Below are 50,958 nucleotides of genomic sequence, written 5' to 3'. Positions count from 1 at the left end.
CTTGCGCTCATTCCTGACGAATCCGATGTCGTCAGCCCTGTCACCCCCCGGAGACCACCATGCTCAAGTACGCCATCGTCTTCGCCATCATCTCGCTCATCGCCGGTGCGCTCGGTTTCACCGGCGTGGCCGCGGGCTCGGCCGGCATCGCCAAGGTGCTGTTCGGCCTGTTCTTGGTCATCGCCATCGTCTTCATCGTCCTGGCCGCCCTGGGCGTGGGAGCCGCACGAAAGGCGCTCGACTGATGGTCCTCGACGCTGCACCGGACGTGCTGGGCCGCGCCGCCCCGACATCCGCTTCGGCACCCGCGGTGGTGCCGATGTACACCCCGCTCTGGTACGCGACCCGCGTGCTGCGCACCACGGCGAACGACTGGTGGGAAGGCGGCGTGCCGCCCTCGCGCTCGCGCCACCAGCGTGCTACCCACGCAGTGGCCAGCATGGCGGCGCACTTCGCACGGCGCCTGCATGCCGCCCGTCCGGCGGTTCAGGCGACTGCGGCCCGGGAGGCGAGCGCTGCAGAGACTGCACACGACTGACGCGCCGCGTACGCCGATCCGAGGGCCGCGCATCGACGCGGCTTTTTTGTGGGCGCAGCCTGCTGCACTCTTCCCGGCGGCCGACTGCCGTCCTTTCCCTACCCACCACGAACAAGGCCCTGTGTGAACCCCGTCACCGCCATCCGCTGCGACCTCGAATACACCGTCCACGGCGACGCCCACTTCCTCTTCAACATCCAGGCGGCCCGCACCGCTGGCCAGCGCACGCTGGAGGAGAAGCTGACCGTCACGCCCGGCATCGCGGTGCAGGAATTCGAGGACACGAACAACGGCAACCGCTTCTTCCGCTGCGATGCGCGCCAGGGCGACGTGCTGGTCGTGCGCTACGACGCCCGGGTGGAGCTGGCCCGGCCGCCGGCCGATCCGCAGCTGCAGGAGGGCCGCATCGCCGACCTGCCCAACGAGGTGCTGCACTGCCTGATGCCGACCCGCTACTGCCAGTCCGACGTGATGGGCCGCGCGGCACAGCACCTGTTCGGCCACGTGCCGCCCGGCTACGCCCGGGTCGAGACGATCTGCCAGTGGATCCGCGACAACATCGCCTACGAGGTCGGCACCAGCACCTCCACCACCAGCGCCCAGGACGTGTACCTGCAGCGTGCCGGCGTGTGCCGAGACTTCGCACACCTGGCGATCACCTTCTGCCGGGCGCTGAACATCCCGGCGCGGCTGGTGGTCGGCTATGTGCGGTTCGACGAGCCGCCGCAGGATTTCCACGCGGTGTTCGAGGCCTGGCTCGGCGGCCAGTGGGTGATGTTCGACGCGACCGCGATGGCGCCGGTGGATCGCATGGTGCGGGTCGGCACCGGCCGCGACGCCAAGGACGCCGCCTTCGCGACGATGTTCGGCCCGGTGTCGATGCGCTACATGCACATTCAGGTGAACCACGACGGCACCGCGCCGTCGGACAACCCGGACCCGCGACAGGCGACGATGCAGCGGCAGATCGCCTCGTAGGGCGCAGGCGGCGGGGGCTGGCGGGCCGCAGCCGACGGCACCCGTCAGCGCCCGCCGACGCCGGCGGCGCACGCCGTGGCGAGCATAGGGACAAGCCGACATACCGGCACCGGAGCCCGCCATGACCCTCACCGACGCATCCCTGCGCACCCTGTTCTACGTGCTGTTCTTCACCATCCTGACGCTGATGGCCCTGTCCTATGCCTACGCCAGCAGCGTCGCCTCGGGAGCGGCCGCCGACGGCGTGCCGGCCCGCGATGCAGGCGGCACCCTCATGCGCTCCACCGGCGGCGGCGCGACCGCCCAGCCCCAGAATCCGCTGATCGCCGAACGCTGGCAGACCCGCCCGCTGGTGGTGGTAGCTCCGGCGGCCAACGATCCGCTGCTGCGGGGCGTGACCGACACGCTCGACCAGCCCGCCGGCCGCGCCGCCTTCGACGACCGGGACATGGTGCTGTTCACCGTCGTCGATGGCGACGGCCGGCGTGAAGGCCGCCGGCTGAGCGCGGACCAGACCCGTGCCCTGCTGCGGGCCCTCGACCTGCCGGAAGACGGCAAGCCGGCCACGCTGGTGCTGGTCGGCAAGGACGGCGGTGCCAAGCTGGCCCAGCGCGGCCGGGCCGATCTGCAGGCGGTGTTCGCCGAGATCGACGGCATGCCGATGCGGCAGAACGGGCGCTGAACCGGGTGCTCCTGTTTCGATAGCGCCTTGCGTACGTCCCGCCTGCGCGCGGGGCGTTTTTACGTTCGATCCCGTCGCTTAGCGGCCACGCACCAGCTGCAGCACGCTGCCGGCATCGAGCGTGCGGGCCTTTTCCTGCATCTGCGGCAGGTAGCGGGTCTGCAGGCCCTGGGCTTCCTGCAGCACGCCCTGGTAGCTGTCTTTGAGCATTTGGGTCGAGAAGGTGCGGCCGCCGGCGTAGTAGCGCTTGGCGACGTGGCCGAGCGCATAGGTCGAGGCGAAGCTCATGCCCGAGCTGACCGCCTGCCGGCCGAGCCCGCCGAGCAGTCCGCCGCCCACCTTGCCGAGCAGGCCGCCGAGCAGCTTGCGGCCGGCCTGCTCCAGGTACTGCGAGGTCAGGCCCACGCCCAGCGTCGCCAGGAAATCCTTGATGTGGCCCTTGTCCAGCTCGTAGCCGTGCGCCTTGCCGATGCCGTAGACCAGCTTCATCTGCAGCGGGATGATCGCCATGGTGGACAGCGATTCGGGCAGCAGTTCGAGCGCGCCGTTGAGGATGGCGGCGTTCAGGATGGTCTTGTCGAGCGCCGCATCGTCCGGACGGGCGACGGGTGCGCCGCCGGCAGGGGCAGGCACTGCTGCTGCGGCGGTAGCGGCGAGTTCGGGCGGCACCGACAGCGGCGCCTCGGCCAGCGCCTCGGCCTGCTCCTCGATCGGGCGGGCTTCGCGCTCGCCGAGCTGCAGCGCCTGCCGTAGTTGCGCCAGGAACGCCTGCTCGGCCTGCGACTGGGCGCCGTCGGCATCGCAGACGCAGACCGCCATTTCGTAGGCGAGGGACCGGCTGGCGGGCGTGGTGAGCGCGGCGGCGGCCTGGGGCAGGGTGGTGCGCTGCATCAGCACGTCCTGGTAGAGCGGCGCGACCGCGATGCTGCCGGCGCTGCCCAGGCCTTCGGCGATACGCTTGACCTCGTCGCGCTCGCGGGCGTGCTTGTCGCCGTCGGCGAAGGCGGCCATCAGCGAGAGGGTGAGGATGGATGTCTGTTCGGCTTCGGTCATGAGACTCCGTTCGGTGGACAGGGAAGACAGGACCGCCGATGGTGGGGCTGCGGTGCCGGGCCCCTGTGTCAAAGCCCTACCGTCGGGACCGTGCCGTCAAAGCCGGGCCGGCGTGCAGGGCGGGGGGCAGGCGGGCGCGCCCCGGGACGCCGGCCAGGGCCCGAACGCCCGGGCGGTGCGCCAGACCAGCGTCGCCAGTCCGGCGACGAACGCGACCAGGCTGAGCAGCGCCCGCCAGAGGTTGGCCGCGTTCCACTGTGCCCTCACGGCGGCCCAGTCGGGCGGCACCGCGGCCGGGTTCCAGCCTTCGGTCAGGGCATTGAGCGGCACGTTCACTTCGCGAGTGAAAAACACGATGCCTGCCACATACGCCACCGCCACCGTAGCCAGCACCAGCCACCAGCCTTCGCGCCGGCGCGACCAGCCGGTCGCGAGGGCCAGCAGGCACCAGACCGGCGGCCCGAAGAACAGCGCGAAGAAGAGTGGGTGCCGGACGTTGCGGTTCAGTTCCGACTGCACCACCGCGTAGGTCCGCCCGTCGAGCGTCAGCGTCGCCAGGTTGACGTTGCCGCTGTAGGTGCCGAAGAACCCGGCCATCAGGCCGAGCCACAGGACGGCCAGCGCATGCGGCACCAGCGCGAGGGCGGGTGGCAGTGCGTGTGCGGAAGGGGCGGGTGCAGCGAGGGGGCGGGGTGCGGCATTCATGGGCAGGCACGGGAGTGCCAGATGCCGCCGACTGTGCGCGCCCGGCGCCCGCCGCGCCTTAACCTCTGATAAGGCCCATTTCGCTCCGCAGCCGGGAGAGGGTCACGTCGGTGATGCCCAGGTACGAGGCCAGATGCCGCAATGGGATGCGTGCCGGCCAGTGCGGGTGGCGTTCGAGCAGCCGGGCATAGCGCTCGCGGGCGTTGAGCTGCAGGAATTCCTGCTCGCGCTGCATCTTGTGGTCGAGCAGCAGGCAGAGCGTGCGGTGTTCCAGCAGGCGCCAGGGCTCCCAGCCATCGGTCGGTGCGGGTGTGCCCGGCGCCGGCATCGGCAGGGCCCACACCCGGCTGTTCTCCAATGGTTCCACGTGAAACATCGAAGGCGATTGCAGCAGGCTGGGTGTCACCGGCCAGAATATCGCCCCGTCGAGGAAGAAATTCTTGTTGGACTCGGCGCCGTCGCGGTCGGTGAGGTAGAGCCGCAGTGCACCGTGCTCCACCCACCACAGGTGGCGCCACGGCTGGCCGGCCTGCTGCAGCATCCGGCCGCGCGGCAGATCGCGCGGCTGCGCCTGCGACCACCAGGCCTCGACCGCCGGCGGCGGGTCGCCGAGTTGTCGGGTCAGGAAGCGGGCCAGAGGGTTGTCGGCAGACACGGTCGGCGGCAAAGAGGGAAAATCAGGGGTTTCTCGCCCCGGCGGCGGCACGGGAGCGGCAGGCATACGACCTGTCGCCAGACCCGGCCCCGGCCGGGGCGGGACAGGGTGGCGGCCCGGCCGGGCGGCACCACGGCAATCGATTATCGGCCTGCGGGCCCCGGAGTTTTCCCATGCAGTACCCCCAGGAATTCGACGTCATCGTCGTCGGCGGCGGCCATGCCGGCACCGAGGCGGCGCTGGCTGCTGCCCGCATGGGCGCCCGCACGCTGCTGCTGACCCACAACATCGAGACGCTCGGTCAGATGAGCTGCAACCCGTCGATCGGCGGCATCGGCAAGGGGCACCTGGTGAAGGAGGTCGATGCGCTCGGCGGCGCGATGGGCATCGCCACCGACGAGTCGGGCATCCAGTTCCGCATCCTCAACGGTTCCAAGGGTCCGGCGGTGCGGGCGACCCGCGCCCAGGCCGACCGCATCCTCTACAAGGCGGCAATCCGCCACCGGCTGGAGAACCAGCCGAACCTGTGGCTGTTCCAGCAGGCGGTGGACGATCTGGTGGTCGAAGGCGACCGGGTGGTCGGCGCGGTGACTCAGGTCGGCATCACGTTCCGGGCGCGCACCGTGGTGCTGACGGCGGGCACCTTTCTCGACGGCAAGATCCACGTCGGCCTGAACAATTACCAGGCCGGCCGCGCGGGCGATCCGCCGGCGGTGTCGCTGTCGGCGCGCCTGAAGGAACTGCAGTTGCCGCAGGGTCGCCTGAAGACCGGCACGCCGCCGCGGATCGACGGGCGCAGCATCGACTTCAGCCAGTGCACCGAGCAGCCCGGCGACGGTATGCCGGGCGGCGTCGGCGACCGGGTGCCGGTGTTCAGCATCATGGGCCGGGCGGAGATGCATCCGCGCCAGGTGCCCTGCTGGATCACCCACACCAACGAGCGGACCCACGACATCATCCGCAGCGGCTTCGACCGCAGCCCGATGTTCACCGGCAAGATCGAGGGCGTCGGCCCGCGCTACTGCCCGAGCGTGGAAGACAAGATCAACCGCTTCGCCGACAAGGACAGCCACCAGATCTTCCTGGAGCCCGAGGGCCTGACGACGCACGAGATCTATCCGAACGGCATCTCCACCAGCCTGCCGTTCGACATCCAGTACGCGCTGGTCCGCAGCATGAAGGGCCTGGAGAACGCCCACATCCTGCGCCCCGGCTATGCGATCGAGTACGACTATTTCGACCCGCGCTCGCTGCGCAGCAGCTTCGAAACGCGCCAGATTGGCGGCCTGTTCTTCGCGGGCCAGATTAACGGCACCACCGGCTACGAGGAGGCGGCCGCACAGGGCCTGTTCGCCGGCGTCAACGCCGCGCTGCAGGCCCGCGGCGATACGCCGTGGCTGCCGGCCCGCGACGAAGCCTATTTGGGCGTGCTGGTCGACGACCTGATCACCAAGGGCGTGACGGAGCCCTACCGCATGTTCACCAGCCGCGCCGAGTTCCGCCTGCAGCTGCGTGAGGACAACGCGGATATGCGGCTGACCGAAACCGGCCGCCGCATGGGCCTGGTCGGCGACGCGCAATGGGATGCCTTCAGCCGCAAGCGCGATGCTGTTTCACGTGAAACAGAACGTTTGCGGTCGGTCTGGGTGAATCCGCGCAATCTGCCGGCAGCTGAATCCGAGCGGGTGCTCGGCAAGGCGATCGAGCACGAGTACAACCTGGGCGACCTGCTGCGTCGCCCCGATGTCGATTACCCGTCCCTGATGTCGCTGGACGGCGGGCGGTATGCGTCGTCCGAGCTGACCCGCGAGGCGCTCGGCGATGCCTACGGTGCGGTGGTCGAGCAGATCGAGATCGCGGCGAAGTACGCCGGCTATATCGACCGCCAGAAGGACGAAGTGCAGCGAGCCGCCGCGCAGGAGCAGATGCGCCTGCCCGCCGACCTCGACTACCTGCAGGTCGAGGCCTTGAGCTTCGAAGTCCGACAGAAACTGCAGAAGCAGCGGCCGGAAACGCTGGGCCAGGCATCCCGCATTTCGGGTGTGACCCCGGCGGCGATCTCGCTGCTGCTGGTGCACCTGAAGAAGAAGGGCTTCAAGCGCCTGGAGGCCGCGCCTGCGGCAACCGCCTGATGGAGGCGCCCCTGCCTGCGGCCGCTGTTTCACAGCTGCCGGCCCGCATTGCCGATGGCGCCGCCCGGCTTGGCCTGTCGCTCGACGCCGCGCAGTGCGCCCGGCTGGCCCGTTACCTCGGCATGGTCCAGAAATGGAACAAGGTCTACAACCTGACCGCGGTGCGCGATCCGGAGGAGATGCTGACCCACCATCTGTTCGACAGCCTGGCGGCCGTGCCGCCTTTGCTGCGGCAGCGCGGCGACGATGCGCCGTTCCGCATCCTCGACGTCGGCGCCGGGGCCGGGCTGCCCGGCGTGGTGCTCGCGGTCTGTCTGCCGCAGGCATCCGTCACCTGCGTGGACACCGTCGCCAAGAAGGCGGCGTTCCAGCAGCAGGTGGCGCTGGAACTGAAGCTACCCAACCTGCGCGGTCTGCATGCGCGGGTGGAAACGCTGGATGCGCCGCAGAACGTCATCGTCTCGCGGGCGTTCGCTTCGTTGGTCGATTTCACCCAGTGGTCGCGCCGGTCCCTGGCGCCCGGCGGCGTCTGGATGGCGCTGAAGGGCCGCACGCCGACCTCGGAGATGGAGGCGCTGCCGGCCGATACCGAGGTGTTCCACGTGGAACCGCTGACGGTGCCGGGCCTCGACGCCGAGCGGTGCATTGTCTGGATGCGGCCGGCGGCCGGCGGAGCGGAGCAGGGCGCTTAAACTCACCGCCCGTTCCGCCTCCGCCCACGCCTTCTGCCTTTCATGTTCGGCATCTCCGATTACGGCGCTTTCTGCGCCGCCGTGCTGGTCTTCCTGATGCTGCCGGGCCCGGGCACTTTTGCACTGCTGAACTCGACCGGCAAGGGCGGATTCCGCGCCGGCGCGGCGGCGACCGTCGGCGTCATCGCCGGCGACCAGGTGCTGCTGTGGCTGGCGGTCGGCGGCGTATCGGCACTGCTGGCCACCTATCCGACCGTATTCGCTGCGGTGCAGTACGCCGGCGCCGTCTACCTCGCGTGGATCGGCCTGCGGCTGCTGCTGGCCCGCGACGGGCAGGACGCCAGCCCCGTCCGCATCGCCCCGCGGCACTATGCCCGCCAGGCGTTCCTGATCACCCTGCTCAACCCGAAGGCCATCGTGTTCTACATGGCCTTCTTCCCGCTGTTCGTCGATCCGGCGACCCACCGCGGCTTGGCCACCTTCGCGGCCATGGCGCTCACCATCGCCGCGATCACGCTCGCCTACGGTCTCGGCCTGGTGGCGCTGGCCCGGGCGGTGACCGACCGGGTGCGCGCGCACCGGGGCGTCGCCCGCGCGCTGGAGCGGCTGGCGGGTGTCTTCCTCATCGGCTTCGGCCTGCGTCTCGCGATTTCCCGATAAGGCTTCCATGGCCCAGATTTTTTGTGTCGCCAACCAGAAGGGCGGCGTCGGCAAGACGACCACCACCGTGAACCTCGCCGCCGGGCTGGCGAAGATCGGCCAGCGGGTGCTGCTGGTCGACCTGGACCCGCAGGGCAACGCGACCATGGGCTCGGGCGTGGACAAGCGGGCGCTGGAGGCCAGCATCTACGAGGTGATGGTCGACGGCCTGCCGGTCGCCGAGGCGCGGGTCCGGGCCGAGCGCCTGACCGAGGCCGGCTGCGCCTACGACGTGCTCGGCGCCAACCGCGAACTGGCGGGCGCCGAGGTCGAACTGGTGGCGCTGGAGCAGCGCGAGAAGCGCCTCAAGCAGGCGCTCGCGGCGGTCGATGCCGACTACGACTTCGTGCTGATCGACTGCCCGCCGTCGCTGTCGATGCTGACGCTCAACGGCCTGTGCTCGGCCCACGGCGTGATCGTGCCGATGCAGTGCGAGTACTTCGCGCTCGAAGGCCTGACCGACCTGGTCAACACGATCAAGCAGGTCCACGCCAACCTGAACCGCGACCTGCAGATCATCGGCCTGCTGCGGGTGATGTTCGATCCGCGCATCACGCTGCAGCAGCAGGTGAGCGAGCAGCTGAAAGAACACTTCGGCGACAAGGTGTTCGACAGCGTGATCCCGCGCAACGTGCGGCTGGCCGAGGCACCCAGCTACGGCCTGCCGGGCGTGGTGTTCGACCCGTCGTCCAAGGGCGCGCAGGCGTTCGTCGCCTTTGCCGGCGAGATGGTGGCGCGCCTGCAGAAATCCAAAGCCCCGCAGGCCGTTCGCGCAGGCGGGTAGCGCGTATCCAGCTATGCATTTCATAGCAGACGATCCGCCGACGGTGCTGACGCTGCCCGGCTGGCACGGCAGCGGACCCGACCACTGGCAGACCCGCTGGGAAGCGCTGTACGGCTACCGCCGGGTGGAGCAGCACGACTGGGCCCGCCCCCTGCGCGGCGACTGGTGCGCACAGCTCGACACCGTCGTCGCCGACACGCCCGGCCCGGTCGTGCTGGTGGCGCACAGCCTGGGCTGCTGGCTGGTCGCGGCCTGGGCGGCCCATTCGCGCCATGCGGCGGTGCCCGGTCGGGTGCAGGCCGCGCTGCTGGTCGCGCCGCCCGATATCGCGCGGCCCGATCTGCAGGCGCAATTGCCCGGCTGGGCCCGCACGCCGCTGCAGCCGCTGCCGTTTGCGGCGCAGGTGGTCGCCAGCAGCGACGATCCGTACGGATCGGAAGCGCGCGTCCGGGCGCTCGCCGCGGCGTGGGGTGCGCCGGTCGCCGTCACCGGCCCGCAGGGCCACCTGAACGCCGATGCCGGCCTGGGCGACTGGCCCGCCGGCCATACGCTGCTGCAGGCACTGCTGGCCCGCACGGCCGCTGGCGCATCCTCCGCTTCCTGAGATTCCTTTCCTCTTCCTCTTTCCGCATGGTCACCAAGAAACCCAAGGGCCTCGGCCGCGGCCTCGAAGCGCTGCTCGGCCCGAAAGCGAGCGACACCCCCGCCGCCGACTCCGCCGCCGATCCCGGCCTGCCCACAACGCTCGCACTCGCCGAGATGGCGCCGGGCATGTACCAGCCGCGCACCCGGATGGACGAGGGCGCACTGTACGAACTGGCCGAGAGCATCAAGGCGCAGGGCATCATGCAGCCGATCCTGGTGCGCCGGCTCGACGGCCCGACGGCCGACGGCAGCGCCGCCCGCTACGAGATCATCGCGGGCGAGCGGCGCTTCCGCGCGGCCAAGCTCGCCGGCCTCGACCGGGTGCCGGTGCTGGTACGCGACGTGCCGAACGAGTCCGCCGCCGCGATGGCGCTGATCGAGAACATCCAGCGCGAGGACCTGAACCCGCTGGAAGAGGCCCAGGGCCTGCAGCGGCTGGTGAAGGAATTTGGCCTGACCCACGAGCAGGCGGCACAGGCGGTCGGCCGCTCACGCAGCGCCGCCAGCAATCTGCTGCGCCTGCTGAACCTGGCCGACCCGGTGCAGACCATGCTGATGGCCGGCGACCTGGACATGGGCCATGCCCGCGCGCTGCTGGCGCTGGACCGCGCGGCGCAGATCACCGCGGCCCACCAGATCGCGGCGCGCAAGCTGTCGGTGCGCGAAGCCGAATCGCTCGCCAAGAAGATCGGCGCCGAATTCAGCCTGCAGGCGCAGAAGCCGTCCGCGGCCCGCACCGAGAAATCGCGCGACCTGCAGCGGGTGGAAGACGAACTCTCCGACCTCCTGACCGCCCAGGTCGAGGTGCGCATCAAGAAGCGGGTGAAGCGCCACGGCCGCCTGGAAGAGCAGGGCGAGCTCGCGATCCAGTTCGGCTCGCTCGACGAGCTGAACGGCCTGATCGAGCGGCTGCGCCGGGCAGCCGGCGCCGCGGGCTGACAGCACCGCCGGCGATGTCCCGCGCCGCACGGCTCCTGCCCTGGCCCCTGCCGGCCCTGCTGGCCTGGGGCGCGGGCTGGACGCTGTTCGTCTTCGGCCAACGGCTCGGGCTGCCGGCCTGGGTGGCCCTGGCGCTCGGCACGCTGGCGGGCGTGGCGGGCAGCCTCGCGACCGGGCGCTGGTGGCGGCGCATCCTGGTCGCGGCGGGATTTCCGCTGTCGCTGGCGCTGTCGGGCGCGGCGCAGTTCGCCGCCTGGACCTGGCTGCTGCCGCTCGGGCTGCTGCTCCTGGTCTACCCGGTGCATGCGTGGCGCGATGCGCCGATTTTCCCGACCCCGGCCGGCGCGCTGGCCGGCCTGACCCGTGCGGCGCCGCTGCCGCCCGGTGCGTCGGTGCTCGACGCCGGCTGCGGCCTGGGCGACGGGCTGATCGCGCTGCGCAGCGCCTATCCGCAGGCGCGGCTGCAGGGCACCGAACGCAGTTGGCCGCTGCGCATCGCCTGCGCCCTGCGCTGCCCCTGGGCGCGGGTGCGGCAGGGCGACCTGTGGCGCGACGACTGGTCGGGCCATGCGCTGGTCTACCTGTTCCAGCGGCCGGAGAGCATGTCGCGCGCCTGGGCCAAGGCGCGCGCCGAGATGCAGCCGGGCAGCTGGCTCGCCAGCCTGGAGTTCCCGGTCGATGCGCGGGAAGCACCGGGCGGCCGGCGCCTGCCGGTGGCCGCGGGCCGGACGGTCTGGCTCTACCGCGTGCCCTGACACCCCCGAAAACCGGACCATCCGCCGGACGGATCGCATGGGGCGACGGGCGGCGGTCGGCTGTGTTGCTGGCGCCTCACGCGCCGTTTATGCTGCGGGCCGATTCGTTCGCTTACGCCGACGACCGTTTTCTCACAACATATCCGAGGGGTTTCGCCATGACATCGTTCTGTTCCACCGCCACCGCCTGCGTTGCTGCCCTGACGCTCGCCGGCCTCACCGGCTGCGTCACCACCGACATGCAGATGGGCAGCGCGGGCGCCAAGACGATGGCGACCGGCGCGGCCGCCGGCGGCGCGACCGACGGGGCCAGCAGCCAGCTCGAACGCTGCCCGGCGCCGCTCGGCACGGTGTCCCTGATCGAGAACCAGCAGGCCGGCTGGTACACCATCCTGCGCAACGAATACCGGCTGCCGCCGACCGCCAACCTGCTGCGCCTGCTGATCCAGCAGTCCAACTGCTTCGTCGTCGTCGAGCGCAGCGCCGCCGGCATGGGCGCGATGACCCGCGAACGTGCGCTGATGCAGTCTGGCGAGATGCGCCAGGGCAGCAACATGGGCGCCGGCCAGATGGTGGCGTCGGACTACGGCCTGTCGCCGGAAGTCATCTTCCGCAACAACAACGCCGGCGGCATGGGTGCGGGCCTCGGCGGCATCGTCGGCGGCGGTCGCGGTGCGCTGCTGGCCGGCCTGGCCGGCAGCCTGAACACCAAGGAAGCCAGCACGATGCTGACGCTGATCGACAACCGCTCGGGCGTGCAGGTCGCGGCTTCTGAGGGCAGCGCCTCCAAGATCGACTTCGGTGCGGTGGGCAGCCTGTTCGGCGGCAGCGGTGGCGGCGGCCTGGGCGGCTACTCCAACACCGCCGAAGGCAAGGTGATCGCCGCCGCCTTCATGGACGCCTTCAACCAGATGGTCCGCGCGCTGCGCAACTACAAGGCGCAGTCGGTGCAGGGCCAGGGTCTGGGCGGCGGCGGCCGTCTGGGCGTGGACGGCGCGGCTGCCCCGTCGCAGACCTTCGCCCCCGGCGCCCGCGGCGCGGCCGGCATGTCGATGCGCGACGCGCAGGCCAGGCTCAACCAGCTGGGCTACAACGTCGGCACGCCCGACGGCGCCGCCGGCGGCCGCACCACGGCCGGCCTGCGCGCCTTCCAGAAGGACCGCGGCATCGCGCAGACCGGACGGCTGGACGCGGCCACGCAGGCGGAACTGGCGAAGCAGTAAGCACCGCACGGCTCCCACCAAAAAATCGGGCTGCGGCCCGCTTTTGTCATGGCGCCACGGCAGCGACCCGCCGCGGCAGCGCCACCCCGTCGAGCCACGCCCCCAGGCACTCCACCACGTCGTCCGCGAAACGCTGGAACACCGGTTCCGCGACGAAGCCGGTGTGCGGCGTCAGCAGCAGGTTCGGCGCGTCGCGCAGCGGATCGTCGGCCGGCAGCGGTTCCGCGTCGAACACGTCGAGCGCGGCCTGGCCCGGGCGGCCGGCGCGCAGGGCGTCGGCCAGGGCAGTGGGATCCACCAGCGCGGCGCGCGAGGTGTTCACCAGCACGCTGCCGGGCGCCATCAGCGCCAGCCGTTCGGCGTTCAGCAAGTGGCGTGTCTGCGGTGTTGGCACCAGGTGCAGGCTGACGACCCGGGAGGTAGCCAGCAGCTCTTCCAGCGGCACGAACACCGCGCCGTGCGCCGCGGCACGCTCGGCCGTCATGCGCGGGCTCCAGGCCGCGACCTCCATGCCGAAGGCGCGGCCGATGGCGGCGACCCGCCCGCCGATCTCGCCCAGGCCGATCAGGCCGAGCCGCTGCCCGCGCAGCACCGGCGGCAGCGGTCCGCCGGCCGGGTCGCGCCAGCCGCCGGCGCGCAGCTGGGCCGACTGCGCCGCCAGCCGCCGCGTGGCGGCCAGGATCAGCGCCCAGGCCATCTCGCAGGTGCTGTCCTTCGACGGCCCCCAGCCGGTGTGGCTCACCGGAATGCCGCGGGCCTCCAGTGCCGCCAGATCGAGCCGGGTGTTGCGGGTGCCGGTGAACACCAGGTAGCGCAGCCGCGGCAGGCGGGCGAGCAGGGTGGCGTCGAACGGCGTGCGGTCGCGCAGCAGCACCACCGCGTCGGCCGGCGCGAGGGCCTGCAGCAGCGCGTCGCCGTGCAGCGGCGCATGGTGCACTTCGACGTCGGCACGCGCCGCGATGCCGGACCAGTCGGCCAGACGCTGCAGCGCGCGCTCCCAGTCGTCGAGCACGACGATGCGCGGCCGCGCCGGCCGGGTGGCATCGGCCGCGCTCATGCCGGCCGCGCCAGCGCCGCCAGCGCCCGCACGTCGGCCGCGTCGCCGAGCGCACGGCAGGCGGCGATCAGCTCGCCGGTGCGGCCGGCGCCCAGCACCGGGTCGGCCATGCCGCGGAACTTGGCGTCCAGGTCGGCGTCGCTCATCGGCCGCTGCAGCGAACCGATCGCATGCTCGACGAACACATGCACCCGGCGGCCGTCCTGCAGCACCGCGACCACGTCGGCGCTGGCCTCGTCGATGCTGTCGTCCACCGTGGCGACGACCTTGCGGCGCAGCGCCACCATGTCGGCGCGGTTGACGATGTCGTCGGCGTATTCGTCCTCGGTCGCCTTGCCGAAAATCAGCCCGGCGGCGCAGCCATGGTAGACGCTGAACTTGCCTTGCAGGCCGTCGGCCGGTTCCTTCTTGCCGGTGAGTTCCAGCACCAGCGAATGCACCCGCAGCTCGAGGCGCTCCACATCCTCGGCGCGCACGCCCTGGGCGCGCAGCTGCACGCAGGCGTCGATGCTCGGGTGGATCACGATGCCGCAGGCGAACGGCTTGTAGCTGTTGAAAGAGATCTCGAAGCGCTCGCCCAGCTCGTCGGTGATCTCGTGCCAGGCGGTCTTGGTGGACACCACCTGCGCGAAGCCGCGCGGTGCCTCCAGCGCACGCGGGCTGGCGGTGAAGCCTTGCTCGGCGAGCAGCGCCGACATCAGGCCGGCGCGCGCCGCCGCCCCCGGGTGGAACGGCTTGGTCATGGTGCCGAACTGCTCGCGCAGGCCGACCGGCTGCGACGCCGCGATGCCCAGCGCCATCTGCGTCTTGTCCGCGTCCAGCCCCAGCAGCCGCGCGCAGCCGGCCGCCGCGCCCAGCATGCCGGTGGTGCCGGTGATGTGCCAGCCGCGGTCGTAGTGGTCCGGATAGAGCGTATTGCCCATGCGGCAGGCCACGTCGATGCCGAGCACCAGCGCGTCGATCACCTGGCGGCCGCTGCAGCCCTTCAGCTCGGCCAGCGCCAGCAGCGCCGAGGCGACCGGTCCGGCCGGGTGGATGATGGTTTTCAGGTGCGTGTCGTCGAAATCGAAGGTGTGCGAGGTGATGCCGTTGACCAGCGCCGCGCTGGCGATGTCGACCTTTTCGGCGCGGCCGGCGACGGTCGCCTGCGGTGCCGGCTGCAGCACGTTCACGGCTGCGAGCGCGGCGTCGGCCGCCTCGTGGTGCGCGGCGCCGACGGCGCAGCCCAGCCAGTTCAGGAAGGTGCGGTGCGCCACGCGGTCCACCGCATCGATCCAGCCGCGGGACGGATGGTTCGCGACGTATTCGGCCAGGATGCGGGTGACGGGCGGAGCGTTGTGGTCGGCGGTGACCTGGGTATTGCGTGCCATAGGAATAGGTGAGGTGAGGGAAAGGAACAAGAGGGCGCGATCGACAACCGTACGCTTCAGTCGGTCGTCAAGGGGGCGCCGTGGATCCGGCTCTGCCGGTCCACCGGCGCCGCCCCCCTTGCGCAGCGAAGGGGGGAAGCCGGAGCGCGCAGCGCGCAGGCTGGGGGGTTAATCCAGACTAATATTTTGGGCCTTGGCCAGCGCCGTCCAGCGCGCCAGGTCCTTGCGCAGGTAGGCGCCGAAGTCGGCGGCCGACATCGGCATCGGCTCCACGGCCTCGCCGCCGAGCTTCTCGCGCATGTCGGGTGCCCGCAGCACCGTGTTGAGCGTCTCGTTGAGTTTGGCGACGACCGCAGGCGGCATGCCGGCGGGGCCGACCACGCCGTACCACTGCACCGCATCGAAATTCTTCAGGCCCAGCTCGTCGAGCGTCGGCACGTCGGGCAGCTGCGGCGCCCGGCGGCTGCCAGTCACGGCCAGCGCTCGTACCCGGCCGCCGCGGATGTGCTGCAGCGCCGCCGCGAGGCCGGGGAACACCGCCTGGGTCTGGCCGCCCATCGCGTCGGTCAGCGCCGGGGCCACGCCGCGGTACGGCACATGGACCATCGGCGTGCCGAGCTGCTGCGCCATCAGCTCCATCGTCAGGTGGGTGAGGGAGCCCGCGCCGGCCGAGCCATAGCTGACCTTGCCCTGGTTCGCCTTCAGGTAGGCGACGAAGTCCTTGAAATCCTTCACCGGCAGCTTGGGGTCGATCACCAGCACGTTGGGCGTCGCGCCGATCATGCCGATGGGCGTGAAGTCCTTCACCGGGTCATAGGGCACCTTGCGGGTGGCCGGGCTGGTGCCGTGCGTCGCCACGTAGCCCTGCATCAGCGTGTAGCCGTCGGGCGCGGCGCGCGCGGTGGCCTGGCAGGCGATCACGCCGCCGCCGCCGCCCTGGTTGTCCACCACGAAGGACTGGCCGAGCGCCTTGCCCCAGCGCTCGGTCACGGTGCGGCCGACCAGGTCGCTGCCGCCGCCGGCCGCCACCGGCACGATGTAGCGGATCAGCTTCTCCGGATAGCCCTGGGCGTGCGCCGCGCTGGGCAGCGCGGCCAGGGAAGAGGGCAGCAGCAGGGCCGGGGCGGCCTGCAGCAGGGTGCGTCGTTGCATGGTGGTTGTCTCCTTCTTTTCTGTGAGGGGGATCTCCGGCGGCCGCACCGTGCGGCCTGGCGGGATGGGGTCGGCGGCAGGCCCGCGGCGCGGACGCTCAGGCGGCCGTGGCGGACAGCCGGGCGAAGGCGTCCTGCACGTGGGTGGCGAGCAGCGCCTCGCAGCGCACGGCATCGCCGTCGCGCAGGGCCTGGGCGATCTCGGCGTGCTCGGCGATCGAGGCCTGCATGCCCATGTCCTGCGACAGGTTCTTCAGCCGCGACAGGTGCAGCCGCTGCACCACGCTGCGGTAGGTGTCGGCCAGCGGCAGGTTGTCGGCGGTCTCGACGATCAGCCAGTGGAAGCGCAGGTTCTCGGCGTAGTAGCGGGTCACGTCGTGCACGGCGGCGGCGTCGCGCATCGCGGCAATCGAGTCGTCCAGCCGGCCGGCCAGTGCCCGGCGGGCCGGCAGCGGCAGCTGCGTCGCCTTGCGGCCGGCATGGCCGTCGAGCAGGCTGCGCAGCTCGTACAGGCCGCGCACCTCGTCCGCATCGAGGGTGCGCACGAACACGCCGGCATGTTTGCGCGCCATCACCAGCCCCGAGCTTTCCAGCTCGCGCAGCGCCTCCCGTACCGGCACCCGCGACACGCCCAGCCGGGCGGCCACGTCGGGCTCGTTGATCCGGTCGCCCGGCAACAGGCCGCCGTGCAGGATCTGACCCATCAGGTCGTCGCGGACCAGCTTGGACAGTGAGGTGCTGCGGACGGTCTCGACGAACGACGAGCCTTCGGCGGTGGGGGTGAGCCAGGGGAGCATGGGCTAAATCCTTCGATGTACGAAATATCGTATACGAATAGACGTGAGGTTCCGCCCGGGAAAACCCGCGTGCCGGTTTGTGCTTGTCCATTCTGCCGCCACCGCCACCCGCTACCGCCACTTACCTTCCACCGTCCTTGCGCTCTTGCAGCATGACGGCCACGGATTGCGGCGCGGACCCTGCCCCGGCGCGATCCGAGCGCAGGGTCACGCCCGCATCAGCGGCCCGCCGTGCCGCCTTCGCGGTCAGGCCGGCACTGCGCCAGCGCCTCCACATCGCCTGCGACGATGCGGTCCAGGTACTGCGTGATCGTCTCCACCGGCCAGTCCCACCAGGCGATGCGGCAGAGGCGCTGCGCCACCTCCGGCGGAAAGCGTTCCCGGATCGGCCGTGCCGGGTTGCCGCCGACGACGGTATAGGGCGCCACGTCGGCCGTGACGACCGCCCGCGCCGCGACGATCGCACCGTCGCCGATCCGCACGCCGGGCATCACCAGGGCGTCGTAGCCGATCCAGACGTCGTGGCCGACGACCGTGTCGCCCTTGGTCGGCAGGTCGCCGGGCGCCGGCATCGCCTTTTCCCATCCATTGCCGAAGATCTGGAACGGATAGGTCGAGATGCCCGACATCCGGTGGTTCGCGCCGTTCATGATGAATTTCGCACCCCGCGCAATCGCGCAGAACCGGCCGATCACCAGCCGGTCCCCGATGAACGGGAAGTGGTAGAGCACGTTGCGCTGCTCGAAGTGCTCTGCACCGTCCGGATCGTCGTAGTAGGTGTATTCGCCGATCACGATGTGCGGATTGCGCACCGTGTTCCGCAGGAAGCACACCTGCGGAAAGCCGGGCATCGGATGGGCGGTGTCGGGGGAGGGGCCGTGCATGGTCTGCGTCGCGGTCGGAGGAGGAAGAGGAGCGTAGCGGCCGTTCGTCAAAGCCTGCGACGGCAGCGCCATTGCGCCGTGGCGCCCACGACCAGGCAGACGAGGGCGACCCCGTCGGCCACGACGACGCGGTGCAGCGCCGCGTTGTAGCCACCCACCGACCACGCCAGCGCCAGGAACGACACGACGCTGACGAAGCCCGCGACGAAGGCCACCGTGCGGTAGGCCGGCCGCACCGCCCCCAGCACGAGCAGCGCGCCCAGCAGGCCGAACAGCACCGCCCGGTGGCGCATCAGGATGGCGAGGTCCGGCCCCTCGATCGCCAGCCCGTAGAGCGCATCGAGCCGGGAGCCGCCCAGCACGCCCGTGACCGGCAGCAGATGGATCACGCCAACCACCAGCAGCATCGCGGCCGCCACACGATCGGCTGCCGTGCGGCGGATGGGCGGTACATCGGTAGGGGTCTTCATATCGGCCTCCGTGCTATCGAAATAAGAGCTGGTCGCGCAAGCGGGATGGGCGCAAAAGGCCCGAAAGCATCGAAAAATCGAAGGATGTAGTCGTTCGAGGGGTACATGCAGCTCCTCGGCATAGGCGTACGTCAAGCGGCGGGTGCTGCAAAGCCGGGCGGTGACCGGCTCGCCATGATGCAGCGGCGCAGGGGAATGCGGAAGACGCCCGGCGTTGCGCATCGCCGGACTGCGGCGTCGCCGCATCGGAATGCCGCGCGGCGCGCAGCGGAGGCGGGTCCGCTACCGGGGCGGATGCTGCGCATCTCGATGAATCCACCCGCGTGCCTCGGTGCGGCGGACGACCTGGGCGCGGGCGCGCGGAAGGCAGGGCGGCTGCAGGCCTGCCAGGTCGCCTGCGCGCCGCGGGTGCTGGGTATAAGCTCGCACGTCGGCACCGCGGACGAAGACCAGCACCACGATGTCGTCGGCGGCGGCGATGCGTGTCCGCCGCTCGGCGTCCCAGGCGAAACCGAGCACGGCTTCGGCCTGCGCGTTGAGGGTGTACGGTCCGAGGACGCAGACCCTCTCCCAGTCCGCCGGACCGATCTGCGCGAGATCGACCGGTCCGTCCGGCTGCGCAGCGACCCGGTGCGCCAGCTGCCGGCTGATGTCCGGGTCTTCGGACGAACAGCCTGCGGTCAGCGCGGCCACGGCGAGGGCGGCACGCGCGGCGCAGGCGCGAGCGCGGTGCCGGGGTCGGGCGCTGCCGGGCGCAGGTCCGTCAGACACGGGGAGGATCATGATCGAAACAGGTCCTGGCGCGCGCCCTGCCTGCGCAAGCAGCTATGTTTTCGATAGCTGCGCGGTCACAGCGCGAAGATCTTCCCCGGATTCAGGATGTTCTGCGGGTCCAGCGCCCGTTTCACCGCGCGCATCATCTCGATGCCGCCGGCGCCGGCTTCGTCCACCAGGAAGCCCATCTTGTGCAGCCCGATGCCGTGCTCGCCGGTGCAGGTGCCTTCCATCGACAGGGCGCGGGTCACCAGCGCGTGGCTCATCGCCTCGGCCTTCTGGCGTTCCTCGGGGCTGTGCGGGTCGATCAGGTAGCCGAAGTGGAAATTGCCGTCGCCCACGTGGCCGACCAGGAAGTAGGGGATGCCGCTGGCGTCGGCCTCGGCGACCGAATCGAGCAGGCAGTCGGCCAGGCGCGAGATCGGCACGCAGGTGTCGGTGGCGATCGCGCGGCAGCCGGGGCGGGACTGCACGGCCGCGAAGTACGCGTTGTGGCGGGCGGTCCAGAGGCGGGTGCGTTCCTCCGGCGTGCTGGCCCATTCGAAGGCGTTGCCGTCGAAGTCGCGGGCGATCTCCTGCACCGTCTCGGCCTGCTCCTGCACGCTCGCGGGCGAGCCGTGGAACTCCATCAGCAGCATCGGTTCCTCGCGCAGCGTGGTCTTCGAATGCGCGTTGACCATGCGTACCGTGTTCGCGTCGATCAGTTCCACCCGTGCGATCGGCACGCCGATCTGGATCGTCTGGATCACGGTGCGGACCGCCGCCTCGATGCTCGGGAACGAGCAGATCGCCGCCGACACCGCCTCGGGCAGCGGGTAGAGCCGCAGCGTGACTTCGGTGATAACGCCGAGCGTGCCTTCGCTGCCGACGATCAGCCGGGTCAGGTCGTAGCCGGCGCTCGACTTGCGCGCCCGGGTGCCGGTGCGGATCGCCTCGCCGGCAGCGGTCACCACTTCCAGCGCCAGCACGTTCTCGCGCATGGTGCCGTAGCGGACCGCGTTGGTGCCGCTGGCCCGCGTGGCGGCCATGCCGCCGATCGAGGCGTCGGCGCCCGGGTCGATCGGGAAGAACAGGCCGGTGTCCTTGATCTGCTCGTTCAGCTGCTTACGGGTGATGCCGGGCTGCACGGTGACGGTCAGGTCCTCGCTGTCGATGCGCAGGATGCGGTTCATCCGTGACACGTCGATGCTGATGCCGCCCTGGACCGCCAGCAGGTGGCCTTCGAGCGAGGAGCCCGCGCCGTAGGGGATGACCGGCATCGCATGCCGTGCGGCCAGCGCCACCGCATCGGCCACGTCGGCGGTGCTCTCGGCGAACACCACCGCGGCCGGCGGCGGCACGTCGTAGACCGATTCGTCGCGGCCGTGCTGCTCGCGCACCGCGGCAGCGGTGGAGCACTGCGCCGGGCCGAAGCGGGCGACCAGCGCGTCGAGCAGGGCGGCCGGCACCGGCCGCTGGGCGACAACCGGCTGGAGATGGGTCGGGATGGTCGGGGCGTTCATCGGGGCTGTCTCTCTCTCGTGAAGGGCGGACCGGTCCGCGGTCCGGCCTGCGAGGGTAGCGCCCCGGGGGCGGAAAGCAAGGCCGGGCCGCCGCGGAAGGCGGTGCGGCCCCGGCCCCGCCCGTGCGTCAGGACTTCACGGCGGCGGTGAGTTCCTGCAGCGAGATGCTGCCGTCGCGGTCGGTGTCGATGCGGTCGAAGTACCTGGCGACCGTGGGCAGGTAGTCGGCCTCGCTGCGGCTCAGGCGGCCGTCGCGGTCGGCATCGGCTCGCTGGAACACGGCGCCCACGTCCGGCGTGCCGGCGGCCTGTGCGGCCGACGCCGGCTGCGCATGGAGGGCGGCGGCGATGCCGAAGGTCAGCAGGGAGAACAGCAGCACGCTGCGGGCATCGAACGGCAGGCCGTGCGTGCGCGGGGCGGCGGTGGGAGCGGTACGGGAGACAGGAAATCGGAAAACGGTGAAGCGTCGGGCCATGCAGGGTTCCGGCAGTGAGACAAGCCTCGATTGGACCTGCCGCCCGTCGCATCGCCAAACGACATTGCAGTGCGTTGCCTGGCTGACAGGGACCTTGCAGCTGATACGACTGGAAGCATCGCCGGTTTTATTTTGCTCCTTTATCGATAGCGCAAGGCGTGGCCGTTACGCGCGGTTTAGCGCTATCTGGTTCAAAACAGCACGGGCGTTCGACCCGCCCCGCAGTGTGGGAAAAAAACACGCGACGGGCTATAAACGCGCCCTTTCGAGCCGCTGTTGCGCTCTTTTCGCCCGGCATCTGCCCGGCTTTATCGACTTTTCCGCGAGCGACCGCAGCACCATGGGCCAACGCCTCACCCAGATCGTCACCCGCACCGGCGATGACGGCACCACCGGCCTCGGCGACAACACCCGCGTGCCCAAGGACCACCTGCGCATCCAGGCGCTCGGCGACGTGGACGAGCTCAATTCCCACATCGGCCTGCTGCTCTGCGAAAGCGCGCTGCCGGCGTCGGTCTGCGCGCTGCTGGTCGACATCCAGCACCACCTGTTCGACCTCGGCGGCGAACTGGCGGTGCCCGGCTCCGAACTGCTGCGCCAGACGGCGCTGCTGCAGCTCGACGAGGCCCTCGCCACCCACAACGCCGCGCTGCCGCGATTGGCCGAATTCATCCTGCCGGCGGGCGTGCGCGGCGCGGCACAGGCACACGTCTGCCGCACCGTCGCGCGCCGGGCCGAGCGGGCGGTCGTTGCGCTCGGCACCGCCGAGCCGCTGCGCCCCGCGCTGCGCCAGTACCTCAACCGGTTGTCGGACCTGCTGTTCGTGCTGGCGCGGGTGATCAACCGCGCCGCCGGCGGCGACGACGTGTACTGGAAGAGCAACCGCCTCGCCGACCTGCTCTACACCAGCGACACCCCGCGGTCCGCGCCATGACATCGCCGCTGCCCCCGGCCCGGGCGCAGATCGACCGAGACGAGGACGCGCGGCAGCAGGCGCTCGCGCAGATGGCGGTCCTCGACACGCCGCCGGAGCCGGAATTCGATGCCCTGGTGCAGGCCGCCGCGCGGCTGTGCGATGCGCCGATGGCGACCATCGGCCTGCTCGACCGCGACCGCAGCTGGTTCAAGGCCCAGATCGGCACCGGCGCCCCGGTGGCGGTGCCGCGCGACGACACCTTCTGCAGCCATGTCGTCTTCGAAGGCGGCGGGTATCTCGAAGTCTCCGATGCCCGCCGCGACCCGCGCTTCGTGGACCTGCCGCGGGTCGCCGGGCCGTCGGGGCTGCGCTTCTATGCCGGTGCGCCGCTGCAGCTGGCCGACGGCCTGCGGGTCGGCGCGCTGTGCGTCTACGACTACCGGCCCCGTGCACTCGACGCCGGCCAGCGCGCAGCGCTGCAGCACCTGGCCCAGGCGGCCGCCCGCGCGCTGGAACAGCGCCGCGCGGCGCAGGCTGCCCTGCAGCGGCAGGCCGAGGCCCAGCGGGCGATCGAGGCCGACCGGCACCGGCTGTCCTCGATCCTCGCGGCCACCCGCGCCGGCACCTGGGAGATGAACCTCTGCACCCGCGCACTGCGGGTCGACGACCGCTGGGCGCAGATGCTCGGCCACACCCCGGAAACGCTCGGCCTGCACCGCATCGCCGACCTCGCGGCCTGGGTGCATCCGGCCGACTGGGCACCGGCGCGCCGCGTCTTCCTGCAGCACGTCGCGGCCGACGATGCCGGCTTCGGGATCGAGATGCGGATGCGCCACCGCGACGGCCACTGGGTGTGGGTGGAGAGCCGGGGACAGGTGCAGAGCCGCACGGCAGCCGGCCGGCCCGAACGGGTCTGCGGCGCCGACCTGGATATCAGCGCGCGCAAGCAGCAGGACGAGGCGCTGCGCACCAGCAAGCGGCTGCTCGACCGCATCGGGGCGGCGGCCGGTGTCGGCGGCTGGGAGATGGCGCTCGGCGCCAGGACGGTGTACTGGTCCGACCAGACCTGCCGCCTCCACGGCCTGCCGCCCGGCCATCGGCCCACGGTGGAAGAAGCGATGGGCTACTTCCCGCCGGAAGCGCGGGTGCGCATCCGGCTGGCGGTGCGAGCCTCGCTCGCCGGCGGCGGCGAATGGGACCTGAAGCTGCCGCTGCTGCGCCCGGACCGCCGCGTGCTCTGGGTGCGCCTGACCGGTGCCACCCACTTCGGCAGTGGCGGCCTGCCGACCTGCATCTTCGGCGCCTTCGAGGACGTGACCGCCGACATGGAGCGCGAACTGGCGCTGCGCGACGCACACACTCGGCTCTCGCGCACCAGCGCCGAGTTGGCGCGCCAGCACGAGCTGCTGCGCGTCACGCTGCGCTCGATCAGCGATGCGGTGGTCACTACCGACGCGCAGGCCGCCGTGACCTGGCTCAATCCGATGGCCGAGCGGCTGCTCGGCTGCACCCTCGGCGACGCGCAGGGCCGGCCGCTCGTGCAGCTGTGCCAGCTGGTGTCCGCCCAGGACCAGACGCCGCTGCCCGACCCGGTCGTGCAGTGCCTGCAGGCGCAGGACGTGGTGGCGTTGGCCGACGCACTGCTGCGTGTGCCGTCCAGCCTGCACGAGATGGGCATCGAAGCCTCGGTGGCGCCGATCCGCAGCGAGGCCGAAGCGGTCCTCGGCACGGTGCTGGTGTTCCGCGACGTGACCGAGCAGCGCCGCATCGCCGGCGAGGTGAGCTACCGCGCCACCCACGACATGCTGACCGGCCTGGTCAATCGCGCCGAATTCGAAAGCCGGCTCGACACCCTCCTGCGCCGCGCCCAGGCCGACGGCAGCCACAACGCGCTGCTCTACATCGACCTCGACCAGTTCAAGATCGTCAACGACGCCTGCGGCCATGCGGCCGGCGACACGCTGCTGCGGTTGGTCGGCCGGCTGCTCAACGGCGTGGTGCGCGGCCGCGACACCGTCGCCCGGCTCGGCGGCGACGAATTCGCGATCCTGCTCGAGCACTGCGCCCCCGGGCAGGCCGAAGGCGTCGCGCAGAAGATCTGCGAACGCATGGAGGCCTTCCGCTTCCAGCACGAAGGCCGCCGCTTCCGCATCGGCGCCAGCATCGGGCTGGTGCCGGTCGATGCGCGCTGGCCGGGGCTGGCGGCGGTGATGCAGGCGGCTGACAGCAGCTGCTACGCCGCCAAGGAGGCCGGCCGCAGCCGGGTGCACGCCTGGTTCGATTCCGACGCCGCGATCCAGGCCCGCCACGGCGAGATGCAGTGGGCCGCCCGGATCGAGCAGGCCTTCGACGACGACGGTTTCGTGCTCTACGGCCAGCGCATCGTCGCTCCGCAGGCCCCGGCCACCCGCGGCCTGCATGCCGAGATCCTGCTGCGCATGAAGAGCGAGGACGACACGGTCGTCGGCCCCGGCGCCTTCCTGCCGGCCGCCGAGCGTTTCCACCTGTGCTCGCGCATCGATCGCTGGGTGCTGCGGGCGGTGCTGGACCGGCTCGCCGGCTGCTCGGTCGATGCGATCGAGACGCTGTGCGTCAACCTGTCGGGCCAGTCGGTCGGCGACCCGGCCTTCCGCCGTTACGCGATCGAGATGCTGCAGCAGGCCGGCCCCGCGGTCTGCGCGCGGCTATGCCTGGAGATCACCGAAACCGCGGCGATCACCAACCTGCTCGACGCCGCCGCCTTCGTGCGGCAGGTGCGCGAACTGCAGGTGCACACCGCGCTCGACGATTTCGGCGCCGGTGCCTCGTCCTTCGGCTACCTGAAGAACCTGGGCGTGGACGTGCTGAAGATCGACGGGCAGTTCATCACCAACGTGGTCGAGGACGCGCTCGACGAGGCGGCGGTGCGCTGCTTCGTGGATGTGGCGCGGGTGGTGCGCGTCAAGACCGTCGCCGAGTTCGTGGACCGGCCGGCCGTGTTCGACCGGGTGGTGGAGCTCGGCGTGGACTATCTGCAGGGCTTCCACCTGCACCGGCCCGAGCCGCTCGATGCCCTGCTAGTGCAGGCGGGCTGCCGCCGGCTCGCAGCGGCAGAGGCGACGGCCGAGCTGGAAGGTTGACGCGCCGGCCCGGCGACGGTGTGCCGAAGGGCCGCGAGCCGGTCAGAACAGCGAGGTGGTGCGCAGGCGGCGCGAATTCGCCACCGCGCGGCGGTGCACCGGCTGCATGCCCGCCGCGGCGATCTGCAGCGCCGCGCTCTGCATCTGGCCGAGCGTCGCCGCCATCGACGGCGTGGTGCCCATCAGCGCCTTGGCCCAGGTGCCGGCCAGCGCCACGCCCATGGCCTGCTGTGCCTTGAACATCTCCATGCCCATCGCGGCCCAGGATTCGCCGAAGGCGGCGACCTTCTCGGCGCTCATCAGGTCGAATTCCTTGCGGTCGCGGGCGCTGGGATGGTTGCCCGCCAGCGCCATGCGCGTCAGCCGGTGCGCCATCACCTGCGGCACGGCCATGGCCATCTCGGCCGACTGGGCCATCAGGCGTTGCGAAGCACCGCCGCGGCGGCGCGACGAGGACGACGAAGAAGAGGACGATTTGGCGGTCATGTGATCTGCTCCCTGCGGTGCCGTCTCGGTGGGGGCGGAAATGCCAGTGCGACACCAGTACCCGAATGCTGCGGTGCAGCACCGCGAGGTGTCCGTAGGCCGAGGGCCTGACCGGCGGCGCGAAATGGCCGGCAGACACCGGGGGGGACCGTGGCGGCATCGACACGCCGGCCCCGCCCGGACCACAATGGCCGCACTCCCGGTCCCGCCGTACCCATGCCTGTCCTGCTTCGCGCCCTCCCTGCGGCATTCGCCGCCCTGCTGTTCTGCCTCTGCACCGCCGACGTGCGCGCGCAGACACCCGTCCCGCTGCGGACCACCGATCCTTCGGTCTACCGGGCCCTGGGTGAGGAACCGGGCATCGTCCTGCTGGTGGACGACTTCGTCGCCCGCAATCTGGCCGACCCGCGCACCCGCGAGCCGTTCCGGGGCATCAACCTGCGCAACCTGAAGAAGCACATCGCCGAGCAGTTCTGCCACGTCTCGGGCGGCCCGTGCGTCTACACCGGCGACACCATGCGCGCGGCGCACCAGGGCTACGACATCACCCGGGCGCAGTTCAACGCGGTGGTGGAAAACCTGCAAGCCGCGATGGATGCGCGCGACGTGCCGTTCGCCGTGCAGCGCCGCTTCCTCGCGGTGCTGGCGCCGATGTACCGCGACATCGTCGTGCCGCCGGGCAGCGCGCCGGCCGCGCCGCGACCCGCGGCGCCCTGAGGCCCACCGCCCGTCGCCGGCCACCGCCGGCTCAAATGTCGTACTGCGCCCCCGGCGTCTCGTCGTTCAGCGCCCGCTCCACCACGCTGCGCGCCAGCGTCGGCGAGAAGCTCTCGATGAAGGCGTACACGTAGCCGCGCAGGTAGGCGCCGCGGCGTACCGCCAGCTTGGTCAGGTTGATGCCGAACAGCGCGCCTGCGTCGATGGCGCGCAGCCCGGTGTCGCGCTCGTGCTCGTAGGCGATCGAAGCGACGATGCCCACGCCGAGGCCCAGGCCCACATAGGTCTTGATCACGTCGGCGTCCATCGCCGACAGCACGATGTCGGCCTGCAGCCCGTGCTGGGCGAAGGCCTGGTCGATGTGGGTGCGGCCGGTGAAGCCGGTGTCGTAGGTGATGAGCGGGTACTGCGCCAGCCGCGCCAGCGTCAGCGGCTGGTCGAGCAGCGCATGGCCCGGCGGCACGATGACCGCGTGGGTCCAGCGGTAGGTCGGCAGCGCCAGCAGCGCGTCGTAGTCGTCCAGCGCCTCGGTGGCGATGCCCACGTCGGCCTCGCCGGTGATCAGCATCTCGGCCACCTGGCGCGGCGAGCCCTGGTGCAGGTGCAGCCGCACGTTCGGGAATTTCTGGCGGAATTCCTGCACTGCCTGCGGCAGCGCGTAGCGGGCCTGCGAGTGGGTGGCGGCGATCGACAGCTGGCCGCTCTTCTGCGCCACGAACTCCTGGCCCGCCCGGCGCAGGTTCTGGCTGTCCTGCAGGATGCGCTCGATGATCGGCAGCACGTGGCTGCCCGGCTCGGTCATGCCGGTCAGCCGCTTGCCGGCGCGCACGAACAGCTCGATGCCCAGCTCGTCCTCCAGTTCGCGGATCTGCCGGCTCACGCCGGGCTGGGAGGTGTGCAGCACCTGGGCCACGTCGGTCAGGTTGAAGCCGCAGCGCACGGTCTCCCGCACGGAACGCAGTTGCTGGAAATTCATGGGAGGCGGGCGGGCGGGCGGTCAGGGAAGGGCGGGACAGCTGCGGAAAAAACAAATATCGATTCTCGGAGCCGGTGCATATTCTTCAAAAGACCGATTCAGCGAATCTTTATGAGAAAAACGACGTAAGCCCCGGGCATGCTCCGTGCTGCACCATCCGCACCCCGGCCGGTCCGCCGTGCGGATGTCGCATACGGTGACGCGTGTCGCCCTGCGGCTTCGCACAATGGCGCCGGCCGCGGCCACCGCATTCCTTTCCCTTTTCCCGAAGCCCGACCAGGAGCTGTTCCATGCACCCGAAGACGACAACGATCCCGATGCGCGCGCTGCTCGCCGCCGCCCTGGCCACCGCCGGCCTGCTGCAGGCCGCCCCGGCCCTGGCCGAAACCGTGCGCTGGGCGCGCTCCAGCGACGCCGCCACGCTCGATCCGCATTCGGTCAACACCGGCACCAACATCAACATCTCGCACCAGATCTACGAGCCGCTGGTGCTGCGCGACATCAAGGGCAAGCTGATCCCGGCGCTGGCCACCTCGTGGAAGCTCACGTCCGACCCGACCGTCTGGGAATTCAAGCTGCGTCCCGGCGTCAAGTTCCACGACGGCAGCACGCTGCTGGCCGACGACGTGGTGTTCTCGCTCGACCGCGCCCGCGCGCCGTCGTCGGGCATGAAGGCGCTGCTCGCCTCGGTGGCCGAGGTGAAGAAGGTCGACGCGCTCACGGTCCATGTGAAGACCAAGGGCCCGAACCTGATCTTCCCGGACAACTTGGTCAACATCTTCATCGTCAACGCCGCCTGGTCGAAGGCCAACAAGGCCGAGGTGCCGCAGGACGAGAAGAGCAAGGAAGAGAACCACTTCACCCGCCACGAGAACGGCACCGGCCCGTTCACGCTCGCCTCGCGCGAGCAGGACAGCCGCACCGTCTTCAAGCAGTTTCCGAACTACTGGGGCAAGGGCGAGGCGGCGATGCAGATCACCGAGCTGGTGCTGGTGCCGATCAAGTCGCCGGCCACCCGCGTCGCGGCGCTGCTGTCGGGCGAGATCGACATCCTGCAGGACGTGCCCGCGCAGGACGTGGCACGCCTGAAGGCGGACTCCAAGCTGCGGGTGAACGAAGGCCCCGAGAACCGGACCATCTTCCTCGGCATGAACGTCGGCAAGGACCCGCTGAAGTATTCCGACGTAAAGGACAAGAACCCGCTGTCCGACCCACGCGTGCGCGAGGCGCTCAACCTCGCGATCGACCGCGACGCGCTGCAGAAGGCGGTGATGCGCGGCCTGTCGGTGCCCACCGGCATCATCGCGCCGCCCTTCGTGCACGGCTACGAGAAGGCGTTCGACACCTACCCCAAGGCCAATGCCGCCCAGGCCAAGAAACTGCTGGCCGACGCCGGCTACCCCAACGGCTTCGGCATCACGCTGCACTGCCCGAACGACCGCTACGTGAACGACGAGGCGATCTGCACCGCGCTCTCCAGCTTCTTCGCCCGCGCGGGCGTGAAGGCGACCGTCAACGCACGGCCGATCGCGATCCACAGCGCTGCGATCAACGCCGCCGACACCGACTTCTACCTGTTCGGCTGGGGCGTGCCGACCTTCGACTCCGCCTACGTGTTCGACTACCTGGTCCACACCCGCGGCAAGGACGGCCGCGGCCCGACCAATGCCACCCGCTACAGCAACCCGGAACTCGACGCGAAGATCGTCTCGCTCTCGTCGGAAGCCGACAAGGCCAAGCGCGACCGGACGATCCACGACATCTGGACCACGGTGCAGAAGGAGCGTATCTACCTGCCGCTGCACCACCAGGTGCTTGACTACGCGATGGTCCGCAAGCTCGACATCCCGGTGGACCCGATGAACTACATCTTCTTCAAGAACGCCAAGGTCTCGGGCAAGTAAGCGCGCAGGAACGCGGCGATGCTCGCCCACCTGCTGCGGCGGCTCGGCCAGTCGGCACTCGTGCTGCTGGCCGTGTCGCTCGTCTCCTTCCTGGTGTTCCGCCACATCGGCGACCCGACGATCAGCCTGCTCGGCGACGACGCGAGCGTCGAGGAACGGGCGGCGGTCACCCGCTCGCTCGGCTTCGACCAGCCGGTGCCGGTGCAGTACCTGCGCTACCTCGGCCATGCGCTGCAGGGCGACCTGGGCATCAGCTACCGGCTGAAGCGCCCGGTGGTCGAGGTGATCGCCGAGCGGCTGCCCGCCACGCTGGAACTGGCCCTGGTGGCCGCGGTGCTGGCGGTGGTCGGCGGCGTGGCGCTCGGTGTGTACACCGCGATCCGCCGCGAGGGGCTGGCGAGCCGCGTGGTGATGGGCGTCTCGCTCGTCGGCGTGTCGCTTCCGACCTTCCTGGTCGGCATCGGGCTGATCTACCTGTTCGCGGTGGAGCTGCGCTGGCTGCCGTCCTTCGGGCGTGGCGAAACCGTCGCGCTCGGCGGCTGGACCACCGGCTTCCTGACCGCGTCGGGCTGGGCCTCGCTGCTGCTGCCGGCCTTTACGCTCGGCTTCTACAAGCTCACGCTGATCATGCGGCTGGTGCGCGCCGAGATGCTGGAGGTGCTGCGCGCCGACTACATCCGCTTCGCCCGCGCCCGCGGCCTGCCGGAGCGGCGCATCCACTACGGCCATGCGCTGCGCAACACGCTGATCCCGGTGGTCACCATCACCGGCCTGCAGATTGGCTCGCTGATCGCTTTCGCCATCGTGACCGAGACGGTGTTCCAGTGGCCGGGCGTCGGCCTGCTGTTCATCACCTCGATCCAGGCGGTGGACGTGCCGGTGATCGCCGCCTACCTGCTGATGATCGCGGTGCTGTATGTCGGCATCAACCTGCTGGTGGACGTGGTCTACCTGCTGGTGGACCCGCGTTTGCGCAGGAAATAAGGCCCTGGCGCCCGTCCCGCCTGCGCAAGCAGCTATCGAAAACGTAGCGATATGACCGTGCCGAATCCTTCCGCTTCCCCACCCCTCGCGCCTTCTGGCCGCGTGCGCTGGCGCAACGCCGACGCGCCGGTGCTGCGCGCCTTCGCCCGCTCGCGCACCGTGCAGGTCGCGTCGGTGGTGCTGGCGCTGCTGCTGCTGGCCGCGCTGCTGTCGCCGCTGCTCGCGCGGCAGAACCCGTTCGATCCGGCGCAGCTCGACCTGCTCGATGCCTTCACCCACCCGTGGCAGACGGCCGGCTCCGGTGTGTTCTACCCGCTCGGCTCCGACGACCAGGGCCGCGACGTGTGGTCGGCCATCCTCTACGGGCTGCGGGTGTCGCTGCTGGTGGGCGTGGCGTCGGTGGCGCTGTCGCTTGTCATCGGCGTGCCGCTCGGGCTGCTGGCGGGCTACGTGGGCGGCTGGTTCGACACGCTGGTGATGCGCATCGCCGACGTGCAGCTCACCTTTCCGGTGCTGCTGGTGGCGCTGCTGATCTTCGGCATCGCGCGCGGCGTGCTGCCGGCGGGCTACCGCGACGACATGGCGCTGTACGTGATCGTCTTCGCCATCGGCCTCTCGGACTGGGTGCAGTACGCCCGCACCGTGCGCGGCGCCGTCATGGTCGAGAAGCACAAGGACTATGTGCTGGCCGCGCAGGTGATCGGCCGCTCCCGCGCCGGCATCCTGGTGCGCCACATCCTGCCCAACCTGCTCGCGCCGGTGCTGGTGATCGCGACGATCAGCTTCGCACTCGCCATCGTGGCGGAATCGACGCTGTCGTACCTCGGCGTCGGCCTGCCGCCGACGCAGCCCTCGCTCGGCACGCTGATCCGCATCGGCCAGGGCTTCCTGTTCTCGGGCGAGTGGTGGATCCTGCTGTTCCCCGCGCTGGTGCTGCTGGCGCTGGCGCTCTCGGTCAACCTGGTCGGCGACTGGCTGCGCGACGCTCTGAATCCCAAGCTCCAATGAACGTGCCGCACGACGATTCCCCTCCGACCCTGCGCGTGCGCGACCTCGGCGTCGCGTTCGACACGTATCGCGGCACGGTGCAGGTGCTCGACGGCGTGAGCTTCGACATCGCGCCCGGCGAGATCCTGGGCGTCGTGGGCGAATCGGGCGCCGGCAAGTCGATGACCGGCAACGCCGTCATGGGGCTGATCGACCCGCCCGGCCGCATCAGCGCCGGCACGGTGGAACTGCGCGGCGAGCGCATCGACACCCTGCGCGGCGACGACCTGCGCCGCATCCGCGGCCGGCGCATCGGCATGGTGTTCCAGGACCCGCTGACCAGCCTGAACCCGGTGCTCACCATCGGCCGGCACCTGGTCGAGACGATCCGCTTCCATCTGCCGATGACCGAGGCGCAGGCCCGCGCCCGCGCGCTCGAACTGCTGGCCGACGTGGAGATTCCCGACCCCGCAACCCGTCTGGGTCAGTACCCGCACCAGTTCTCCGGCGGCATGCGCCAGCGGGTGGCGATCGCCCTCGCGCTCTGCGCCGAGCCCGAGTTGCTGATCGCCGACGAGCCGACCACCGCGCTCGACGTGTCGGTGCAGGCGCAGGTGATCCGCGTGTTCCGCCGCGTCTGCCGCGAGCGCGGCACCGCCGCCATGCTGATTACCCACGACATGGGCGTGATCGCCGAGGCCGCCGACCGGGTGATGGTGATGTACCGCGGCCGGGTGCTGGAGACCGGCCCGGTGCGCGCGGTGCTCGACCATCCGCAAGAGCCCTACACCCGCGCGCTGATGGCCGCGATCCCGTCGGTGCACCAGCGGCTGCACCGCCTGCCGGTGCCGGAGATCGGCGCCGACATCGCCGCGCCCGCCGCATTGCCGCCGGCGCAGGCCGAGGCCCCGACCGCGCCCGCCGACACGGCCCCGCCGCTGCTGCGCGTCGAGCACCTGTCGCGCGATTTCGACCTGTCGGCCGGCTGGCTGGTCCGCACCCTGACGCGCCAGCCGAAGAAGGTGCTGCACGCGGTGCAGGACGTGAGTTTCGACATCCCGCGCGGCAGCACCTTCGGCCTGGTAGGCGAATCGGGCTCGGGCAAATCGACCGTCGCCCGCATGATCGCCGGCCTGACGAAACCGACCGCCGGCCGCATCCTGTTCGACGGCGTGGACCGCTGGGCCGACCCGCAGGCCGCCGCCACCCTGCGCCGCCGGTTCCAGATGATTTTTCAAGACCCGTACGCCAGCCTGAACCCGCGCTGGCGGGTCGATGCGCTGATCGCCGAGCCGCTGGAGGTGCTGGGCCTGACCGCGAGCCGTGCCGAGACCGCGGAGCGCGTGGCCGAGGCGCTGCGCCGCGTCCGCATGTCCCCCGACGACGGCCGCCGCTACCCGCACCAGTTCTCCGGCGGCCAACGCCAGCGCATCGCCATCGCGCGGGCGCTGGCGAGCAAGCCCGAGTTCATCGTCTGCGACGAGCCGACGTCGTCCCTCGACGTGTCGGTGCAGGCCCAGGTGCTGAACCTGATGCGCGATCTGCAGGACGAGTTCGGGCTGACCTATCTGTTGATCAGCCACAACCTGGCGGTGATCCGGCACATGTGCGACGGCGTGGGCGTGATGCAGCGCGGCGTGCTGGTGGAGCAGGGGGAGGCTGAGGCGATCTTCGCGGCGCCTCGGCATGCGTATACGCAGGGGTTGATGGCGGCGGTGCCGGATGTGGGGCGGCACGCCTGACGTTTCCCGTTGCCCGGCTGATGGCCGGAAACGCTCGGCTACGACGTTTCCGGTGGCAGTACCCCGATGAGGCGGCGCTTCAGCGCGTAGATGAAGAATGTGGGTCTCGATCAGATAGCGAAGCTCCAGAGCGGCTTCCGCCCCGGCTGATCTGATCTGCGCGCTCGGTCAGGAAATCGTCGCTGACCGCCGGGCCGTCGCGGAAGAAGCTGTCCCACGTCTGGGCTACAGGCTTATGGTGGATTCGTCGCTTAGGGTACGCACTTCCACCCTAGGCACGCCCTCCGGCAAGCGGACGTCCACCAAAAGGCGGACCGCTTGGTTACGGGTGTGGATGAAGACGGTTCCGCTGGACATGGGTTCTCTGTAAAAACGTAGATGGCAATTTTGTATAGCGCCTGTCTTCGAGGAGTGACAGGTAGCCGATCCCTCGCTACCTGGAGCGCCGGGCTCCTACAGGGCGTGCGCGGCGCGCCGCATAGGCTACGCCACTGACGCATTCCAGGAGCTATCCATGACCGACCCCCGCCTGCTCGACGCCGCCGTCCACGATCCCGTCGCACCCGCCACGGCCGACCACACCGCCACGCCCGAAGCCACGGAGCAGATGCTCGAACAGGCCCGCCTGGAAGCGCAGGAACGCATCGCTGAAGTCCATGTCGAGGAAGGCACCGTCCGCTCCGAAGGCGGCGCGCAGAACTCGCCGCACCCGGACGACCACGACTGAGTCGTTCAGTTCGGCGCGGCACCATGCCGCTGTGCGCCCGCCCTTCAGCGCGGCGCCAGGATCGCCATCGTGATCCGCGACACGCACACCAGTTCGCCCGCCTCGTCGGCGATCTCGATCTGCCAGACCTGCGTGGTGCGGCCGATGTGCACCGGCCGCGCGGTGCCGGTCACCCAGCCGGCGGTCGCGGCGCGCAGGTGGTTGGCGTTGATGTCGAGCCCCACCGCGCGCGACCCCGGCGTGCAGCTGTAGGCCGCGCCGCAGGAGCCGAGCGTCTCGGCCAGCACGACCGACACGCCGCCGTGCAGCAGGCCGTAGGGCTGGCGGGTGCGGGCATCGACCGGCAGGCGGGCGCGCAGGAAGTCGTCGCCGACCTCGGTGAACTCGATGCCGAGCGTGGAGATGGCGGTGTCCGCGCCCAGGCGGTTGAGGATCTCGACGGAGACGGGCGTTTTCCAGATCGGCATGGTGGCGGGACAGGGTGAAGAGTTTTGAGAAGGAAATCGGCCTTCTGCGCAGGTGGTGCGTGCGCTGGCTGCTATCGAAAACAGAGCGACTGATGGCGCCACCGGTTGCGCAGGAAAGACCCGATTCACTGTAGCGCCGCACGGCTTGTCCGCCCGTCGCGAAGCTGATACCGTGGCCGCTTCCAGGAGAAGTGCGGCGCCCCGGCGTCGTCTACCGAAGGCGTAACCCCGAAACGCTCAGGTCCCCGGACTGGAATCCGTCAGAACACTGGAGAGTGCCGCAGCCCGCATCGCCGGGCAGGTGGCCGCCGAAGGTGCAAGCCGCTGCCCATCCCGGGCGACGGCGAATCTCTCAGGCACAAGGACAGTGGGGCCCCGCGACCGCGAGCGAAACAGCGCGGTGGCGCGGCCCTTGCATCTTTGATTGCACTGGAGAGAACACCATGAACGTCATCGTCCTGGGCGCCGGCATCCTCGGCACCGCCACCGCCTGGTACCTGCGCCAGGCCGGCCACGAGGTCACCGTGCTGGAGCGCAATGCCGGCGCCGCGCGCGAGACCAGTTTTGGCAACGGCGGGCAGATCTCGGTGAGCCACGCCGAGCCTTGGGCCAACCCGTCGGCGCCGCTCAAGCTCCTGAAATGGCTCGGCCGCGAGGATGCGCCGCTGCTCTTTCGGCTGCGTGCCGATCCCGACCAGTGGCGCTGGGGCCTGAAGTTTTTGCTCGAATGCCCGGCCGCGCGCAGCACCCGCAACATGGTGCAGCTGCTGAACCTCGGCACCTACAGCCGCGCCAGCCTGCAGCAGCTGCGCCGCGACACCGGCATCGCCTACGACCACCTGGAAAAGGGCATCCTGCACTACTACACCAGCGCGCAGGAATTCGATGCGGCGCTGGAACCGGCGCGGGTGATGCGCGAACTCGGCTGCGAGCGCGAGGTGATCGACCCCGACCGGGTGGTGGCGCTGGAGCCGGCGATGGCGCACATCCGCCCGCGGCTGGCGGGCGCCACCTACACCAGCGCCGACGAATCAGGCGACGTGCACCAATTCACCACCGGCCTGGCCGCGAAGGCGGCGGAGCAGGGCGTGCGCTTCCGCTACGGCGTGCGCATCCAGGCGCTGCGCACCGAAGGCGCCGGCACCTCGCGTCGCATGACCGGCGTGGAGATCGCGAGCGAGACCGGCATGTACGAACTCGTCACCGCCGATGCGTATGTGCTCGCCGCCGGCAGCTTCAGCCCGCTGCTGGCCAAGGCGGCGGGCGTGCAACTCGACATCTACCCGGCCAAGGGCTACTCGGCCACGCTGCCGGTGCTCGATGCGGCCAAGGCGCCGAGCGTGAGCCTGACCGACGACGAATACAAGCTGGTGTTCTCGCGCTTTGGCGACCGGCTGCGCATCGCCGGCACCGCCGAGCTGAACGGCTACGACCTGGCGCTGAACCCGGTGCGCTGCGAGGCGATCGTGCGCCGCACGCTGGAGGTCTTCCCGGGCGTGAGCCGCCCCGAACTGGCACAGTACTGGGCCGGCCTGCGCCCCGCCACGCCGGGCAACGTGCCCTACATCGGCCGCAGCCCCGTCGCGGGCCTGTGGCTCAACACCGGCCACGGCACGCTCGGCTGGACCCACGGCTGCGGTTCCGGCCGCGCGCTGGCCGAGCTGGTGTCGGGGCGGCGGCCGGAGGTGGATTTCGCGTTCTGCGGCGTGCCGGCGGCAGGTGCGCGGCCGGCCGCGGTGAGCCCCGCGCGGGCCTGATCGAGCCTCGGCGCGCAGGGCGCCGTCGCACCGCCGGCGGCGCGGTGCCGCGCAGGCACGAGAATGGCGGGCTTCTTTCCTCCGACCCGTGCCGTTCCCGCTTCGCCGCGGTCCGCGGCCGCACCGTGCCATGCAACGACGTTCCCTCCTCCAGCGCAGTTCCTTCGCCCTCGCCGCCGCGCTCGCCAGCGCTGCCGTGGCGCCCGCGGCCCACGCCCAGGCGCCCGCCACGCCCACGGTGCTGCGCGTCTCCGCCATTCCCGACGAGGCGCCGACCGAGCTGCAGCGCAAGTTCAAGCCGCTCGGCGAGTACCTGCAGCAGGCGACCGGCCTGCCGGTGCAGTTCACGCCGGTGACCGACTACGCCGCGGTGGTCGAGGGCCTGGCGACGCAGAAGATCGACCTGGCCTGGCTCGGCGGCTTCACCTTCGTGCAGGCCCGGCTGCGCACCAACGGGCAGGCGGTGCCGATCGTGCAGCGCGCCGAGGACGAGGTCTTCACCAGCCGCTTCATCGTGCCGGCCGACAGCAAGGCGCAATCGCTCGCCGACCTGAAGGGCCGCACCTTCGTGTTCGGTGCGCCGTCGTCCACCTCGGGCAGCCTGATGCCGCGCTTCTTCCTGCAGCAGGCGGGCATCGAGCCCGAGCGGGACTTCAAGACCGTGGCGTACTCCGGCGCGCACGACGCGACCGTCGCCTTCGTCGCCGCCGGCCGGGCCGAGGCGGGCGTGCTGAACGCGTCGGTCTGGGACAAGCTGGTCGAGCAGAAGAACCCCAACGCCGCCAAGGTGCGGGTGCTGGCGACCACGCCGACCTACTACGACTACAACTGGACGGTGCGCCCCGGCCTCGATGCCGCGCTGACGAAAAAGCTGGCCGACGCCTTCCTGAAGCTCGACCCCGCCAACCCGCAGCACAAGGAGATCCTGGCGCTGCAGCGCGCGTCGAAGTTCATCCCGACGAAGTCGTCGAACTACGACGGCATCGAGTCCGCCGGCCGGTCGGCCGGGCTGATCAAGTAAACCGGGGCGCGCGGCGATGGCGCTCGTGCTGCAGGACGCCGTGCTGCGCCATGCCGACGGCCGCGCTGCGCTGCGCGGCGTGTCGCTCGCGGTGGCGCAGGGCGAGCGGCTGGCGGTGATCGGACCGTCCGGCGCCGGCAAGACCAGCCTGCTGCGGCTGGCCGGTTTGTCGGTGCGGCCGACCGCCGGCGCGGTGCAGGTGCTGGATGCGCCCGCGCCCTGGGTGCTCGCGGCGCCGGCGCTGCGCACACTGCGCGCGCGCATCGGCTTCGTGCACCAGGCGCCGCCGATCCCGCCGCGGCTGCGGGTGCTGACGGCGGTGCGCGCCGGCCGGCTGGGCCGCTGGTCGGCGCTGCAGGCGCTCGGCCGGCTGGTGGTGCCGGGCGATGCCGCGGGCGTGCAGGCGGCGCTGGCGCGGCTCGATATCGCCGACCGGCTGTACGACCGCTGCGACCGCCTCTCCGGTGGCCAGCTGCAGCGCGTCGGCATCGCGCGGGTGCTGTACCAGTCGCCCGACCTGCTGCTGGCCGACGAGCCCGTCTCCGCGCTCGACCCGGCGCTGGCCGACGCGGCGCTGCGCACGCTGGTCGCGCAGAGCGAGACGACCGGCGCCACGCTGGTCGCGTCGCTGCATGCGGTGGACCTGGCGCTGCGCTGGTTCGGCCGCATCGTGGGCTTGCGCGACGGCGCGGTGGTGTTCGACCTGCCGGCGGCGCAGGTGACGCCCGCGCTGCTGCAGGCGCTGTATGCCGGAGAAGCGCACGGCGGCATCCCACCTGCCGAACCGCCGGCACCGCCCGCGGCCGTGACGGATTCCACGGTCGTACCGGCCGCGATGTGCCGGTGAATCCCACCATCGGCCCATCCGACGGACCTGCGCAGCCGCAGCCGCAGCCGTTGCAGCTGCAATCACAGCCGCCGCGCGCGCCATCGCAGCCCTTCCTGCCGCTCCCGCCGCACGACCCCGCCGCCCGCGGCCGCCTGACCGCGCTGGTCCTCGCGCTCGTCGTGCTGTGGCCGCTGGCGGTGGTCGCCGACTTCCGCCCCTGGACGCTCTTCACGCCCGGCAGCCTGCAGGTGATCGGCGGCTTCCTCGCCGGCTTCTGGCCGCCGTCGGTGGAGCCGGAATTCCTCATGCTGCTCGGCCGCGCCACGCTGGAGACGCTGGCGATGGCGACCGCCGGCACCGCACTCGCCTTCTGCCTCGCGGTGCCGCTGGCGTTCGCCGCGACCGGCGCACTGTCGGTCTCGCGCATCGGCCCCGGGCCGGGCCGGCTGCGCGGCCGCACCGTGCGCGCCGCCGTGCGCGGGCTGCTGGTGCTGCTGCGCGGCGTGCCCGAGGTGGTGTGGGCGCTGGTGCTGGTGCGGGTGACCGGCCTGGGCCCTGCCGCCGGCGTGCTGGCGCTGGCGATCGCCTACGGCGGCATGCTCGGCAAGGTGTACGCCGAGATCCTGGAGTCCGGCGACACCCGCGCCGCCCGCGCGATCCTGGAGGCCGGCGGCGGCCGGCTCGGCGCGCTCGGCTGGGGCCTGCTGCCGGGTGCCGCGCGCGAACTGGCGTCGTACACCGTCTACCGCTGGGAATGCGCGGTGCGCGCCTCGGTGGTGATGGGTTTCGTCGGCGCCGGCGGCCTGGGCCAGCTGATGGACCAGTCGACGAAGATGCTCGCCGGCGGCGAGGCCTGCAGCATCCTGGCGGTGTTCCTGCTGCTGGTGCTGGTGGCCGACGGGCTGAGCGCGTTGCTGCGGCGGGTGCTGGCATGAGCGGCGGGAATGTCGATGTCGGCACGCCGAGCACGGCCAGCACGGACGACCGCCGCAATACCGATGGCCGACCAAGCGCGTCGGCCGCACGTGGGCGGCCCGCGATGACGGCCGTCCGCCCGGCCCACGGCATGGCGGGCTGGGCCGTGGCGGCCGGCATCGTTGCAGCGGTCGTCGCCAGCTTCGCCTACCTCGCCATCGACCTGCGGGTGCTCGCGAGCCCGGCCGCGCTGCGGTCGATGGCCGGCTTCGTCGCCGAATTCCTGTCGCCCGATGTGTCGGCCGCCTTCCTCGCCCGCACCGCCACCGGCGCGCTGCAGACCCTGGCCGTCTCGCTGATCGGCACGCTGCTGGCCGTGGCGGCCGGGACGCTGCTCGCGCTGCCGGCCTCGGGCCGCATGGGCCGCACGGCCGCGGGCACTACCCGCATGCTGCTGAACCTGCTGCGCAGCGTGCCCGAGCTGGTCTGGGCCGCGCTGATGGTGCTGGCCGCCGGCCTCGGCCCGTTCGCCGGCGTGCTGGCGCTGGCGCTGCACACCGCGGGCGTGCTCGGCCGCCTGTTCGGCGAGGCGCTGCAGAACCTGCCGCCCGCCCCCGAACGCGCCCTGCGCGACGCCGGTGCCGGCCGCATCGCCGCCTTCGCCTGGGGCGCCCTGCCCGGCGTGCTGCCGCAGTGGCTGGCGTATGCGCTTTACCGCTGGGAGATGAACATCCGCATGGCCGCGGTGCTCGGCTTCGTCGGCGCCGGCGGGCTGGGGCAGATGCTGTATTTCCACCTGTCGCTGTTCCAGCAGGCGCAGGCGGCGACGGTGATTGCGGCGATGTTCGGGCTGGTGGTGGGGGTGGATGCAGCGAGCGGGTGGTTGCGGCGAAGGTTGGTGCCGGCGGGGGCGTGAGGAAAAAATGGCCGTTTGCGTAGATGCTAATTAGCGGTTGTGCTACGAAAAATATAGCTTCAGCTTTGCGGTGCATGCCGCTGTTGTGAGCAACTCGCGAATTCTTGGAGCCATCTTCAGGTTTTGATGTACGGTTTGCGCTATTAAGCTCGACGCGGTCAGCCTCGACGATAATTTCGCAGTTTTATTATTGCGGCCTGTACCACGAAAACTGAAAAAACCATAGGCCTGCATTCCAAGCCAATACCGGCAAAGTACTTCCAAGTGGTGGATTTACTATGCCACTCGGCAGCATCAATAATTTTAACGTGGTGCCTTCTTATTGCAGACGCATATACCCGCCAAATAAGTTTCCCGCAGGCTATAAATATCGAAAGCAGGAAAATGCGGAGCAAAAGAGCAGCAAGAAATCTCGCAACAGGTAGGGCGAAAGTCCAGCGCATTCATTGATTCAAAGTTTGCCTCGGCGTTCGTTTGAGAGCTATGATCGTCATTGATTCGATCAGCTATGGATAGTCTGCCGAAACCCGACATCAGTCACTTTCGCGTGTGAAAGCGAAGAGAAATAGCTTTCGCGCATTAAGTGCTGCTCTCGACCTAATGGGCGATCTCGCTATTAAAACGCGCCGCTAAAGGTGGCTGAGGCTGTGCCCGCTGGCTCGGTCGTATGCCAGCGCAAGATTGAGCTCAGGGCGGGTCATGATAACCGCACGACCTCCAGCTTTTGACCTCTAATCGTTCCGCGATAATGTACGCTTTGGGCCCAAAGTAGACGGTGGGTTACACAAAAGCAGTTGGCATACGGTTAAATAGACGCAGGAATTTGGAGTGCGGCAGAACTAACCAAAAATGGTGAGAAATGGGGTTGTTGTCATTCGGGCTAAGCCGGTAAATAGGCTTAGGCGATGAGATGAATTTTGTCGAATTCACAATCGATCGAGTTAACGAAGATCGATAAAAATGCGAACCAAATCGCCTTTAAAGCGCTCTCCATACACGGTATAGACTCCGTCCCCATAGACGGTGCTCACGCAGATTCCGGCGCCCTCGTTTCCCGATTTGAATTTTAGACTGCCATAGCCATTTGGCATGCACGACGCATATGCGGCGCCTGCATACGAATAATTAAATTCTCGCTGGATTTCCACTGGAGTGATCTTTCCTTTTTCTATGAGGGCGTTTGGCGTCTCATTGAGTCCAGAAATTTTATCGTCTTGATAGTGCTTGAAATCTATGCCGTACTGATAAACTTCTCCGGTCTCAACATTTCTGTAAAGACGTAAATCCACAAATTCTTCTTCTCGATCCCACTCGGTCTGCACATAAAATGGATCACTAATCAGAATGGACGCCGAGTCGACGAAAACCTCCCCCAGCTCTTCAATTTCCACCTCTGCATCGGGGATGGGTAATTCTTGATCGGTTTCTGGGTCGTAATAGGTTAGCGCTTTGCCGAGATAAATTGTACGCTCCAGTTCGGAGCGAAGTCGAGAAAGCTCTCGGATTTTTAATGAAATTGCTTTGGTGTTTTCTTCTTTGTCAAGTTCAAGGCGCTTTATTTCTTCTTCGCGATGTTTAATGCGCTTTGCAAGGACGTCTTCCATGTACTCTGGAGTCTTCTTTTCAAACAATGCAGCTCGATCTTTTCAAAGAGCGAGATTCTTTTCTACGGCCTTTATTTGATCGTCCTTGCTTTCTAGCTGCCCTCTAAGATTTTTCACATAGGCAAGGTAGATCCAGCCGGCAACGAGAAGAGCAGTGCCATTGGCTCCAAGTTGGAGGTAGTTGATTAGTTCTTGCATAGGTGAGCGTAAAAGTCAAACGTAGAGTCATGCATTATCTAATCATCGTCCTCAACCCGGTCAAACGAGCATCTGAGTGACGCCTTCTCGAAGAAGCCCCACGGTTTGTAGAAGTGCTGAAAGGGTTTTTATCTCTTTCTTAATATATCGATCTATAAAATTGCGAAATCTCAAAAGCTGCTCAATAAACCGAATTCGAGTGACCTCAACCCAACCGATTTCGGGTGTGCCGTTTATGCATGCTTTGCATCAATAAATTATCCACTACCTTTGCGACATAGGTCGCGCCTTTGAAAATAACAGCGTAGGTACACAGCGGCATGAGCGCATTTTTCGAATGTTCACTCCTGGCTGAAAGAGACAAATGGAAAAATTTAGTCAATAGGTGGCCAATTGGTCACCACTAGCAACCTACGTCCAAACAATGAATTTCATGGCCAAATTGGGGTTCGACGCACGCCCGATAAGCGTAACCAGCTACGAATTCGATAGCAAACGCCCGCCCGAGCCATCCTCACCCCAACCCCCGCACCACCCGCGCCACCGCCTTAATCCCCGCATCCGAAAAATCCGGCGCCTCCACCGCCTGCCGCCGCTCCCAGTGCCGGAAATGCTTCGCCTGCGACCGGGCGTAGTGCGGGTCGTAGTGCAGCGCCATCAGTTCGCCGAACAGCGGGCCCAGCGCGCCGGCCATCGCCCACTCTTGCCAGCGGGCGATCGTCTCCTTGCCCTGCAGATCCTTCAGCAAACCGAGCTGCGCCGCCAGCGCGGCCGGGTCGTCGCCCAGGTAGGCGTAGTCGCGCAACAAGTACTCCAGCCGCACCTCAGGCCGTGCGTCGATCTCGATCAGCTGCTCGGCCTCGCGCATGCGCGCCACCAGCGCGAGCGGCAGCGACAGGCGGCCGATGCGGGCGCTCTCGCCTTCCACGTACACCGGCTGCGCGGGGTCGAAGCCTTCCAGCACGGTGGCGATGCGCGTCTCGAATGCCTTTTGCGACGGCTGCGGCACGCCCGGCAGTGCGCCCAGCAGCGAGCCCTTGTGGCAGGCGATGCCCTCCAGGTCCAGCACCTGCGCGCCGCCTTCGGCCAGGGCCTGCAGCAGCCGGGTCTTGGCGCTGCCGGTGGCGCCGGTCACGACGCGCAGCTGCAGCGCCGGGATGCGGGCGTCGAGCTGTTCGATCACATGGTGGCGGAAGGACTTGTAGCCGCCGGCGAGCTGCTGTGCGTCCCAGCCGACCAGGCGCAGCCAGGTGACCATCGAGCCGCTGCGCATGCCGCCGCGCCAGCAGTAGATCAGCGGGCGCCAGCCGGCGGGCCGGTCGGCGAAGCGCTCCTGCAGGTGCCGCGCCAGGTTGGCTGCGACCATCGCGCCGCCGACGCGCCGCGCCTCGAATGCGCCCTGCTGCTTGTAGATCGTGCCGACGATGCGGCGCTCCTCGTCGTCGAGCACCGGGCAGTTGATCGCGCCGGGGATGTGGTCGAGCGCGTACTCGGCGGGTGAGCGGGCGTCGATCAGCGTGTCGAACGCATGGCGGTCCGCCACCCGCACCGGCCCGCGGTGCTGGGCGCTCATGGCGCGGCCCCCGCGCAGGGGCGGCTGGCACAATGCCCCGCCGCCTTCCACCCCGGGCCGCACCGGTGTGCGCCCTCTGCTGCCGACTTCATCATGGAACCGATCGCCCTCACACGTTTCTCCCACGGCGGCGGCTGCGGCTGCAAGATCGCCCCGGGCCTGCTCGCGGAGATTCTGGCACGCGCCCCGCAGGGGCTCGTTCCGCCGGAACTGCTGGTCGGCACCGAGACTGCCGACGACGCGGCCGTCTACCGGCTCAACGACACGCAGGCGCTGGTCGCCACCACCGACTTCTTCACCCCGATCGTCGACGACCCGTACGACTTCGGCCGCATCGCCGCGACCAACGCGCTGTCGGACGTGTACGCGATGGGCGGCACGCCGATCCTGGCGCTGGCGCTGGTCGGCATGCCGGTGGCGCAGCTGCCGCCCGAGGTGATCGGCCGGGTGCTGGAAGGCGGTGCGAGCGTCTGCCGCGCAGCGGGCATTCCGATTGCGGGCGGCCACAGCATCGACGTGCTGGAGCCGATCTACGGCCTGGTCGGACTGGGGCTGGTGCATCCGGACCGGGTGCGGCGCAACGCCGACGCGCGCGCCGGCGACGTGCTGGTGCTCGGCAAGCCGCTGGGCGTCGGCATCCTGTCGGCGGCGCTGAAAAAAGGCGTGCTCGGTGCCGACGGCTATGCCGAGATGCTGCGCCACACCACACAGCTCAACCGTGTCGGCACCACGCTCGCTGCGATGGAGGGCGTGCATGCGATGACCGACGTGACCGGCTTCGGCCTGGCCGGCCATCTGCTGGAGATCTGCCGCGGATCGGCGCTGACGGCGCGGGTGTCGCTCGCAGCGCTGCCGCTGATCGCGAGCGCGGTCGGATTCGCACGCGACCAGGGGCTGGCGACCGGCGCCTCGGCGCGCAACTGGAGCGGCTACGGCGTGCAGGTCGGCTGGCCGGAGGGCGCGGCGGACTGGCAGCGCACGCTGGTTTCGGACCCGCAGACCAGCGGCGGCCTGCTGGTGAGTTGCAGCGCCGATGCGGCCCCGGCGGTGCTGGCCGTCTTCCACGACGCGGGCTTCGCGCAGGCGGCGCGGATCGGCACGCTGGAGGCCTTGGCGGCGGGCCAAGCGCCGGCGGCGGTGTTCGGCGCCTGAGCATGCGCCGCGCCGGGCCGCCGGCGCAGCGCCGACCGGCTAGGCGTACTTGCCGGTCAGCCCGCCGTCCACCACCAGTTCGGTGCCGGTGACGTAGGCGGCGGCATCGGACGCGAGGAAGGCGCAGGCATGCGCCACGTCCCAGGCCGTGCCCATGCGGCCCACGGGCACCTGACGCGCCCGTGCCGCGCGGGCCTCGTCCAGGCTGGTGTCCGAGAACATCTTAGCCACCGTGGTCGCAATGCGCGGCGTGTCGATCAGCCCCGGCACCACCGTGTTGGCGCGGATGCCCTGCGCCGCGTACTGCTGCGCCACCATGCGCGTGAACTGCACCACCGCCGCCTTGGTGACGCTGTACGCCAGGTGCGGATAGCCCACGTACCGCATGCCGGCCACCGACGAGATCGCGATCAGCGATCCGCGCCCGCGCGCCGCCATGTCCGGCAGCACCTGCTGGCTGCACAGCAGCAGGCTGCGCACGTTGACCGCATGGATGCGGTCCAGGTCCTCGGCGCTGGTCTCCAGCGGGCCGCCGGTCTTGCCGATGCCGACGTTGTGGTGCAGCACGTCGATCGCGCCGAAGCGCGCGCGGGCCTCGGCGAACAGGCGCTGCACGTCGGCCTCCAGCGCCACGTCGCCGATGAAGGTGGCGGCCTCGCCGCCCTCGGCCGCGATCAGCGCGGTGGTTTCCGCCGCCGAGGCTTCGTCGCGGTCCGCCACGCAGACGTGAGCGCCTTGGCGCGCATAGGTCACGCAGGCCGCGCGGCCGATGCTCCAGCCCGGGCCGGCGGAGCCGCCGCCGGCGACGAAGACGACACGGCCGGTCAGGTCCAGCGGCAGCGCGGGCGGGTGGCCGGCGCCAGGCGCGGTGGGAGGCAGCGTCGCGTTCATGGCGCCAGCCCCACGGTCATGCCGCCGCAGACGTAGACCACCTGCCCGGTGACGAAGCCGGCCCGCGCGTCGAGCAGCGACGCCACCAGGTGCGCCACCTCGGCCGGCTCGCCCATGCGGCGCAGCGGCACCGTGTCGAGGATGCGCTGCGTCGACGGCGCCCCCGGCGGGTTGACCCGCTCGAACAGTTCGGTCGCGATCGGGCCCGGCCCGACCGCGTTCACCGTGATGCCGTCGGCCGCCAGTTCCAACGCCTGCGTGCGCGCCAGGCCGTGCAGCGCCGCCTTGCTGGCCGCGTAGACGCTGCGCTCCCCTTTGCCCAGCGCCGCGCGGCTGGAGATGTGCACGATGCGGCCGAAACGCGCCGCGCGCATCGCCGGCAGCAACGCCTGCACGCAGGCCATCGCCGCCGCCACGTTCACCGCCATGACGGCCTGCAGGTCGTCCGCGGTGGCCGCATCGACCGTCGCCGGCCGCACGATGCCCGCGTTGTGCACCAGCCGCGTGATCGCGCGGCCCTGCGTGGCCTGCGCCAGCGCCTCGCGCAGGGCGGCGCCGTCGGCCATGTCGGCGGGCAGGTAGGTTTCGTGCGGATGCAGCGCCGCGGGTGCGGCGATGTCGAGGTTGACCACGTGCAGCCCGTCGTCGGCCAGCCGCTGCAGAACCGCGCGGCCGATGCCGCGGCTCGCGCCGGTGACCAGAGCCGTCTCGCGCGGCGCGGAGGTGGCGGCCGCCGTCATGGCGCGTCCTGGCCGCCGGTGCCGACGTAGGGGATGGCCTGGTCCACCGTGTCCCAGATGAAGCGGCCCGACGGGCTCTGCTGCTCCTCCACGATGTGCGCGACCAGCCCCGCCGCGCGGGAGATCACGGCGAAGCCGCGCATCACGGTGGCGGGCACGCCGATCTCGCCGAGCAGCGCGGCCACCGCGCCGGTGGCGTTCAGCGTGATCGGCCGGCCCGCGACCGTGTCCACCGCCTTCGACAGCGTCTCCAGCGCGGCCAAGTGCCGGCCCGGCAGGTCGGACTCGGCGCGGCCGAGTTCCAGCAGCTTGTAGGCGCGCGGATCGACCGGCTTGTGCAGGTGGTGGCCGAAGCCGGGCACGGCGCTCTTCTGCGCCTTGCACTCCCGCGCGATCGACAGCGCCTCCGCATCGGGGTCGTCGGCGGCCGTGATGCGGTCGAGCAGGCGGGCGCAGTTCTCCATCGTGCCGACGAAGGAGCTGCCTACCGCCAGCAGGCCGGCGCTGACGGCGCCCTGCAGGTTCTCCGGCGCGCTCATGTAGATCAGCCGTGTGGCGATGGCGCTGGGGGTGAGGCCGTGCTCCATCAGCACGATCAGCACCACGTCGGCGATGCGCATGTCCACCGGGCGCGGGGTGCGGCCGAGGATCTGCATCAGCATCACCTCGGTGAAGGTCTTCTTCCCCATCAAGTCCTCGACCAGATCGGCGTCGCGGTAGTGCAGGCTGGTCAGCGTGTGGGTGCAGAGGCGGGTGACGGGGGCGTCGTTGCGGATGGATGTCATGGAAGCGGTCTCCGGAAATCAGGTGAGGGCGAGCGCCTGGTCGCGCACGGCGTTTTTGAGGACCTTGCCGACGGGCGAGCGCGGCAGGCTGTCGAGGAAGCGGATGCGTTTGGGCGTTTGCACCGGCCCCAGGCGCTCGCGCACGAAGGCCTGCAGTTCGGCCTCGGTCGCGGCATGGCCGGCGCGCAGCTGCACGGCAGCCTGCACTGCTTCGCCCCATTTGTCGTCGGGGATGCCGAAGACGGCGCACTCGTGCACCGCGGGGTGCTGGCCCAGCGCGTTCTCCACGTCCACCGGATAGACGTTGAAGCCGCCGGTGATGACCATGTCCTTCAGCCGGTCCTTCAGGTAGAGGTAGCCGCGCTCGTCGATCAGGCCGCGGTCGCCGGTGTGCAGCCAGCCGTCGACCAGCGTCTCGGCGGTCTTCTCGGGCAGGCGCCAATAGCCGGTCATCAGCAGGTCGCCGCGCGCCACCACCTCGCCGACCTCGCCGGTGGGCAGCAGCCGGCCGTCCGGCGCCATGACGGCCACGTCGCTGAACCAGGTGGTGCGGCCCACGGCGGCCCAGTTGCGCTCGTCCTCGAAGTCCTCGGGCCGCATCACGGTGAGGATCTGCGGCGCCTCGGTCTGGCCGTAGGTGGTGCCGAGGACCGGACCGAAGAAGGCGCGCACCTCGCGGATCTTCTCGGGCGGCATGGGCGCGCCGCCGTAGATCAGCCGGCGCAGGCGGGGAAAGTCCGCGCGGCTGGCGCCGGGCAGCGCCATCAGCATGTAGACCAGCGTGGGCGGCATGAAGCAGACGGTGCCGCCGCGCTCGCGGAAAGCGGTGCGCACCGCTTCGGCGCCCGCGCCCGGCAGCACCACGTGGCAGCCGCCCTGCGCCAGGATCGGCAGGATGTAGGTGGACGTGCCGTGCGTGATCGGCGCGGCGACGATGTAACGCTCGTGCTCGTCGAAGCCCCAGGCGTGGATCTGGTTGGCGATGTTGGCCATCCACGCGCGGTAGGGCTGCATCACGCCCTTGGGCGCGCCGGTGGTGCCGCCGGTGAACTTGATCGCCTGCGTGGCGGTCTCCGGCAGGTCGAACACCGGGCGCGGCGCCCCGGCATGCTGCTGCACCAGCGCGGCGATGGTCGGCGCGGCCGCGCTGTCGGGGCCGTCGGCATGGATGCGCGCGCCCGGCACGCCGTCGAGCAGCGGTGCGCAGTCGGCGTCCAGCACCAGGATGCCGGGCGTGGTGGCGTCGGTGATGCGGCGGATCTCGCTCGGCGTGCTCTTGGGGTTGAGCGGCACCCACACCTTGCCGCAGGCCAGCACCGCCAGCAGGGCGGCGATGTGGTCGGCACTGTTGTGCGCGCAGATGCCGACACGGCTCTGCGGCGCCGGGTCGCGCGCCACCAGCGCCGCGGCGAGCGCGGCGACGCGGGCAGCCAGCGCGTCGTAGCGGACGGCGCCCGCGGGCGCGTCGATGGCGATGCGGTCGGGCCAGCGCGTGGCGGCGCGCCAGAAGAAGTCGATCGGGAACATGGGCTCGGAAGCTCCTGCGAAAAGGGGAGGGCGGCCGCGGACCGCTGGAGGGCGGCGGCACCCGCGCGGCCGGCGGAAGACGGCGTTAGAGGGCGGCTATTCGGCCTTGGCGCCGGAGGCCTTGACCACCTCGCGCCAGCGCTGGATCTCGGCGGTGGCGAAGCTGCGCATCTGCTCGGGCGTGCCGGGCTCCGGCGTGGCGGCCAGTTCCTGGAAACGCTGGCGCACGTCGGGCGCGTTCAGCACCTTCACCAGCTCGGTGTTCAAGCGCTCGACGATCGGCTTGGGCGTGCTGGCGGGCGCGGCCAAGCCGAACCACGACTGCACGTCGAAGCCGGGAAAGCCCGACTCCGCCACCGTCGGCACGTCCGGCAGCAGCGGCGAGCGCTGGGCGCTGGTGATCGCGATGGCGCGCAGCCGCCCGCCCTGCACATGCGGCAGGGCCGACGGTGTGTTGTCGAACATCGACTGCACCTGCCCGCCGAGCAGGTCGGTCACCGCCGGCGCGCTGCCCTTGTAGGGCACGTGCAGCATGTTCAGCTTGGTCTGCATCTTGAACATCTCGCCCGACAGGTGGATCGACGAGCCGCTGCCCGACGATGCGAAGGTGATGCCGTCCTTCGATTCCTTCGCGAAGCGGATGTAGTCGGCCACGCTCTTGACCGGCAGGTTGTTGTTGACCACCAGGATGTTGGGGATCTTGGCGATCAGGCCGATCGGTTCGAAGTCCTTCTGCGGGTCGTAGCCCAGCTTGCCGTAGAGCGACGCGTTGATGGTGTTGGCGATGGTGAAGACGTAGAGCGTGTAGCCGTCCGGCGGCGACTTGGCGACCAGCTCGGCGCCGACATTGCTGTTGGCGCCGGCGCGGTTGTCCACCACCACCGGCTGGCCAAGCCGCTCGCCGAGCTTGACCGCCACGAGGCGCGCGATCACGTCGGTGGCGCCGCCGGCGGCATAGCCCACCACCAGCCGCACCGGCCGCTGCGGCCAGGCGCCGGCGCCCGTCACGGCGGGCGCCTGGGCCTGCGCGGGCGGCGCATGCAGGGTGGCTGCCGCCGCGCAGGCGAGGGCGCCAAGCGCGGCGGCGAAGGCCGGCAGGCGCCGGCGCGAAAGGGAGCGGAGTGAAGGGGAAGTCGCGGTCATGGTGGTGTCTCCTTGGTGTGCGGTATGGGGCGCCCGGTCCGTGTCGTGCGGGCCTGGGGCACACTGCGCACGGACTGCATCGGCATCTGGATTCTTTGCAATGGCCTCCCGTCTTCCGAATCGAAACGTCCGCCCAACGGACGATCCGGCGCCCGACGGCCCCGACGCGCCGGACGGCGACGCGGGCAGCCGTACGCTGCGCCGCGGGCTGCAGGTGCTCGACGCGGTGCTCGCGGGCGGGCCGGACGGCGTGCGCGTGGCAGACCTGTGCCGCGCCGCTGGACTCGAGCGGCCGACCGTGTACCGGCTGCTGGCCACCCTGCTTGAGGGCGGCCATGTGGCGCGCCAGGGGCGCTTTCGTTATGTGCCGGGGCCGCGCATGGCGGCGCTCGCGCCGGCCGGCACGCTGCCCAACCGCGCGGTACACCTGCAGCCGCTGCTCGCGCGCATCAGCGCGGCCTACGGCGATGCGGCCTTCGCCATCGTGCGCGAGGGGCCGCTGTCGCACTGCATCGCACGGCAGGTGGGCACGCACCCGGTGCAGATCCTGGTGATCGAGGTCGGCACGCGCCAGCCGCTGGGCGTGGGGGCGGCCGGCCTCGCGCTGCTGTCGGCCCTGCCCGATGCGGAGGTCGACGCCATCGTCGCGGCCAATGCGCCGCGCCTCGCGGCCTACGGCGGCATGACGCCGGAACGCATGCGGCTGCTGGTGCGCGCCACCCGGGAACGCGGCTGGTCGGTGATCGGTAACCATGCGACCCGCGGGGTGCTGGCGGTGGGCGTGGCGGTGCGCGACGCACACGGCCGCCCGGTCGCGGCGGTGAGCGTGGCCACCACGCTGGCGCGCATGCCGCGCGAACGCCAGCAGCTCATCGCGCGGGCCCTGGGCGCGGCGCTACAGGGGTTGCCGCCGGGGGCGGTGTGACGGGCCGGACGTTTTGACCGGCGGTCGGCCGCAGTCTCAGGGTGAGGGTGGCGACGGATCGTGCGGATCGCCCGCCGCACCCGGCGGACGGCCCACCCCGCCGTCGCGGTAGTACGCCACCAGCGTCTCCACCAGGTCCTGCGCATAGACCGGCAGCCGCTCGCGGTCGCGCACCAGCACATAGCGTTCGCGCACGCTCCAGGCGTCTTCCAGCCCTACCAGCGCCAGGCCGGCGCCGGCCTGGTAGCGGCGCGCGGCGCTCTCGGGGACGATGCCCACGCCGACCCCGGCGCCGACCATGCGGCACAGCGCGTCGAAGCTGGAGAGCTGGATGCGCAGCTTCAGCGGCTTGCCGAGCCGCTCGGTGGCCTGCACCAGGAAGGTCTGCAGCGTGCTGCCGGCATGCATGCCGACGTGGTCCTCGTCCAGCGTGTCGGCGAAGGCGATCGACGCCCGCCCGGCCAACCGGTGGCCGCGGGCGGCGGCCAGCACCAGCCGGTCGGTGCTGAAGTGGATCGCCTGCAGGCCGAGCGTGTCCACCGAGCCGGCCACGATGCCGATGTCGGCCGCGCCGTCCAGCACGCCGCGGGCGATGGTCGCGTTGGGCCGCTCCTGCAGGTCGATGTTGATGCGCGGATGCGCCGCCAGGAAGGCCGGCAGCACGTCCGGCAGGAAGTCGGTCACCGCGGTGGTGTTGGCGAACATGCGCAGGTGGCCGCGCAGGCCGCCGCCGTAGGCCTGCAGGTCGGCGCGCAGCCGGTCCACCCGGCGCAGCACGCCGCGGGCATGGTGCAGGAACGCCTCGCCGGGCGGCGCGAGCCGCACGCCGCGCGCCTCGCGGTACAGCAGCGGCAGGCCGGCCTGCTGCTCCAGCGCCTTGATGCGGGCACTGGCGGCGGCCAGCGACAGGTGCTGGCCGGCAGCGGCGCGAGTCAGGCTGCCTTCGTCGGCGGCGCGCACGAACAGGCGGAGGTCGGTCAGGTCGAACTGCATGGGA

General features: G+C 70.3%; 50 protein-coding genes and 1 riboswitch. Of the genes, 27 read left to right on the top strand and 23 right to left on the bottom strand.

Annotated elements, in window-relative coordinates:
• Window positions 1-59: 59 nt before the first annotated feature.
• The 4 genes from QZ500_RS06830 (at window position 60) to QZ500_RS06815 (ending at window position 2,198) form a co-directional block, all read left to right on the top strand.
• Entirely contained in the window at window positions 60-245 is a 186-nt protein-coding gene (locus tag QZ500_RS06830; RefSeq protein WP_295852680.1) for a DUF1328 domain-containing protein, read from the top strand.
• Window positions 245-538 (top strand): hypothetical protein, encoded by a 294-nt coding sequence (locus QZ500_RS06825; protein WP_295852677.1) that lies wholly within the window; start codon window positions 245-247, stop codon window positions 536-538. Before QZ500_RS06830 ends, QZ500_RS06825 begins: the two co-directional genes overlap by 1 nt.
• A 123-nt stretch (window positions 539-661) precedes the next feature.
• Entirely contained in the window at window positions 662-1,516 is an 855-nt protein-coding gene (locus QZ500_RS06820; RefSeq protein WP_295852675.1) for a transglutaminase family protein, read from the top strand.
• A 121-nt stretch (window positions 1,517-1,637) separates the two neighbouring features.
• Complete coding sequence (locus QZ500_RS06815) at window positions 1,638-2,198, top strand: DUF4174 domain-containing protein (protein WP_295852672.1); 561 nt, start codon at window positions 1,638-1,640, stop codon at window positions 2,196-2,198.
• 78 nt (window positions 2,199-2,276) lie between these two features.
• Here the strand turns inward: QZ500_RS06815 and QZ500_RS06810 are convergent, their stop codons facing one another.
• From QZ500_RS06810 to QZ500_RS06800, 3 genes are all read right to left on the bottom strand, one after another.
• Window positions 2,277-3,251, bottom strand: coding sequence for a DUF533 domain-containing protein (locus tag QZ500_RS06810; RefSeq protein WP_295852670.1), 975 nt, complete (start codon window positions 3,249-3,251; stop codon window positions 2,277-2,279).
• 96 nt (window positions 3,252-3,347) lie between these two features.
• The gene (locus QZ500_RS06805; protein WP_295852665.1) at window positions 3,348-3,956 is read right to left on the bottom strand and encodes a DUF1772 domain-containing protein; all 609 of its coding nucleotides are present in this window, start codon (window positions 3,954-3,956) and stop codon (window positions 3,348-3,350) included.
• A 58-nt stretch (window positions 3,957-4,014) separates the two neighbouring features.
• Window positions 4,015-4,611 carry a Crp/Fnr family transcriptional regulator gene (locus QZ500_RS06800; RefSeq protein WP_295852664.1) on the bottom strand — a complete coding sequence of 199 codons (597 nt, stop codon included), beginning with the start codon at window positions 4,609-4,611 and terminating at the stop codon, window positions 4,015-4,017.
• Window positions 4,612-4,784: 173 nt separating this feature from the next.
• On the opposite strand from QZ500_RS06800, the gene mnmG reads away from it, so the two are divergent.
• The 8 genes from mnmG to QZ500_RS06760 all read left to right on the top strand — a co-directional run bounded on the left by mnmG (window position 4,785) and on the right by QZ500_RS06760 (window position 12,480).
• Complete coding sequence (gene mnmG, locus QZ500_RS06795) at window positions 4,785-6,743, top strand: tRNA uridine-5-carboxymethylaminomethyl(34) synthesis enzyme MnmG (protein ID WP_295852659.1); 1,959 nt, start codon at window positions 4,785-4,787, stop codon at window positions 6,741-6,743.
• On the top strand, window positions 6,743-7,435 hold the full coding sequence (rsmG, locus tag QZ500_RS06790; protein ID WP_295852656.1) for a 16S rRNA (guanine(527)-N(7))-methyltransferase RsmG: 693 nt from the start codon (window positions 6,743-6,745) through the stop codon (window positions 7,433-7,435). The genes mnmG and rsmG overlap by 1 nt, the downstream gene beginning before the upstream one ends.
• A gap of 42 nt (window positions 7,436-7,477) precedes the next feature.
• The gene (locus QZ500_RS06785; protein ID WP_295852651.1) at window positions 7,478-8,095 is read left to right on the top strand and encodes a LysE family transporter; all 618 of its coding nucleotides are present in this window, start codon (window positions 7,478-7,480) and stop codon (window positions 8,093-8,095) included.
• 7 nt (window positions 8,096-8,102) lie between these two features.
• Window positions 8,103-8,918: a ParA family protein gene (locus QZ500_RS06780; RefSeq protein ID WP_295852648.1), complete on the top strand. Its 816-nt coding sequence runs from the start codon at window positions 8,103-8,105 to the stop codon at window positions 8,916-8,918.
• A gap of 13 nt (window positions 8,919-8,931) precedes the next feature.
• Window positions 8,932-9,522, top strand: a complete 591-nt coding sequence (locus tag QZ500_RS06775; RefSeq protein WP_295852646.1) for an alpha/beta fold hydrolase — start codon at window positions 8,932-8,934, stop codon at window positions 9,520-9,522.
• Between the two features lie 26 nt (window positions 9,523-9,548).
• Window positions 9,549-10,502: a ParB/RepB/Spo0J family partition protein gene (locus tag QZ500_RS06770; RefSeq protein ID WP_295852643.1), complete on the top strand. Its 954-nt coding sequence runs from the start codon at window positions 9,549-9,551 to the stop codon at window positions 10,500-10,502.
• 14 nt (window positions 10,503-10,516) lie between these two features.
• Entirely contained in the window at window positions 10,517-11,257 is a 741-nt protein-coding gene (locus QZ500_RS06765) for a class I SAM-dependent methyltransferase (RefSeq protein WP_295852639.1), read from the top strand.
• A 158-nt stretch (window positions 11,258-11,415) separates the two neighbouring features.
• On the top strand, window positions 11,416-12,480 hold the full coding sequence (locus QZ500_RS06760; RefSeq protein ID WP_295852636.1) for a peptidoglycan-binding domain-containing protein: 1,065 nt from the start codon (window positions 11,416-11,418) through the stop codon (window positions 12,478-12,480).
• 46 nt (window positions 12,481-12,526) lie between these two features.
• Here the strand turns inward: QZ500_RS06760 and QZ500_RS06755 are convergent, their stop codons facing one another.
• The 9 genes from QZ500_RS06755 to QZ500_RS06715 form a co-directional block, all read right to left on the bottom strand.
• The gene (locus QZ500_RS06755; protein ID WP_295852634.1) at window positions 12,527-13,537 is read right to left on the bottom strand and encodes a D-2-hydroxyacid dehydrogenase family protein; all 1,011 of its coding nucleotides are present in this window, start codon (window positions 13,535-13,537) and stop codon (window positions 12,527-12,529) included.
• Window positions 13,534-14,907 carry an MmgE/PrpD family protein gene (locus QZ500_RS06750; RefSeq protein WP_295852629.1) on the bottom strand — a complete coding sequence of 458 codons (1,374 nt, stop codon included), beginning with the start codon at window positions 14,905-14,907 and terminating at the stop codon, window positions 13,534-13,536. The genes QZ500_RS06755 and QZ500_RS06750 overlap by 4 nt, the downstream gene beginning before the upstream one ends.
• Before the next feature lie 168 nt (window positions 14,908-15,075).
• Window positions 15,076-16,059: a tripartite tricarboxylate transporter substrate binding protein gene (locus QZ500_RS06745; protein ID WP_295852621.1), complete on the bottom strand. Its 984-nt coding sequence runs from the start codon at window positions 16,057-16,059 to the stop codon at window positions 15,076-15,078.
• Between the two features lie 97 nt (window positions 16,060-16,156).
• Window positions 16,157-16,855 (bottom strand): FCD domain-containing protein, encoded by a 699-nt coding sequence (locus QZ500_RS06740; protein WP_295852616.1) that lies wholly within the window; start codon window positions 16,853-16,855, stop codon window positions 16,157-16,159.
• Between the two features lie 218 nt (window positions 16,856-17,073).
• Window positions 17,074-17,739, bottom strand: a complete 666-nt coding sequence (locus tag QZ500_RS06735) for a Vat family streptogramin A O-acetyltransferase (protein ID WP_295852610.1) — start codon at window positions 17,737-17,739, stop codon at window positions 17,074-17,076.
• A gap of 47 nt (window positions 17,740-17,786) precedes the next feature.
• Window positions 17,787-18,209 (bottom strand): phosphopantetheine adenylyltransferase, encoded by a 423-nt coding sequence (locus tag QZ500_RS06730; RefSeq protein WP_295852607.1) that lies wholly within the window; start codon window positions 18,207-18,209, stop codon window positions 17,787-17,789.
• A gap of 282 nt (window positions 18,210-18,491) precedes the next feature.
• Window positions 18,492-18,980: a hypothetical protein gene (locus QZ500_RS06725; RefSeq protein WP_295852605.1), complete on the bottom strand. Its 489-nt coding sequence runs from the start codon at window positions 18,978-18,980 to the stop codon at window positions 18,492-18,494.
• 77 nt (window positions 18,981-19,057) lie between these two features.
• Window positions 19,058-20,485 carry an FAD-linked oxidase C-terminal domain-containing protein gene (locus tag QZ500_RS06720; protein WP_295852602.1) on the bottom strand — a complete coding sequence of 476 codons (1,428 nt, stop codon included), beginning with the start codon at window positions 20,483-20,485 and terminating at the stop codon, window positions 19,058-19,060.
• Between the two features lie 127 nt (window positions 20,486-20,612).
• On the bottom strand, window positions 20,613-20,960 hold the full coding sequence (locus tag QZ500_RS06715; protein WP_295852600.1) for a hypothetical protein: 348 nt from the start codon (window positions 20,958-20,960) through the stop codon (window positions 20,613-20,615).
• A gap of 340 nt (window positions 20,961-21,300) precedes the next feature.
• Between QZ500_RS06715 and QZ500_RS06710 the strand changes: the two genes are divergently transcribed.
• A complete protein-coding gene (locus QZ500_RS06710; protein ID WP_295852597.1) occupies window positions 21,301-21,894 on the top strand; it encodes a cob(I)yrinic acid a,c-diamide adenosyltransferase in 594 nt (197 codons plus the stop codon).
• Window positions 21,891-24,995, top strand: a complete 3,105-nt coding sequence (locus QZ500_RS06705; RefSeq protein WP_295852594.1) for an EAL domain-containing protein — start codon at window positions 21,891-21,893, stop codon at window positions 24,993-24,995. Before QZ500_RS06710 ends, QZ500_RS06705 begins: the two co-directional genes overlap by 4 nt.
• Before the next feature lie 42 nt (window positions 24,996-25,037).
• Here QZ500_RS06705 and QZ500_RS06700 read toward each other — a convergent pair whose 3' ends face one another.
• The gene (locus QZ500_RS06700; protein WP_295852592.1) at window positions 25,038-25,481 is read right to left on the bottom strand and encodes a polyhydroxyalkanoate granule-associated phasin; all 444 of its coding nucleotides are present in this window, start codon (window positions 25,479-25,481) and stop codon (window positions 25,038-25,040) included.
• Window positions 25,482-25,697: 216 nt separating this feature from the next.
• On the opposite strand from QZ500_RS06700, the gene QZ500_RS06695 reads away from it, so the two are divergent.
• Window positions 25,698-26,198 (top strand): group 1 truncated hemoglobin, encoded by a 501-nt coding sequence (locus tag QZ500_RS06695; RefSeq protein ID WP_295852587.1) that lies wholly within the window; start codon window positions 25,698-25,700, stop codon window positions 26,196-26,198.
• A gap of 31 nt (window positions 26,199-26,229) precedes the next feature.
• Here the strand turns inward: QZ500_RS06695 and QZ500_RS06690 are convergent, their stop codons facing one another.
• Window positions 26,230-27,174, bottom strand: coding sequence for a CysB family HTH-type transcriptional regulator (locus QZ500_RS06690; protein WP_295852583.1), 945 nt, complete (start codon window positions 27,172-27,174; stop codon window positions 26,230-26,232).
• 290 nt (window positions 27,175-27,464) lie between these two features.
• Between QZ500_RS06690 and QZ500_RS06685 the strand changes: the two genes are divergently transcribed.
• The 5 genes from QZ500_RS06685 to QZ500_RS06665 all read left to right on the top strand — a co-directional run bounded on the left by QZ500_RS06685 (window position 27,465) and on the right by QZ500_RS06665 (window position 33,518).
• Complete coding sequence (locus QZ500_RS06685; RefSeq protein WP_295852579.1) at window positions 27,465-29,078, top strand: ABC transporter substrate-binding protein; 1,614 nt, start codon at window positions 27,465-27,467, stop codon at window positions 29,076-29,078.
• Between the two features lie 18 nt (window positions 29,079-29,096).
• Window positions 29,097-30,062 carry an ABC transporter permease gene (locus tag QZ500_RS06680; protein ID WP_295852577.1) on the top strand — a complete coding sequence of 322 codons (966 nt, stop codon included), beginning with the start codon at window positions 29,097-29,099 and terminating at the stop codon, window positions 30,060-30,062.
• A 51-nt stretch (window positions 30,063-30,113) separates the two neighbouring features.
• Window positions 30,114-31,070, top strand: coding sequence for an ABC transporter permease (locus tag QZ500_RS06675; RefSeq protein WP_295852574.1), 957 nt, complete (start codon window positions 30,114-30,116; stop codon window positions 31,068-31,070).
• Window positions 31,067-32,791, top strand: a complete 1,725-nt coding sequence (locus QZ500_RS06670; protein ID WP_295852572.1) for an ABC transporter ATP-binding protein — start codon at window positions 31,067-31,069, stop codon at window positions 32,789-32,791. The genes QZ500_RS06675 and QZ500_RS06670 overlap by 4 nt, the downstream gene beginning before the upstream one ends.
• Before the next feature lie 514 nt (window positions 32,792-33,305).
• On the top strand, window positions 33,306-33,518 hold the full coding sequence (locus QZ500_RS06665) for a hypothetical protein (RefSeq protein WP_295852569.1): 213 nt from the start codon (window positions 33,306-33,308) through the stop codon (window positions 33,516-33,518).
• Window positions 33,519-33,562: 44 nt separating this feature from the next.
• On the opposite strand, the gene QZ500_RS06660 is transcribed toward QZ500_RS06665, so the two are convergent.
• A complete protein-coding gene (locus QZ500_RS06660) occupies window positions 33,563-33,985 on the bottom strand; it encodes a hotdog fold thioesterase (protein ID WP_295852566.1) in 423 nt (140 codons plus the stop codon).
• Window positions 33,986-34,243: 258 nt separating this feature from the next.
• A riboswitch (glycine riboswitch) is annotated at window positions 34,244-34,363 on the top strand.
• Window positions 34,364-34,428: 65 nt separating this feature from the next.
• Between QZ500_RS06660 and QZ500_RS06655 the strand changes: the two genes are divergently transcribed.
• The 5 genes from QZ500_RS06655 to phnE all read left to right on the top strand — a co-directional run bounded on the left by QZ500_RS06655 (window position 34,429) and on the right by phnE (window position 39,423).
• Window positions 34,429-35,742 carry a D-amino acid dehydrogenase gene (locus QZ500_RS06655; protein WP_295852563.1) on the top strand — a complete coding sequence of 438 codons (1,314 nt, stop codon included), beginning with the start codon at window positions 34,429-34,431 and terminating at the stop codon, window positions 35,740-35,742.
• 130 nt (window positions 35,743-35,872) lie between these two features.
• Window positions 35,873-36,763, top strand: a complete 891-nt coding sequence (locus QZ500_RS06650; RefSeq protein WP_295852559.1) for a putative selenate ABC transporter substrate-binding protein — start codon at window positions 35,873-35,875, stop codon at window positions 36,761-36,763.
• Between the two features lie 16 nt (window positions 36,764-36,779).
• Window positions 36,780-37,610 carry an ATP-binding cassette domain-containing protein gene (locus QZ500_RS06645; RefSeq protein WP_295852556.1) on the top strand — a complete coding sequence of 277 codons (831 nt, stop codon included), beginning with the start codon at window positions 36,780-36,782 and terminating at the stop codon, window positions 37,608-37,610.
• Between the two features lie 95 nt (window positions 37,611-37,705).
• Entirely contained in the window at window positions 37,706-38,527 is an 822-nt protein-coding gene (locus QZ500_RS06640) for an ABC transporter permease (protein WP_295852686.1), read from the top strand.
• A gap of 104 nt (window positions 38,528-38,631) precedes the next feature.
• On the top strand, window positions 38,632-39,423 hold the full coding sequence (gene phnE, locus QZ500_RS06635; RefSeq protein WP_295852553.1) for a phosphonate ABC transporter, permease protein PhnE: 792 nt from the start codon (window positions 38,632-38,634) through the stop codon (window positions 39,421-39,423).
• Window positions 39,424-40,364: 941 nt separating this feature from the next.
• Here phnE and QZ500_RS06630 read toward each other — a convergent pair.
• Both QZ500_RS06630 and mnmH read right to left on the bottom strand, forming a co-directional pair.
• The gene (locus QZ500_RS06630; protein WP_295852550.1) at window positions 40,365-41,027 is read right to left on the bottom strand and encodes a hypothetical protein; all 663 of its coding nucleotides are present in this window, start codon (window positions 41,025-41,027) and stop codon (window positions 40,365-40,367) included.
• A 712-nt stretch (window positions 41,028-41,739) separates the two neighbouring features.
• The gene (mnmH, locus tag QZ500_RS06625) at window positions 41,740-42,798 is read right to left on the bottom strand and encodes a tRNA 2-selenouridine(34) synthase MnmH (protein ID WP_295852547.1); all 1,059 of its coding nucleotides are present in this window, start codon (window positions 42,796-42,798) and stop codon (window positions 41,740-41,742) included.
• A gap of 93 nt (window positions 42,799-42,891) precedes the next feature.
• On the opposite strand from mnmH, the gene selD reads away from it, so the two are divergent.
• Entirely contained in the window at window positions 42,892-43,950 is a 1,059-nt protein-coding gene (gene selD / locus QZ500_RS06620) for a selenide, water dikinase SelD (RefSeq protein ID WP_295852544.1), read from the top strand.
• A gap of 39 nt (window positions 43,951-43,989) precedes the next feature.
• On the opposite strand, the gene QZ500_RS06615 is transcribed toward selD, so the two are convergent.
• From QZ500_RS06615 to QZ500_RS06595, 5 genes are all read right to left on the bottom strand, one after another.
• Entirely contained in the window at window positions 43,990-44,841 is an 852-nt protein-coding gene (locus tag QZ500_RS06615; RefSeq protein WP_295852541.1) for an SDR family NAD(P)-dependent oxidoreductase, read from the bottom strand.
• A complete protein-coding gene (locus QZ500_RS06610) occupies window positions 44,838-45,581 on the bottom strand; it encodes an SDR family oxidoreductase (protein ID WP_295852538.1) in 744 nt (247 codons plus the stop codon). The genes QZ500_RS06615 and QZ500_RS06610 overlap by 4 nt, the downstream gene beginning before the upstream one ends.
• The gene (locus QZ500_RS06605) at window positions 45,578-46,366 is read right to left on the bottom strand and encodes a citryl-CoA lyase (RefSeq protein WP_295852535.1); all 789 of its coding nucleotides are present in this window, start codon (window positions 46,364-46,366) and stop codon (window positions 45,578-45,580) included. Before QZ500_RS06605 ends, QZ500_RS06610 begins: the two co-directional genes overlap by 4 nt.
• 18 nt (window positions 46,367-46,384) lie before the next feature.
• On the bottom strand, window positions 46,385-47,893 hold the full coding sequence (locus QZ500_RS06600) for an AMP-binding protein (protein WP_295852532.1): 1,509 nt from the start codon (window positions 47,891-47,893) through the stop codon (window positions 46,385-46,387).
• A 96-nt stretch (window positions 47,894-47,989) separates the two neighbouring features.
• A complete protein-coding gene (locus tag QZ500_RS06595) occupies window positions 47,990-49,036 on the bottom strand; it encodes a tripartite tricarboxylate transporter substrate binding protein (RefSeq protein ID WP_295852530.1) in 1,047 nt (348 codons plus the stop codon).
• A 100-nt stretch (window positions 49,037-49,136) separates the two neighbouring features.
• Between QZ500_RS06595 and QZ500_RS06590 the strand changes: the two genes are divergently transcribed.
• A complete protein-coding gene (locus tag QZ500_RS06590; protein WP_295852527.1) occupies window positions 49,137-49,961 on the top strand; it encodes an IclR family transcriptional regulator C-terminal domain-containing protein in 825 nt (274 codons plus the stop codon).
• 36 nt (window positions 49,962-49,997) lie between these two features.
• On the opposite strand, the gene QZ500_RS06585 is transcribed toward QZ500_RS06590, so the two are convergent.
• On the bottom strand, window positions 49,998-50,954 hold the full coding sequence (locus QZ500_RS06585) for a LysR family transcriptional regulator (RefSeq protein WP_295852683.1): 957 nt from the start codon (window positions 50,952-50,954) through the stop codon (window positions 49,998-50,000).
• Between the last annotated feature and the right edge of the window lie 4 nt (window positions 50,955-50,958).

Origin of the sequence: uncultured Xylophilus sp. (assembly GCA_913776965.1) — a bacterium.
In the GTDB taxonomy this organism is placed as follows: domain Bacteria; phylum Pseudomonadota; class Gammaproteobacteria; order Burkholderiales; family Burkholderiaceae_C; genus Xylophilus.
Note: the sequence above shows the minus strand (reverse complement) of the source record. Positions and strands in the feature narration are given on the sequence as shown.

Bases quoted from the DNA above. Each gene is read 5' to 3' on its own strand.
- QZ500_RS06830 (WP_295852680.1), top strand. From the start codon at position 60: ATGCTCAAGTACGCCATCGTCTTCGCCATCATCTCGCTCATCGCCGGT.
- QZ500_RS06825 (WP_295852677.1), top strand. From the start codon at position 245: ATGGTCCTCGACGCTGCACCGGACGTGCTGGGCCGCGCCGCCCCGACA.
- QZ500_RS06815 (WP_295852672.1), top strand. From the start codon at position 1,638: ATGACCCTCACCGACGCATCCCTGCGCACCCTGTTCTACGTGCTGTTC.
- QZ500_RS06810 (WP_295852670.1), bottom strand. From the start codon at position 3,251: ATGACCGAAGCCGAACAGACATCCATCCTCACCCTCTCGCTGATGGCC.
- QZ500_RS06805 (WP_295852665.1), bottom strand. From the start codon at position 3,956: ATGAATGCCGCACCCCGCCCCCTCGCTGCACCCGCCCCTTCCGCACAC.
- mnmG (WP_295852659.1), top strand. From the start codon at position 4,785: ATGCAGTACCCCCAGGAATTCGACGTCATCGTCGTCGGCGGCGGCCAT.
- rsmG (WP_295852656.1), top strand. From the start codon at position 6,743: ATGGAGGCGCCCCTGCCTGCGGCCGCTGTTTCACAGCTGCCGGCCCGC.
- QZ500_RS06785 (WP_295852651.1), top strand. From the start codon at position 7,478: ATGTTCGGCATCTCCGATTACGGCGCTTTCTGCGCCGCCGTGCTGGTC.
- QZ500_RS06780 (WP_295852648.1), top strand. From the start codon at position 8,103: ATGGCCCAGATTTTTTGTGTCGCCAACCAGAAGGGCGGCGTCGGCAAG.
- QZ500_RS06775 (WP_295852646.1), top strand. From the start codon at position 8,932: ATGCATTTCATAGCAGACGATCCGCCGACGGTGCTGACGCTGCCCGGC.
- QZ500_RS06770 (WP_295852643.1), top strand. From the start codon at position 9,549: ATGGTCACCAAGAAACCCAAGGGCCTCGGCCGCGGCCTCGAAGCGCTG.
- QZ500_RS06765 (WP_295852639.1), top strand. From the start codon at position 10,517: ATGTCCCGCGCCGCACGGCTCCTGCCCTGGCCCCTGCCGGCCCTGCTG.
- QZ500_RS06760 (WP_295852636.1), top strand. From the start codon at position 11,416: ATGACATCGTTCTGTTCCACCGCCACCGCCTGCGTTGCTGCCCTGACG.
- QZ500_RS06755 (WP_295852634.1), bottom strand. From the start codon at position 13,537: ATGAGCGCGGCCGATGCCACCCGGCCGGCGCGGCCGCGCATCGTCGTG.
- QZ500_RS06750 (WP_295852629.1), bottom strand. From the start codon at position 14,907: ATGGCACGCAATACCCAGGTCACCGCCGACCACAACGCTCCGCCCGTC.
- QZ500_RS06745 (WP_295852621.1), bottom strand. From the start codon at position 16,059: ATGCAACGACGCACCCTGCTGCAGGCCGCCCCGGCCCTGCTGCTGCCC.
- QZ500_RS06740 (WP_295852616.1), bottom strand. From the start codon at position 16,855: ATGCTCCCCTGGCTCACCCCCACCGCCGAAGGCTCGTCGTTCGTCGAG.
- QZ500_RS06735 (WP_295852610.1), bottom strand. From the start codon at position 17,739: ATGCACGGCCCCTCCCCCGACACCGCCCATCCGATGCCCGGCTTTCCG.
- QZ500_RS06730 (WP_295852607.1), bottom strand. From the start codon at position 18,209: ATGAAGACCCCTACCGATGTACCGCCCATCCGCCGCACGGCAGCCGAT.
- QZ500_RS06720 (WP_295852602.1), bottom strand. From the start codon at position 20,485: ATGAACGCCCCGACCATCCCGACCCATCTCCAGCCGGTTGTCGCCCAG.
- QZ500_RS06715 (WP_295852600.1), bottom strand. From the start codon at position 20,960: ATGGCCCGACGCTTCACCGTTTTCCGATTTCCTGTCTCCCGTACCGCT.
- QZ500_RS06710 (WP_295852597.1), top strand. From the start codon at position 21,301: ATGGGCCAACGCCTCACCCAGATCGTCACCCGCACCGGCGATGACGGC.
- QZ500_RS06705 (WP_295852594.1), top strand. From the start codon at position 21,891: ATGACATCGCCGCTGCCCCCGGCCCGGGCGCAGATCGACCGAGACGAG.
- QZ500_RS06700 (WP_295852592.1), bottom strand. From the start codon at position 25,481: ATGACCGCCAAATCGTCCTCTTCTTCGTCGTCCTCGTCGCGCCGCCGC.
- QZ500_RS06695 (WP_295852587.1), top strand. From the start codon at position 25,698: ATGCCTGTCCTGCTTCGCGCCCTCCCTGCGGCATTCGCCGCCCTGCTG.
- QZ500_RS06690 (WP_295852583.1), bottom strand. From the start codon at position 27,174: ATGAATTTCCAGCAACTGCGTTCCGTGCGGGAGACCGTGCGCTGCGGC.
- QZ500_RS06685 (WP_295852579.1), top strand. From the start codon at position 27,465: ATGCACCCGAAGACGACAACGATCCCGATGCGCGCGCTGCTCGCCGCC.
- QZ500_RS06680 (WP_295852577.1), top strand. From the start codon at position 29,097: ATGCTCGCCCACCTGCTGCGGCGGCTCGGCCAGTCGGCACTCGTGCTG.
- QZ500_RS06675 (WP_295852574.1), top strand. From the start codon at position 30,114: ATGACCGTGCCGAATCCTTCCGCTTCCCCACCCCTCGCGCCTTCTGGC.
- QZ500_RS06670 (WP_295852572.1), top strand. From the start codon at position 31,067: ATGAACGTGCCGCACGACGATTCCCCTCCGACCCTGCGCGTGCGCGAC.
- QZ500_RS06665 (WP_295852569.1), top strand. From the start codon at position 33,306: ATGACCGACCCCCGCCTGCTCGACGCCGCCGTCCACGATCCCGTCGCA.
- QZ500_RS06660 (WP_295852566.1), bottom strand. From the start codon at position 33,985: ATGCCGATCTGGAAAACGCCCGTCTCCGTCGAGATCCTCAACCGCCTG.
- QZ500_RS06655 (WP_295852563.1), top strand. From the start codon at position 34,429: ATGAACGTCATCGTCCTGGGCGCCGGCATCCTCGGCACCGCCACCGCC.
- QZ500_RS06650 (WP_295852559.1), top strand. From the start codon at position 35,873: ATGCAACGACGTTCCCTCCTCCAGCGCAGTTCCTTCGCCCTCGCCGCC.
- QZ500_RS06645 (WP_295852556.1), top strand. From the start codon at position 36,780: ATGGCGCTCGTGCTGCAGGACGCCGTGCTGCGCCATGCCGACGGCCGC.
- phnE (WP_295852553.1), top strand. From the start codon at position 38,632: ATGACGGCCGTCCGCCCGGCCCACGGCATGGCGGGCTGGGCCGTGGCG.
- QZ500_RS06630 (WP_295852550.1), bottom strand. From the start codon at position 41,027: ATGGAAGACGTCCTTGCAAAGCGCATTAAACATCGCGAAGAAGAAATA.
- mnmH (WP_295852547.1), bottom strand. From the start codon at position 42,798: ATGAGCGCCCAGCACCGCGGGCCGGTGCGGGTGGCGGACCGCCATGCG.
- selD (WP_295852544.1), top strand. From the start codon at position 42,892: ATGGAACCGATCGCCCTCACACGTTTCTCCCACGGCGGCGGCTGCGGC.
- QZ500_RS06615 (WP_295852541.1), bottom strand. From the start codon at position 44,841: ATGAACGCGACGCTGCCTCCCACCGCGCCTGGCGCCGGCCACCCGCCC.
- QZ500_RS06610 (WP_295852538.1), bottom strand. From the start codon at position 45,581: ATGACGGCGGCCGCCACCTCCGCGCCGCGCGAGACGGCTCTGGTCACC.
- QZ500_RS06605 (WP_295852535.1), bottom strand. From the start codon at position 46,366: ATGACATCCATCCGCAACGACGCCCCCGTCACCCGCCTCTGCACCCAC.
- QZ500_RS06600 (WP_295852532.1), bottom strand. From the start codon at position 47,893: ATGTTCCCGATCGACTTCTTCTGGCGCGCCGCCACGCGCTGGCCCGAC.
- QZ500_RS06595 (WP_295852530.1), bottom strand. From the start codon at position 49,036: ATGACCGCGACTTCCCCTTCACTCCGCTCCCTTTCGCGCCGGCGCCTG.
- QZ500_RS06590 (WP_295852527.1), top strand. From the start codon at position 49,137: ATGGCCTCCCGTCTTCCGAATCGAAACGTCCGCCCAACGGACGATCCG.
- QZ500_RS06585 (WP_295852683.1), bottom strand. From the start codon at position 50,954: ATGCAGTTCGACCTGACCGACCTCCGCCTGTTCGTGCGCGCCGCCGAC.